The 57,625-nt window shown below is 42.5% G+C and carries 33 protein-coding genes (1 of these 33 running past the window's edge); 10 read left to right on the forward strand and 23 right to left on the reverse strand.

From position 1 onward, the window contains the following. The 16 genes from JKG61_RS11645 to JKG61_RS11720 all read right to left on the reverse strand — a co-directional run. Nucleotides 1–658: the 5' end (the start) of a hypothetical protein gene (locus JKG61_RS11645; protein WP_202103147.1), read on the reverse strand. Its footprint begins 1,055 nt before the window's first position; the window shows 658 of its 1,713 coding nt (coding positions 1–658); its start codon is at nt 656–658; the stop codon falls past the left edge of the window. 76 nt (nt 659–734) lie between these two features. Next, on the reverse strand, nt 735–2,330 hold the full coding sequence (locus JKG61_RS11650; RefSeq protein WP_202103148.1) for a sialidase family protein: 1,596 nt from the start codon (nt 2,328–2,330) through the stop codon (nt 735–737). Nucleotides 2,331–2,427: 97 nt separating this feature from the next. Beyond that, nucleotides 2,428–3,759, reverse strand: a complete 1,332-nt coding sequence (locus tag JKG61_RS11655) for a sialidase family protein (protein WP_202103149.1) — start codon at nt 3,757–3,759, stop codon at nt 2,428–2,430. Nucleotides 3,760–3,818: 59 nt separating this feature from the next. Further along, a complete protein-coding gene (locus tag JKG61_RS11660; protein WP_202103150.1) occupies nt 3,819–5,504 on the reverse strand; it encodes an IPT/TIG domain-containing protein in 1,686 nt (561 codons plus the stop codon). Between the two features lie 73 nt (nt 5,505–5,577). Then, on the reverse strand, nt 5,578–6,984 hold the full coding sequence (locus JKG61_RS11665; protein ID WP_202103151.1) for a DUF4998 domain-containing protein: 1,407 nt from the start codon (nt 6,982–6,984) through the stop codon (nt 5,578–5,580). Nucleotides 6,985–6,996: 12 nt separating this feature from the next. Then, nucleotides 6,997–8,151: a DUF5000 domain-containing lipoprotein gene (locus tag JKG61_RS11670; protein WP_202103152.1), complete on the reverse strand. Its 1,155-nt coding sequence runs from the start codon at nt 8,149–8,151 to the stop codon at nt 6,997–6,999. 64 nt (nt 8,152–8,215) lie between these two features. Continuing rightward, nucleotides 8,216–10,147 carry a RagB/SusD family nutrient uptake outer membrane protein gene (locus JKG61_RS11675; RefSeq protein ID WP_202103153.1) on the reverse strand — a complete coding sequence of 644 codons (1,932 nt, stop codon included), beginning with the start codon at nt 10,145–10,147 and terminating at the stop codon, nt 8,216–8,218. A gap of 14 nt (nt 10,148–10,161) precedes the next feature. Next, nucleotides 10,162–13,284: a SusC/RagA family TonB-linked outer membrane protein gene (locus JKG61_RS11680; RefSeq protein WP_202103154.1), complete on the reverse strand. Its 3,123-nt coding sequence runs from the start codon at nt 13,282–13,284 to the stop codon at nt 10,162–10,164. 150 nt (nt 13,285–13,434) lie between these two features. Next, nucleotides 13,435–14,613, reverse strand: a complete 1,179-nt coding sequence (locus JKG61_RS11685; RefSeq protein WP_202103155.1) for a sialidase family protein — start codon at nt 14,611–14,613, stop codon at nt 13,435–13,437. 25 nt (nt 14,614–14,638) lie between these two features. Then, nucleotides 14,639–15,748, reverse strand: a complete 1,110-nt coding sequence (locus JKG61_RS11690; protein ID WP_202103156.1) for an alanine racemase — start codon at nt 15,746–15,748, stop codon at nt 14,639–14,641. Next, the gene (locus JKG61_RS11695) at nt 15,738–17,093 is read right to left on the reverse strand and encodes a hypothetical protein (RefSeq protein WP_202103157.1); all 1,356 of its coding nucleotides are present in this window, start codon (nt 17,091–17,093) and stop codon (nt 15,738–15,740) included. Before JKG61_RS11695 ends, JKG61_RS11690 begins: the two co-directional genes overlap by 11 nt. Before the next feature lie 11 nt (nt 17,094–17,104). Further along, complete coding sequence (locus JKG61_RS11700; protein ID WP_202103158.1) at nt 17,105–18,199, reverse strand: dipeptidase; 1,095 nt, start codon at nt 18,197–18,199, stop codon at nt 17,105–17,107. After that, nucleotides 18,186–19,019 (reverse strand): 3-hydroxyacyl-CoA dehydrogenase family protein, encoded by an 834-nt coding sequence (locus tag JKG61_RS11705; RefSeq protein ID WP_202103159.1) that lies wholly within the window; start codon nt 19,017–19,019, stop codon nt 18,186–18,188. The genes JKG61_RS11700 and JKG61_RS11705 overlap by 14 nt, the downstream gene beginning before the upstream one ends. Before the next feature lie 11 nt (nt 19,020–19,030). Next, complete coding sequence (locus tag JKG61_RS11710) at nt 19,031–20,347, reverse strand: aspartate aminotransferase family protein (protein ID WP_202103160.1); 1,317 nt, start codon at nt 20,345–20,347, stop codon at nt 19,031–19,033. Between the two features lie 4 nt (nt 20,348–20,351). Continuing rightward, nucleotides 20,352–21,323, reverse strand: a complete 972-nt coding sequence (locus JKG61_RS11715) for a 3-hydroxyacyl-CoA dehydrogenase family protein (protein WP_202103161.1) — start codon at nt 21,321–21,323, stop codon at nt 20,352–20,354. Beyond that, the gene (locus JKG61_RS11720) at nt 21,323–21,709 is read right to left on the reverse strand and encodes a RidA family protein (protein WP_202103162.1); all 387 of its coding nucleotides are present in this window, start codon (nt 21,707–21,709) and stop codon (nt 21,323–21,325) included. Before JKG61_RS11720 ends, JKG61_RS11715 begins: the two co-directional genes overlap by 1 nt. Before the next feature lie 399 nt (nt 21,710–22,108). On the opposite strand from JKG61_RS11720, the gene JKG61_RS11725 reads away from it, so the two are divergent. The 3 genes from JKG61_RS11725 to JKG61_RS11735 all read left to right on the forward strand — a co-directional run bounded on the left by JKG61_RS11725 (nt 22,109) and on the right by JKG61_RS11735 (nt 24,075). Beyond that, the gene (locus tag JKG61_RS11725) at nt 22,109–22,537 is read left to right on the forward strand and encodes a nuclear transport factor 2 family protein (protein ID WP_202103163.1); all 429 of its coding nucleotides are present in this window, start codon (nt 22,109–22,111) and stop codon (nt 22,535–22,537) included. A gap of 158 nt (nt 22,538–22,695) precedes the next feature. Further along, nucleotides 22,696–23,406 carry an outer membrane beta-barrel protein gene (locus tag JKG61_RS11730; RefSeq protein ID WP_202103164.1) on the forward strand — a complete coding sequence of 237 codons (711 nt, stop codon included), beginning with the start codon at nt 22,696–22,698 and terminating at the stop codon, nt 23,404–23,406. A 6-nt stretch (nt 23,407–23,412) separates the two neighbouring features. After that, a complete protein-coding gene (locus JKG61_RS11735; RefSeq protein ID WP_202103165.1) occupies nt 23,413–24,075 on the forward strand; it encodes a hypothetical protein in 663 nt (220 codons plus the stop codon). A gap of 227 nt (nt 24,076–24,302) precedes the next feature. On the opposite strand, the gene JKG61_RS11740 is transcribed toward JKG61_RS11735, so the two are convergent. Further along, nucleotides 24,303–24,716 carry a hypothetical protein gene (locus tag JKG61_RS11740; RefSeq protein WP_202103166.1) on the reverse strand — a complete coding sequence of 138 codons (414 nt, stop codon included), beginning with the start codon at nt 24,714–24,716 and terminating at the stop codon, nt 24,303–24,305. A gap of 3 nt (nt 24,717–24,719) precedes the next feature. After that, nucleotides 24,720–29,726 (reverse strand): DUF4132 domain-containing protein, encoded by a 5,007-nt coding sequence (locus JKG61_RS11745; RefSeq protein ID WP_202103167.1) that lies wholly within the window; start codon nt 29,724–29,726, stop codon nt 24,720–24,722. A gap of 381 nt (nt 29,727–30,107) precedes the next feature. Between JKG61_RS11745 and JKG61_RS11750 the strand changes: the two genes are divergently transcribed. From JKG61_RS11750 to JKG61_RS11780, 7 genes are all read left to right on the forward strand, one after another. Continuing rightward, nucleotides 30,108–31,142, forward strand: coding sequence for a fatty acid desaturase family protein (locus JKG61_RS11750; protein WP_317192407.1), 1,035 nt, complete (start codon nt 30,108–30,110; stop codon nt 31,140–31,142). 342 nt (nt 31,143–31,484) lie between these two features. Beyond that, nucleotides 31,485–32,078, forward strand: coding sequence for an RNA polymerase sigma-70 factor (locus JKG61_RS11755; RefSeq protein ID WP_202103169.1), 594 nt, complete (start codon nt 31,485–31,487; stop codon nt 32,076–32,078). An 83-nt stretch (nt 32,079–32,161) separates the two neighbouring features. Continuing rightward, a complete protein-coding gene (locus tag JKG61_RS11760; RefSeq protein WP_202103170.1) occupies nt 32,162–33,292 on the forward strand; it encodes a FecR family protein in 1,131 nt (376 codons plus the stop codon). A 261-nt stretch (nt 33,293–33,553) separates the two neighbouring features. Then, the gene (locus JKG61_RS11765) at nt 33,554–36,889 is read left to right on the forward strand and encodes a SusC/RagA family TonB-linked outer membrane protein (RefSeq protein ID WP_202103171.1); all 3,336 of its coding nucleotides are present in this window, start codon (nt 33,554–33,556) and stop codon (nt 36,887–36,889) included. Nucleotides 36,890–36,903: 14 nt separating this feature from the next. Next, nucleotides 36,904–38,346: a RagB/SusD family nutrient uptake outer membrane protein gene (locus tag JKG61_RS11770; RefSeq protein WP_202103172.1), complete on the forward strand. Its 1,443-nt coding sequence runs from the start codon at nt 36,904–36,906 to the stop codon at nt 38,344–38,346. A gap of 25 nt (nt 38,347–38,371) precedes the next feature. Next, nucleotides 38,372–39,202 (forward strand): DUF4843 domain-containing protein, encoded by an 831-nt coding sequence (locus JKG61_RS11775; RefSeq protein ID WP_202103173.1) that lies wholly within the window; start codon nt 38,372–38,374, stop codon nt 39,200–39,202. 21 nt (nt 39,203–39,223) lie between these two features. Beyond that, a complete protein-coding gene (locus JKG61_RS11780) occupies nt 39,224–40,786 on the forward strand; it encodes a PKD-like family lipoprotein (protein ID WP_202103174.1) in 1,563 nt (520 codons plus the stop codon). A gap of 83 nt (nt 40,787–40,869) precedes the next feature. Here JKG61_RS11780 and JKG61_RS11785 read toward each other — a convergent pair whose 3' ends face one another. The 5 genes from JKG61_RS11785 to JKG61_RS11805 all read right to left on the reverse strand — a co-directional run bounded on the left by JKG61_RS11785 (nt 40,870) and on the right by JKG61_RS11805 (nt 57,342). Then, nucleotides 40,870–41,751, reverse strand: coding sequence for a PorP/SprF family type IX secretion system membrane protein (locus JKG61_RS11785; protein ID WP_202103175.1), 882 nt, complete (start codon nt 41,749–41,751; stop codon nt 40,870–40,872). 319 nt (nt 41,752–42,070) lie between these two features. After that, a complete protein-coding gene (locus JKG61_RS11790) occupies nt 42,071–49,111 on the reverse strand; it encodes an MBG domain-containing protein (protein WP_202103176.1) in 7,041 nt (2,346 codons plus the stop codon). 415 nt (nt 49,112–49,526) lie between these two features. Then, complete coding sequence (locus JKG61_RS11795; RefSeq protein WP_202103177.1) at nt 49,527–50,543, reverse strand: helix-turn-helix transcriptional regulator; 1,017 nt, start codon at nt 50,541–50,543, stop codon at nt 49,527–49,529. Between the two features lie 67 nt (nt 50,544–50,610). Beyond that, the gene (locus JKG61_RS11800; RefSeq protein WP_202103178.1) at nt 50,611–51,492 is read right to left on the reverse strand and encodes a PorP/SprF family type IX secretion system membrane protein; all 882 of its coding nucleotides are present in this window, start codon (nt 51,490–51,492) and stop codon (nt 50,611–50,613) included. A 141-nt stretch (nt 51,493–51,633) separates the two neighbouring features. Continuing rightward, a complete protein-coding gene (locus JKG61_RS11805; RefSeq protein WP_202103179.1) occupies nt 51,634–57,342 on the reverse strand; it encodes an MBG domain-containing protein in 5,709 nt (1,902 codons plus the stop codon). Between the last annotated feature and the right edge of the window lie 283 nt (nt 57,343–57,625).

Genomic DNA, 57,625 nt, shown 5'->3' on the forward strand with positions numbered 1-57,625 from the left:
TCTCAGGTTGCTTAGCATTCGGCAAAATCTTAAGCGTACAGCCTGCACCATAATGAAATACTGGGACATCATAAAAATAGGGATGTCCGACAGCAATCACATTATCTGAATAATGTGTATCATCATTATTCCAGCTCAGCCCAAACTTCTCAAGTAATTGACCTGTTTGTTTCATCTCAAATGATTCGTTAAATCTATTTTTCTCTATAGCATTTAACATCACCATTAAACTTCCTCCCTTCCTAACAAAGCCATGCAACACTTCTATTTCATTATCGCTGAGAACTTTCGCTGTTGGTATTAAGGATGGATTATCCAAAGCAAAAATAACCACTCCATCAATCCCCTTCAGCAATTTATCACTATAAGGAACACGACTCATTGAGATAGCATAATCCTTTGATAAAATGGTATAAGCATGATCCAAGGTATTCGTATGAACAAAATCATTCCAACCATACCGCCCATCAGAATCTATCCAACTCCCAGTTACAATATGGTTACCAACCTTAGTAGAAGGTAGATTATGATGATAATAATCAAAAAGAAGTTTAAAATTCTTATTGGTGTTAAAACAGATTACATCTGTATTTTGACCAAATAATACCGAAATAAAAAACAATACAAATCCAATTGTCAAAATTCTTTTTAAATTCACTTTTTATACATTTACATTACTTTTATAACTAACATAATACATTCAACGCACATACTCATACAACTTCCTCAGCATTTTATGGTATTTCAAAATGCGTTGTTGCTATATGCGTGTTCATTCCGTCTGTTGTTAAATAATAGATGCAAAAGATAGATCCATCGGTCAACTGCCGGACTAAAGGATATCCTAAATCTCCTCCACTTCCTAAACCATCGTTTCTAATTATCATTTCATTGCTCGTACTCCATGTGACTCCATTATCCGAGCTCACCGCAGCCCGAATCCCCATTGGGGCCCTGCGATAACCATACGTACTTAACAAACGACCATCCTCCAACTTGATAACATGAGGAGGAAACCCCCACATCGTGGTCTTTACCGGCGTAGACCAAGTAAGACCATCATCAGCAGATTCCGACTTCCACAAATACCCCTCAGGAACAGATCGCATCAGCGCAATAATTTTACCATTTGCTGCCTGCACAATAGAAGATTCATTAAATCCCTGAACTTCTAGCCCTGAAACCCCACTAGATAACATTGGAAAAGTAGACCAAGTAACACCATTATCGGTAGACCGCATTAGGTAAGCTTCGTCTTTTAGGGCATTATTGAAATTTACCTTTCTTCTGCCGTATACTATTCTAAGTCTCGTACCTCCGGTAGTCACAATATAACTAGCCTTGATGTGATGATTATAAAGTCCAGAGCAATCTGTTGGAAGTGCTAAACTAGTGGTAGTCCAACTTGTTCCATTATTTGTCGAACGTTTGATTACTGTTCCTCCTATATAAGCAATTGTACCTGGTTTCACTTCATTAATAATTCTCTTTTCCGTAATCAGCGAATCGCGAAGTGTATCCGATACGTATATCCATCCCTGAACATCTGGCAAGACCAAATTAGTTCCAGTCGTTGTCCACACTTGATCATAATTTATACTACTTGCGTTAGACCATGTAATTCCATTATCAAATGACATCAAACGTTTCGAGCCACCTTCAGGATCAATATGACTACGATTTACACGAGTCGAAAATGAAGTAATTAATATACTATCGTTATAAGTGTACAGACTCGGGAATGCAGCGTAAATCCCGTCTACTTTATATACAACTCTATGTTTAGCATTTAATATATTTTCAGAAACTAAGGTATCTATTTTCCCTCCTAGCAAAGTGAAGAATCGTGAATCATGCTCATAAGGCCCGATTTGAGGTCTATTATGCCAACCAGCCTGAAAAAAATACTTAATCGTATCAACGAAGTCTCGAGGATCAAAAGTATAAGTAAATACATTTACGGTACTATCCTCATCCCTTATCCCGTTGTCAGCTAAATTCAAGTCTTTAACTGGAATTGACTCACCATAAAGGTAACGATAACCATTAGTATTTAAATAAAAGTTAGGTAATATAGGTCCAACTACCGGCGGGTTTTGACGAACATAAAATGATCCAAGTTCTACATTATCACCCTCTACCTCAATACGCATCCTTGTCGTAGAATCATTTAGGTTCTTTATACTAAACGTTTTAATACGTGGAGGACCAGTGTAAACAGTCATCATTCTTGATTCGGTTCCTACCGAAAGTAAATTATCATTACATGAGGTTAAGAGAATTGAAAAAACCATCGCTAGAAATAGATGTTGCATAATATTATTTTTCATATTTTATTTTTTAAGTTCCACAATCTAACTCTTAATTGAATAGACACACAAGAATCCCTCTAACAACAATACAACTCAACCAATCTACTCAAGCGAACTACATTTTCTCTATCGTAATCTCACGAACCTTAATCGCTTTCCTGAGTTCACCAGATTCTGTTTTATATCTAAAATCAGAGTACACCAATAAAAACTTATCTTTTCCTGTAAATAGAATTTCAGGATAACTACAAGAAATGTTATTTTCATGAACATCCTTCACCCATGGAAGCATTTCGAAAGGATCAGACCACTGTTTGCCCTCCTTATCAAGTGCAACACGAATTTGTAAACCGGGTCTTCCTGAAGCCAATACTAACATTCCATTGTCCAACTGCCTAAGTTTAGGCAATACCCCATTTTTTGTAAATGCTGTAGGAGTACTCCAATTTTTACCTTGATCTAATGAAGTACTGATATACATTGGACTATTTCCTAAACCATCAGTAGTTCTTGAAATACACATGTACCTACCATCTTTCAAAACCTCAAAAGTTGGCTCAGTAAACCCTAATGCATGCCTCTGTCCTCCTTTAGGGTCTTTTTGAACATCATAACTATAAGGTACTCGTCCAATAAATTGCCATGTCTTACCGTTATCAGCTGATTCATAAAAAGGAACATCTGAAGGAGAGACAGTACCTTTATTATTTGTAAACCCAGGATATATTCCAGCAACGACATTTCCATTCGCTTTTAACTTCATATCTCCCCACCATACGACAGGCAACAAATCATTATCAGAATACCTAACCATATTAGGCTCAATAATATCATTATGTTCTATCGACCATGAACTACTTCCTTGATTACGTCTCAGAATATATGCTCCCTGCAATTCCTTAGGTAAATCCTTTGTTTCCCAAAAACTAAATTTACGACCATAAGCTTCCTTAACCGTTGCAATGGGTGTTGGCAAATTAAGATCTTTGAGAGGTATTGCTGCCGGAGTATGAATATTAATAAACTCTCCATTTTTTAATTTTAATCCACCTCCTATTGGCGCTTTCGCTGGTTGTTCCCAAGTTTTACCTTGATCTTTAGAAACGGCAAAGCCGTTTCCTCCCTTACCATAACTTTCTGCATGATCATCAGCCATATTCCATCGAGCAACTATTTCTCCGTTATCTGAGGCATATAGACTGGGAAATTGAAAAAAACCCCATTTTAAAGCTTTATCCGCAACGGCTACGATAATAGGTTCTCCAAAACTTATTTTAAACACATTTCTCCCATCTTTTTGATATACAAAATCTCCCTTTCCATATGCAGGAATTCCCTCGCTTAGTACTGCAGTATTAAAATCTATTCTGTTATCCTGAATCTTTGCAATATGATTATGCGTAGCACAGCTTGTAAATAATAAAAGTATTCCGCAGTATTTTCTCATCTTATACATTGTTGTAATTGTAGGTTTCTATTAAATTATTATTCTGTCTTTAGGTATACTTAAACTTTTTTCACGGTTACCTTACGCACCTTAATGGATTTACGTATTTGACCTTCAGCTGTTTTATGTTGGAAATCAGAATAAATAATCAAAAAACTATTATCATCTATTTTTAATAACTGCGTATAACCACACGATGCCCCTGTATTAACATTACCTTCGGATTGCTGTAAATCCGAACCGGCCCATGGTAGCATTTCAAAAGGTTCAGTCCAGTCATTAGGATCACTGTTTAACATAAAACGCAGCTGTACACCAGGTCTACCAGCAGCCATCGCTACTACACCATTATTCAACTCCAACAATTTAGGTAACACTCCACTTCCAGTAAAGACCTTTGGTGTAGACCAACTAACACCTTTATTTGTTGACGTTGTCCAATACATGGGGCTTTTTCCAAAACCATCTTGTGTACGTAGAATAGATAAAAAAGTTCCATTTTTCAATGCAGCAAACGCAGGCTCTGTCCATCCTAATGTATTTCGCTTACTACCATTTGGATCTAAAGCCAGGTCAGGTTGATAGATTATACTTCCTTGCTTTACCCAATTTTTTCCAAAATCAGTAGATTTATAACATATAACTCCAGCTGGGCTTATACCCCCACTTTGATTAATCTCAAAACCAGGATAAGGACAAATATATAAACCATCAGATGTCTCCTGTAAATCCCCCCACCACACAATTGGAAAGAGATTACCATCTGCATAACGTGCTAACTTTGGACTATTCAGCACTCCTCTTTCGGTAATCCAGGAGGTCTGTCCTTTTTTCATTCTCGCTTGGTAAGTACCTTGCAACTGCAGCGGAAGCTTACTATAATCATAAACGCGAAACACTCTACCATATGTAGACTGGTCTTGCAATGTAGCAAGTGGCACAGGCAGTTCCAGCTCTTCCAATGGCACAGCAGCAGGTGTAGAAATAGAAATACGATCTCCATTACTTAACAGCATTCCTGCCCCCGTCGGCCCTTTGATTACAGTAGTCCATGTAACCCCTCCATCGTTAGACACAGCACTATTTATACCCACTCCTGGCTTCCCATAGCTACTAGCATCGTCATGAGCCATGCTCCATCCTGCTGCTAACTGTCCAGACAATGATCTCCGTATGCTTGGAAAATTATAAAAGCCCCATCCGACTTCTTCATCAGCTACTACTACTATAGAAGGCTTACCCATCTCCACTTCCAGAAGTTGCTTTCCATTTCGGATATATTTAACGACCTGTTCATTATAGGACAATACTCCCTGCTCTATCGCAACAATATTTGCATTCTTATTCTCGGTCCATTCTACAGTATCTTTCTCCTCTAATACAATTTCCTCAATATTTCGAACACGAAAGGATTTAAGATTAGAATTGACGCCTCCTAGATTGACAGCAACATCCACTTTCGTTCCGCCAGCTAAAACGGGAACTTTCACCTCGATAACATCATTTTTCAGTTCCAATATTTCAGCCTTAGCTTCTCCAAATTTAACCTCCACATTCGTCAAATCACTTCCAAATCCTCTTCCTTGTAACTGAATAGTACTGCCAGAAGCCGCTACGTTTGGCAATATCATTTTAAGCAATACTGCACTTTCCTCATCAACTTTTGGCTCATCTATTTTCTTTGCGCATGATATCCCACTCAAAAGGATTAGTATGCACAATATCTTAAACAACATCATTTTCATATTAAACTAACTTGATTTACAACTATCATTATTTCATTTCTATAGTTTCTCGTATAAATAGACAATTTTAATATTACGGTTTACTGTATCCGCTCAATACCGCTGTATGTTTGCCTTTAATATCCGAGATAGTTAAATTTGTTCCCGTACCCATTATTTTCCTTAAATCAAACCCCGCAACCAAATCAGGAGTTTGAGCAGTAACAGGAGTAATCATATCAGCTAGAATTTCCTCAGCACTAAGTGCTTTCTTCCAAAATCGCAAATGTGCAATTTCACCTTTGAAATAACCTTGCAATGAAGGATAAGGATCTTGCCATACACCAACAAAAACATCAGATACACTAACAATTGCCGGATTAGCAGGTACTGCAGCAGGTAATGTACTGGTTCCTACAAGGTTTCCATTTTGATATAATTTAATTTGTTTGGTAGAAGAATTGAAAATTGCTGTTAAATGCATCCATGTATCTAGCGGAAAATAATTATTAGCAGAGAGCACGTTAGAACCTCCACCAGGATTTGGATTAGTATTGTTCCTATAATACCAGTCGGCATACATTCGTCGATCTGATAAAGGTGCTATACCATAGCCCGTATTTCCATTGACTGGGTCTGCAGTTAATGAAGTGTAACGTTTCATTAATAGCCGCTGTGTAGTATTACCAACTGGTGTTTTCACCCAAAGGGAAATACTCAATACCTCACCTGAATTGATATTAAAATCGGCGTGATTAGGAATTCTCAAATATTGATTCGTTCCATTAAAAGTTAACCCTTCAATAACATATAATTCAGAAAAAGGAAGATCATTATATTCTGAATAAAAAGTATCTAAAGCACTTTCCTCTGGCACATACGCTGTTCTATATTTCAAATCACCATTATACATATTGAGGTAGAGAATAGAACGCTGCTCAATTGGTAGTTTTACCTTTTTTGTGGCTCCATCTGTTCCTTCATACTCAACACCAATATTAACCGCCCCTTCAAAAACGCCCTTCCAACTAATATCGAGTTCATTTGCTGATTCTAAGTATACCGCTTTATCAACTAAACGATTATTTAAACTTGTTTGATAAGCATCTCCATAAATTCTTGTCGAAAGTTCCGAGGTGAGTGATTTACTTTTGCCATCGCTCGTTTTTGTTATCAACTCAAAAGTCAAAAAATCTTCGGGAAGGTCATTTATCGGTACCTTTAACTCTTTACCAACACTATTTTCAGGTATGGTATAAACTAATGAATCCGTACGCGAACGCCAGTAAATTGTCATCGTTCTTGCTTTTGCGTCTTTATTTACAAAGACGAGCTCTGCTCTATTTTTTCCCGAATTAATCTTAACTTCGTCAATTCTAGCCAAGTAACTCGACTCTCCCCTTTGAAGATATTCATCATGTAGATCATTCATACGATCACAAGAAATAAAAAAGAGAAGGAAAAACCAACTCCACAATATATATTTAATGGTAGTCTTCATATCTTAAAACATTTATTTTTTAGTCTCTCCCCACAAAGTCATTTCTACTACCTGCGTATATAGTGTACCGCCCCAGGTGTCGATCACATAAAAACGTATATAGCGAACAGGTGGAATATCCTTAGGAAAGTTCCATTCCTCCCCATTGACAAATCCGTAGTTATAATCATCATCATTAACTTTACCAAAAGGCAATCCAGAAGGCTTGAATGAATCAAACTCACCTAATAATGTCCAAGTCCCGAAATCCGCATTAACATTAGGGTGGTTAGAGCCCCAAATCTGAAATTTCTTAGGATGCGCAAAGTTATATAACAGATTTTCCTCAGGCCGATTTCGAATATTTATTCGGCTCAGCGTTGCTGACTGTCCCATATCGAAGGTATGGTCGTTGGTTACACTGGCAAATAATGCATCCGTCTTATCCCAGAGATTCGTAATAGGAAAACCAGCATCATTGTAAGGTATTCCTGATGGATTCCAACGCCGAAACTTAGATTTATCCAACATTTCCTCATAGTATGGATGTGCTTTTATATACAACGTATCGGAGAAGTTATCCCAACGATCCCTAAAATATAAACCAAAAACACGCTCTGCATCATTGTATCCGCGAACATTTGCTCCACCTTTTACAGCAGCCGAGTAAAATCGATCTGCCTCTGTCCATTCTTCGCCTCCATATTTATTTGTGGTTGTCAATACAGTCAGTACTACATCTGATTTGAAAGGATTCTGCCAATCGATGCGTATTCCTCCAAAATCATCCTTGATTGTCACTCCCTCGATCATTTCAAATACCGGAGCATCCAAAGGCTGAATATCTACTTTAACAGGGGTAGACGCGTTTTCGCTTTTGTCGTATGCTGTTATTTCTATTTGCTGAGCTTGAGATTTACCAAAGCCGTCCAATGTTATTTTTCGATTAAAGACCGATGATTTTTGCTCTTTAGTTTTTCCATTGATAGTGTACACCGCTTTGACATAAGAAAAATCTTCATCTGCCGGTACCGTGTAGCTGATGACGCTTCCTCCCGGAATATTCTCTACGGACACACCCGATACCGCTCCCGGTGGCACATCATCCAGGGCGTACTGTCCTATATAATCTTCCCCACATCCCCACACAAGGAACGGTAAGATCAGGTATATTATATTTTTATTCATAACTATATCTATTATATGACTTCTATTTCTTTAGATCTCTTGATATGCTCGGGATAACACTACTCTACCAACCAGGGTTCTGTACCAGGTTTTTATTCCGTAATATCTCGTCCTGCATGATTGGCCATAGTATATCCCGCAATGTATATTGACTGCGATTGTGTGTAATCACTTGATAAAATTCCTGTGGTGTTTCACCTTCGATATTCCATCCTCGGACCGGCTGATTCATATACTCAATGGATTTCTTCCAGCGGCGTAAGTCCCAAAAACGTTGCCCCTCAAAAGCTAGTTCAATATTTCGCTCTTGACGAATGATTGCTCTCATCCCTTCTTTAGTAGTTGGCTTTTGTGAATTGTTCGAGTGTTTTGCCCAAGACTCGACAACCCCCTCCAAACCAGCCCGTTGTCTAACTTGATCAATATATTCATATACTTTGGGAGTTGGTGCATTCAAATTCTCATTTAGCGCCTCACTGTATAATAAGTATAGATCTGCCAACCTGATTAATGGAAAATCAAATGGCTTTCCAACATACGCATCCTTGCCTGTATAAGCCGACATAAAATTGGATAGCTTTTTGATATAATAACCCGTAGTAGAATAACGCTGGTTACCAATCATACCTCCAGTTATTGATTTAGCTTTGAAATCCAACGGCCATTGATCACTTTCGTTTGTTCTCCCCAAACCAAACCACCATCCCCCATCTACACCTAAACTACCATAAAATCTAGGCTCGCGATCTAAATGCAAACCAATAGTACGATACCCTGGCTGCATGTAAGCCTCCTGCTCTTTTGGAACTAAAGTAATGCTCATCCGATCATCGTAAGCATAGTCTACATCTTCTTCTATAGGTACGCCATTTTTCGAATAAAACAATTCTGCCATTTTAAGGGTAGGCACAAACCATTGATACACCACATTTGCATGGTCACCGTGTAGTCTGGGTATCGTCTGCAATTCCAATCCAAGATTTTGAATATTCGTGCTGCTGCTGTTAAAATCTGACAAGCTCCATATCCGTTCTTCATTGAACTTGTCCGCCACGATCTGGCTCACTTGCATCACCCCCAGCGTCTCATCGGTTACGTTAAAAGTCGTCTGATGATGATACAATTTAATCCCTGCCTCATGCGCGATATCGATTGCCTCCTTCGCTGCCTGCGCCGCCAAAATCCATTTATTAGGATCCTCTACGCTGTTGAATAAAGCAACACCACGTTTATCCAGCATAGTCGTATAATCTTGATTACCATTAAACAAAGGACTGGCGGCAGTCACCAATACTTTGGCTTTTATTGCTGCGGCAATTGGTTTAGTAATACGTCCCGCATCAGAAATCATATTATTTACTTTCAGATCCAAACTTGGAATAGCTTCATCCAACAGTTGTACAATGTAGTCCACAACTTCATCAATAGGTTCCCTAAAAACCATCAATTCCTCAGAGCTTGCAGTTGCTGGAAAGTTTTCTTTAGCGATTGGTATGGGCCCATACAATTGCATCATATAGAAATGATAGTAAGCTTTCAATGTTTTTACTTCAGCAATCCACTCTTCACGCTCGTAGCTATCCAAGTCCCTAGCTTTGTGAACGTTGTCAATAAACATATTACAATCCCGAATGGCTTTCCATAATGGTCTCCCCCCTTCGATATTGTGCCAATAGCTATACAACGGTCGGTTCACATTATTTCCATTGACAGCCAGCTCGCGATAATATTGTCTCCATCGATCACCTACCCCTCCTTTATCCAAGAATTCATGTATCCATATATCGTCCCCAGCTGCAAATCCAGGCTCATGGCGTGTTCCATTGCGGGGTATATGATTATAACAGGTGGCCAGTGCCCTTTGCGCACTTACCCTATCCTTATAAGCATCGTCTATGGTGGCAACATTGTCCGGAACCACATCCAGATAATTTTGACAACCGAAAACCGAAATGCTGACTATAGTAATTAAAACTAATCTTATTGTTAATTTCATGACTGACACTTAATTTATAGTGAACATTGAATTCCAAAATTATAAACCTGTTGCAATGGATAACCTAAGCCATTTCCACCCATTTCTACATCCCAAAGCTTGAACTTTGAAAAATTGTATAAATTGGTACCGTTTACATACATTCTAATCTTTTCTATACCTATTTTTTGGCTCAAGCTTCCTTTAAAGGTATATCCCATTTCAACCTGCTTGATTCGTAAAAAATTACCATTACGCATAAACCAAGTACTCACTTTAGTATTATTCGCACTCGCAATATCATTGAATCGTGGCCATAATGCTTTAAGATCCCTGTTATCCTCAGCCCAATGACTGTCCACATAACTTTGAAGTAGCTGGTTTTTTTGACCAGAGGCAAGCGAAACAAATGGTGCCGTAGCGGCAGCATCTATCCAAAATGAAGACTTTGCCGAGCCTTGAAGAAAAGTAGAAAAATCAACTCCTTTGTATCCCAAGGAAAGTCCAAAACCATAAGTCATTTTTGGTACAGTTGGATAACCTATAGGTACTTGGTCTAAATCGGTAATTACACCGTCATTATCAATATCTTTATATTTGATATCTCCACCCAATACTTCTCCAAACTGCTCAGGAGAATTATACGCCTCAGCATCGTCTACAAATAGACGTTCTGCCACAAAACCAAACTGCTGACCTATTGGCAATCCGATTCTCGATCGCCATGGAAATCTAGTGTAATCAGGCTCTTCATATTTTACGAACTTACTTTCGGCATAGGTAAAATTGCCTCGCCCTGAAATAAACCAACCGCTGGAATAGTTCTTATTCGCTTCCAATGAAACATCAATTCCTTTGCTATCAGCTTTACCTACATTAGCTTGAGGTAACACGACTACTCCCATGGTATTAGGTGTATGCGCACGGTCCATAAGGATATTGTATCTATTCTCCTTGTAGACATCGACAACAAGATTTGCCAAATTGAAAAGACCAACTTCTGCACTAAGATTCAATTTGCGAGAAGTTTCCCAGGTAATTGCCCGGTTTTCTAAACGTCCTTCTGAAACACCATTTATTCTATTTCCAAATTCACTTCCAAATGTGTAACCTGCACTAGAAATATTCGGATCGACCTCCGATAAATAAAAGAAACGATCTTCCAAGCTTCCTATAGCATCATTCCCAACCAAACCATAGGTACCCCTCAGCTTGAAATTAGTAACAATGTGTTGTAATTCTCCTTTCCAAAAAGGTTCTCTCGACACATACCATGCTGCTCCAACAGAAGGAAAGAATCCAAAACGATGCTCACTAGCAAATCGTTCCGAACCATTGTATCCAAAATTTCCTTCCAAAAAGTATTTGCTCTGGAACGCGTAAGTAAAGCGTCCAGCTAACCCTAAGTTTCTCCTTGCCAAAGAATTTTGCAAACTGCCTGCATTAGCAGAAATTTTGTTTTGCATATTATAAACCAACATTCCGCTTAACGCATGATGCTCTCCAATATCCGTACTATAACTTAAAATTCCTTGGAAGTAATCTTCAGAAGTAATTTGTTTTGAATCCTCACTGTAACTTAAATACTCTTTTCCCTCTGTAGGATTAAGATTTAACAAGGTATACTTGCTAGTATTTTTATCATAATTTAAAATACCGTAATAAAAAGGACTGTACATTCTAGAGACTTGATAATAATTATAACGCGTAGTATTATACATTGCACTAGCTTTCAAACCTTTGACAATAAAATCCAAATCTTGCTTCACCTCGAATTGTGCCAAAAACATGGCATTCGTATAATCTCGATAACCTTTCATAAGATTAGCATATGGATTTAGGTAATTGCCCGAGCCTGAATTTCCGAATAAAATATGCTCTGTAGTCGAGTTCTTTTCGTCCGGCTCATAAAAAGCTGGAAATAATACTGGATCTGTACGAATAATCTGTTTATAAAAGTCTGCTGCAGTACCTAAAGGTCCCGTATAGTCTGTCCACGTTGTATTCAACCTTACAATCGCTTCAGTAGACTTTGTCAAATTAATATTTACATTTGACCGCAAACCATAAGTTTTCAAATCTATACCATTGTTAAAGTTATTACGTTGATCCACTTTAAGCATACCATTATCCTTGTTATATGTCGCTGCAACATAATACCTTGCGACTTTACCTCCTCCGCTCACATTCAAATTCAAGCGATTATTAAATGCTCTATCTTTCAACATTAGCGACTGCCAGTCCGTAGCTGGGTAGATCATTGGGTCCGCGCCCTCTGCTGTCCGTTCTATCTTTTCCCATAAATATTGTCTATTTCTCCCTCTTGTAAGACTAGACTCATTGGCCAGCTTCATATAGGTAATGGGATCAGCTAACTCAATGTTTTTCGTAGGTTGGGAAGCCGATGTCTCATAACGAAGGGAAATATTAGCTTTACCCTCACGGCCCTCTTTCGTCGTAATTAAAATAACACCATTAGCTCCTCTAGCACCATATAAAGCGGTTGCGGAGGCATCCTTCATAATCGAAAAACTTGCTAAATCATCCACTTGCAATCGTGCCAATTCAGTAGCAGGGACTTCTACTCCATCAACCAATATTAAGGGCCTATTGGAATAACCAAAACTAGTTACCCCCCTTATAAAAAAGTCTGCATTGTCAGCCCCAGGCTCACCGCTTTGTTGAAAGGCTATCATTCCAGCAACACGACCAGCCAACGCGGTCGTCAGATTGCTCGATGGCACTTTTAAATCACCTGGTTTTACTGTTGTAATCGAACCAACGACACTTTCTTTCTTTTGTTGACCAAATGCTACAACAGTGACTTCATCAAGTTCATCTGGAGCTTCTTTTAAAACTACATTCAGCTCGGTTTTACCTTCAATAGCAATCGTTTTGCTTTCCTTTCCGATGTAAGACACAAGAAGCTGATCAGACGATTTAACTTCTATCGTAAACATCCCCGCTTCATCTGTAAGCACTCCTTTGGAACTACCAACAATGGTAACTGTTGCTCCGGAAATTGGTTTTCCTGCTTCATCTTTTACACTTCCCTTAACTGTCATAGATTGAGCACTTCCATCAAGTGGTATAAGCAATAAAAAAACAGCCAGTACCTGAAGAACGGAAAGAAAACCAGGTTTGAATAATTGTTTCATAAATCCAAGTTTAAATTTTGATTTCTTTTTTAGAAAACATTGTAATTTATCTTATTTTTCAAAAGTAAAAAGTATAAGATAAGGCATCTAGTACTTTCCTATTTGATATGTATACAATATTTCAATTCGTAAATAGATGTAGGTTAGCTGTTATTTCTTTGCTTCGAGTACCGTACCAGCAATGTATCTAGTACCATTTTCCTTATTAAAATAATAGGTTACTAGGACCTTATTCTTATCTAACTGTACTGCCCATGGATAACCGATGTCTCCGGAACCAGCGTCATCACGAAGAACAATCTCTTCTGATGTTTCAAAATCTGTACACTCTGCATTTAGTACACGTGCCCTAATACCAAAAGGTTTGTGTCTATATCCATATACAATCAAGACTCTATTATCTGGTAATCGTAATGCCTGTAGTGGATGTCCTTTAAAGCCCATACTTTTCCATTCAAAGCTATTACCTCTGTCTGTCGATCGTGCTATACAAGCTTGATCGTCATAACCTGCAGTACGCAGAAAAGCAACCAGATCGCCCTTCGGTGTTTCATAAATAGAGGTTTCGTTAAATGATATCTTCGGATCCTGTGCTACTACAGCTTGGTATTTCCAAGTTTTCCCTTTATCATCAGACACCATTAGGTAATTAGATGTTTTTTTAGTCTCCGCATTATCTGTAGCTGCTACGACCCAATAGAGTCTACCGTTTTTCCCTTCAACTAATGCACCTCTATTATAAACCGGAACTTTATTGCCATACATGTCGTGATTCACCTCTTGAGAAATAGCTGGGGGATAGATTGGTCCCTGCCATGTTTTCCCATTATTCCGAGATGAAACTAGATAACCTCCTAAAAATGTCCCATCATTGGAATGAAAATGTGTCCCCTTTAGCTTCTTCTTGCCATCCTCCCGTAAAAAAGACCATCCGTAGCTAGCACATAGCAAAGTGCCATCACGCAATGTCAGCAAGCAAGGATCTTGAGATCCGCCAAAGGCATGTGCATATAGTAATTGAGGCTCCTTTGCCCAATTTTCACCATCCTTAGAAGTCATTTGAACCAGATAGCTATTAGGATCTACATGCATTGTATACCCTTCGCCAAATATGCGTCTTTCAGGAGCTCTCCTAAATGCCAGTAGGAAATTATTACCTTTGGTCTTTACAATTGATGGAAACGACGCATAAAAAAGGCTATCTTTATAGATTACAATATCCTTGACTTTTTCCCATTTAACTTTAGTTTTATTTGCTTTCTTTTGTGCGTTTGTCGTAAAACAGCAAACGACAAGCAATAAACTGATGAAACTTAATATCTTTTTCATAATATAGATTTATTAATTAGCTTTTTCAATACCGTTGAGCAATAGGCCATTGCTCGACAACTACACCTTTATCAACCACCTGATAACATGGATATTTAGCAACTGTAGGACAGATATGATACGGAATTATATAATGCATATCTCCTATACTGACATTGGGCCATTCGCTGGTTGGCACTTCCACCACCAGATGCTCTTCCGATTGCGAAATCGGCTGCCAATCACTGTGTCCGATAATGTGCAACCGTTTATTGATACTATTTTCGGCGGCAATAGCCTTATGCCCCAGATCCAAACATAGTGTTGACTTCGTTGGCTTAGAAATCACCCGTGATACCAAGATAGCAGCGCAGTGATAAGCTTGTTCCTTCAAAGTTGATTGATATCCCCAATCCCACAGCATAAATGTTCCGGGACTACATTCTACAAAAGGCAACTCCCGATAAATAGAAAATGTATTGGATCCACCTAACACTAGTTTGAGTTTACTGTGTAAAGCTTCCTCCAACGATTTGTAAAGGTTCAATACTTGGTCCAAAACAGGTTTTACTTTATTGTACCGTACAATCAGATCGGTATCTTGTATATGCCCATCGTATCCATGTAACCCAGCGATGTTTAAGTTTGACAGTTTAGAAATCTCTATTCCAGTTTCAAATGCATCAACTAGAGATACCCCTGTTCTATTCATACCTAGATTCAGGTCAATAAATACATCGACCATGACTCTTCTACCCATAGCCTGTTCGTTAAGAATCTGGCCCCCATCAATAGAGTCAACCAAGGCACCGAACAATGTTGTAGGAAATTTAACGACTAAATCTAAAAACACAGTGATATTCGGCCCCACCAACGGATAAGCTAACAGCACATCTGCTGCACCCAATTCAGCAAGAAGTCTAGCCTCACTAAGCGTCGCACATTTAAACTTAGTTACCCCTGCTTCCAAAAGCGTTTGAACCAATTCTCTATTTTTAATAGTCTTAATATGTGGTCTTAGATTTTCAACTTTACATCCTTGCAAAGTCAAGTTTATATTCGCTTTAACAAGATTTGGATAAAGTAAAAGATTAGGTGTTAATATAGCTGATCCGTCTTTGATCCAATAGTTAGATAGCATATTCTTATTTTCCATGGCTACATTTTTTTATAAGTTCTATCAGTGCTACCTTAATTCGCTTCTCTGCTCCTTCTTCCAAAAAAGAAGACCTAGCCCTCCAAGTCTCGTATCCTCCAAAATCAAATTCACGTAGAGGTGGTACATAGCCCACATAATCATTAGCCATTGTGACCGTAAAATATTGTGGAAACTCCTCTTTCAACGCTAACCCAGTAGCCGCAAAAAATTCTCCACCCAATGCCCCTATCAACGTATCACCAATTTTAAGACACTGGATGGGAAATAAAACTGAATCTGGCTGTGCTTCCAACAGCACCTGTTCACGGGCATACACCTTCTCATAAAGATCTTCATCCTGATAAGTTACCAGTTCATAATCTGTATTATTTACCAAACGTTTTGCTTTTTCAAGTGTTGCAGCCGGAATACACCTTTTACGGAGTTCAATATCGACAGTACTACAACCAAGTCGTGGAGCTACTTCCCATACTAAATTCTCCGTCCGTCTCTTCAGGGCTAAGGCTAGATCATTCGCTATAAACTCGCTTTTAGCATGATCTTCTTTTGGATAGCGGTCTCCCTCTATAAAGTCCCAAATATTAACTTCCCCACTCGTACCATTGCTCATCACCACCACCATATCTTCGCTACCCAATTGCTTTTTTACTGCTTTGGCAAAATAACCAAAATAGTCTGCCGAGATTACGCTACGCGGACAGTCTCCTACGTAATGAAGACCATAATTCGCCAGTACAGCCAACCATTCACCTTCCATTGTCTGAATCCCCATAAAACAGAGTTCTCCATCGGGTTGTGAATTTCTCCCGACTATTTTTTGCTCCGCACCAAACGGATTTGTTTTCACTTGGTCGATAGTCCCCGAGACCGGATTTACCGGTTGATATGAGCTATTCATTGTATAGCGTCTACAGGTCACGTGTTCAGGCATACTAACCTGGCCAAAGGCAACCTTAACTGGTTTCGGATTCTCGACGACAATCTCAGCCAACTCAACCAACCTAGTAGATAATAAATCTCGGTAAGCAAGATCAGCATGTGCCAAGAGGAGGTCAGCAACCGATCCTGTAGAATGCGAATGTGTGCTCGATATCATTTGATTCGAAACCAAAATACCGGTTAGTCTTTCGATTTCAACTTTTATAGGATCTAGAAACTCTCGTTTCATCACACAGATATCCACCACAATCAGTAAAATCTTTACATTTTCATACCGTAGGTAAATAGCTTTAGCATAAAGAGGATCTGCTATTTCACTAGCATATCTGCAGGTAAACTCTCCGTTGATAACGGTTCCTAATGAAGGGGTAACATCGATCTGGCACGCATTTGCATACAACATAATCTTCGGTTTTAATTTAAATAATTTCGTAAAAAAGATAACCAATTACCATGAAATATCCCATCGATATCTTCATCTGAGTATCCCCTATTCAATAAAATAGAATCAAATTTCTGCAGGTCTGCTATACTGTTTAGGTCCCATGGCGACTGTTCCGTCCCAAATATACCATCTAAATCAGAGCCGATACCGATGTTTTTTGTATTTCCCGCAAGTTGACAGATATGATCCCAGTGATCGACCAGAGCCTCCAGTTTGATGTCCAACTGCCATGGATCCGATACGGTATCTATAAACCTGATATCCATTGCCCAACAATCCAGCATACCTCCGATTACCGCTCCACGGGCGATCAGCTTTTTTATCTGCTCATCTGTTAGCTGTCGCTGATTTGGAACGATCTTCCTGACATTATGGTGTGAAGCCCATATAGGCCCCTCATAAATATCCATTACCTCCTCAAAACTCTCATCCGTAAGGTGGGTTACATCTAGTATCATATTCAGTTTACCCATTTCCCTTAATAACTGGCGTGCTTTAAGATCGAGCGGTCCCATCATCCGTGTACCAGGAGCATATCTTCCTGGTCCAAAATGCGATAATCCTATTGCACGTAGTCCATAAGCGTGAGCCTCATGTAGATAATCGATATTAACTAAGGAATCAGCACCTTCAAGACTTAATATATAACCTACAGCTTTAGCTGCATTCGGCGTGCCATCATTCCAGTAGGTCAAATGATTCTCTAGGTCAGATCTGCTTTGGATCATCTTCATTTCACCCAACTTTTCCATTTCCCTATACCAAGTCAATTGCGCCTGCGTCATCGCCCAGGCCTGTTGTGGCGAATTCCATCCTGCCAGTTTAGATCCCGGAGGAGATACCCTGGACAACTGCGTGGCAACTACCAATCCGGTATTTCCCTTTCGCAATTCCGGCAGACATACGGTACCATTACCCCGATCCGGCTTATCAGATTTAAACAGCTCCCGCTGTCGGATCTGTTCTAGGGATTGGGTCAGATCCCTATTCCATTCTATAGCGTTCATGGCCAGATCCAGATGAGCATCCACCAAAAAACGTTGATTACGGCTATCCCTCTGCATATTCCTTTTTATATTTGATTATCAGTTCATTTATTTCCTGCGAAAACTCCCTAACAATGCGCTCCCACTTTTCGAAATCCCCTGCGCTATAGTTATATAACCCCGATAGACTTTCCATGCCCATCTCTCCCTTATTAATCATAGCCTCAAACCACTCCGGAACCTCTTTCATATTTGACAGCTCCGGATTCAGATCTTTCATAACCATAGCATATGCTTGAGTCCCCATTAGATCCATGTACAGATAGTTGCCCGTAAACGGAAGGTAATAGCCAGCATCATTACGGCATGCCCGATCAATACTCTCTATACTCGCATAGCCCTTATCCACCAGGTAAAATGCTTCGCGGGTCATTGCTGCCAACATATAAGCCCGCACACTGACACCGCCTCTAACGATATAGGGATCCTTATTCAATCTTTCTTTTGCCCAATGGAACAACACATCCACACACTCCTTTTTATTTTGTGCTGTTTCTATTATTTCCATGAACGGTGAAGCCGTAATAGGATAACAGAAATTCACACCGATCAATTCCGCATGGACATAGGCCTGAATTTCTTCCAAACTAATACCGTCTACGTTCACACATATAAAACCATTCGCCGACAAAGCATTTTGCAGTCCATTAATCCATAAACATTTGTCGTTCAAATCATCTACTGTAAATACAAAGATTACGTCATACCTACTTCCTGTTATAAAAGGCTCCTCTACAAAGTCAGCATCAAAGTCCTCCTGACGCAACTGTTCATAAAAGTCACGGGCCGTAGCCGATTTACCAGCAACCAACAGTCGTGGATTATCATTCACACACATACGTCATTGATTTAGCTGGTTTTCATTTCTTTGAGTACCTCTCCTACAGCGACCAGAGCAGCCTCCACATCGCTATCCGTTGTAGCAGCAGAAATATACCAAAGCCCCCGTCCTATTATCCGTATTCCCCTATCGTGAAGTTTTGCCACAAAAACCCCTAGTTTTCTTTTATCGGCCTGTAGTACATCCCGAAATTCGTAGACTTCTTTCAAATCGGTAAACGAGGTATTCAGCATGGGACCTGGTCCCTGCACCAGCATATTTTGGCCATAGGTTTTATTCAAGACTATGAGTCCCTCCTTGAGCTTTAATCCAAGTCTGAAGATACGTTCGTAAACATGCGCATCACTTTCCAAAATGCGGATCGTGGAAAGCGCGGCCGCTACCGTAGGGTTCGAGGCATTCATGGTGCCAGCATGGATCACACGCCCCGTGGCAATCTCATCCATCCATGACTTTTTGCCTACAATTGCGGATATAGGGTACCCAGATCCCATTGCTTTAGCAAAAATTGCCATATCAGGTTCTACTCCAAAATAGCCCTGTGCACCGGACAACCCCATTCTAAACCCCGTTATTACCTCATCCATGATAAAAGCAATATCAAATTGTCGGGTCAATCCTCTCATTTTCTCCAAGTATCCTGGTCTGGGCATTATACAGCCATTGTTACACATGACGGGTTCCGTAATCACCGCTGCCAGATCGTCTTTATATTTTACAATTGTTTGCTCCAAAAGCTTTTCATCGTTCCAAGGAATAATGATAAATTCACGCCTACTGTTATCGGCTAGACCAGCACTCCAAGGAAACACCTGTGGATCATTCCGTTCGCCCATCGATTCGCCTTGAGGATGCCCCAGACCATAAGCCACATTATCCAGCCATCCGTGATAATGCCCTTCAAAACGTAAAAAAAGCTGTCTCCCCGTTTTTGATCTCGCCACCCTTAAGGCTGTTTGCACAGCTTCAGAACCATCTAGACAAAATCGCATCAGCTCCGCACAAGGAATCAAACGATTGAGCGCTTCTGCAAGTTCAACCTCCTGTATATGTTGACCGGCATAAAGCTGCCCCATTTCACTATAGTTAGCAATATCCCCTAATAGCGCTGGATGCGAGTGTCCCAGAATCAACGGTCCCTGACTTAGTGTAAAATCAATATATTCATTTCCATCCACATCATATATCCTAGATCCTTTCCCATGACTATAAAATAAAGCATGAGGATGATTATATTTTCTAAATTCGGAAGATACTCCCGCAGCGAGTACTTTACACGCCCTTTCCAATAGCTCCTTAGATTTTAAATACGTATACTCTTGCATCAGATTACAAATTAAGATCATTTAGTTTCTTTCTATACCGATCGGACAAGTGATATATCTCTTCATTGAAATTAGAAAAGTCCTGTTCCAATTTCCTAACAGAATCTTCCGTATGCGGATATAACCCTGTCAGATTATGAATCCCTCTTCCTCCTTTTTCCAATATCTCTTCCATTTGCTGAGGTACATCCTGGCGATTACTGAGCTTGGGAAACAAATGATGATATGTTTTCAGATAATCCTGTAGTCCCATAAAATCCATACGCCTAAAAATGCCCATCAATGTTACCCAAGCCCCCATGTCGTGCTGAAAACATTTATCCAGCCCTGCCATCGAGATGCATCCCTTGTTTATCAGTGCGAATCCTTCCCGATACACGGCATACATCAACCTATTGGTTATAAAACCCCGGATATCTTTATACAAAAGAGTCGGCTCCTTCCCCCAGTTCTCCGCTTCATCCCTTATCATTTCGGCTATAATCACAGATGTAGCCGCTCCACAGGTGATTTCTAAAAAGCGCGTAGCATAGGCCGGTTCAGCCCAATGTATCCCCATAAAACGCTGTGGATACTTCAGGTATTTCTGAAGATTACTGATCGGGATCGCGGACGTATTAGTGGCGATTACCGTATTCTCAAACACGTGATCTTCGACCAATTCATACACCTGCTTCTTTATAGTCTCTATCTCAATAACACATTCAACGACCAAGCCACACTGTTGCAACAAGCCATAATCGGCCGTAACTTCATATCTATCAAAGAAAAAATCTACTTTTTCAGGTAGTAGCCCCATCTTAGCACAGAGATCGAGCTGCTCACGTATCCTGATAGTCCCTATCTCCAGCTCCTCCAACAATGGCGTAAGGGCAATCACACGGTAACCTGCTCTCAAAAAGGATACAATGATACTGCTCCCCATCAGCCCCAAGCCTACCACACCGATACAATTTCCAATTCCTCTTTCTCCCATTAGCCCAACTTAACTATACAATCAATTTCCACTTTAATGCCTTCCGCTAATACAGACTGTACGGTAGTTCTCGCCGGTCTCACCCCCTTAAAATAAGTTCCATAAACCTTATTAAAGCGATCGAAATCAGCAATATCAGCCAGATGGACCGTACTCTTGACCACGTCATCCATAGTACCTCCAGCAGCCTCTACAATAAGTTTAATGTTATCTAAAGTTCGTATTGTCTCCTCTTCAATAGATCCAAGTACAAACTCTGAACGCTTGAAGTCCACACTCGCCTGCCCCGAAACAAACAAGAGTCCATCAATCTGCACAGCATCAGAATATGCACCGGTTACAAAATTTAAATCTCTATCTGGATGAATGATTTTTCTCTTTTCCATAGCTTTACATTTAGTTATCCAAAACTAGGGTACATCTGCCCCGAAAGCCTATGTATTTATATCAAAATCTTACACTATTTTTCAATCTCGCTTCCGGCAAATCTTATCTATCCTTTCAAGCACTTTAGTTACCAACTTTCTATAAGACATCAAAAAAACAAAGGCCGGCAAAACCTAGAGTGCCGATCGCCCCCCCCCCGAAGTTTTCACCTAACTATTCCTGCTTTTAACCGAAAAATAAGATCCTTTGATCGAAAGCCCATTTCTCTTCTCTCCATTCTCTCCTACATTTGAATCAACAAATACGAAACAAAGTGATAACAGATGCAACCATTTAAAAATACCAAGCGTCTTATCAACAGGAAAAAATAGATTAACAAACGACATAAAAAAACAACCATGTACAAACTCATCGCCATCATTACCGCTAGCCTATTTACGTTCGCATCTGGATTTAACGTATCAGCCCGAGAAACCGTCAACCCACTAAAAGACGTAAATACGAAAACCATAACCCTCACTTATGTAGAGGCTATTACACGGGGCAATACCGACTTCCACAAGCAGCTGTTCACCGCAGATTTTGAATATCTCAATTCCGCCAGCAACCAAGTCTCTAACAGAACAGCCTACTTAGGGTTCTTAAAAGCGAACAAAGGCATCCAATATAACTGTAAGACCGATTACGAGATATTAGACCAAGCTGGCAAAACGTCCGTAGCCAAAGTGTCCATGCAATTCGAAAACTTCACCCGCGTCGATTACGTTACCATGCTACAGTCTACGAATGGATGGAAAATCAGCAAGGTAGTAACGACCTACCCATAAGAAACGGAGAAGTCTTCATATCCATCATTAGCATCAGTTTTATACTGGCTGCTTCACTAGGCTGCTAGTGAAAGAATAATAAACATGATTAATCAAGCAATGATATTTCTAAATTCATTGAAAACAAGTAACTTTGCCCCCGATTATTAGTCATGATTATGAAAAAAACACTTACTTTGCTTGCTATAGTAGCATGTTTTAGTATGAGCCATGCTCAAGAGACAAAGTTTCTCCTCGAACTGGGCGGTTCCTACACCAACAAACAAAACGACCAGCCACCAACCGGACAGTTATTTTATACGTCTTTAAAGACAATAGCGCCCCGTTTAAATGTGCAGCTGGGCTACAAAATCACAGCACATTCCTACCTTGGGCTAAACTATCAACATAGGAAGACAAGCCTCTTGCAAGAGTCACGACACACCAACAGCGACTTTAGTTCCTACAACAAAATTGAGGAAAAGGTAAAAAACAATGCTTACGGCATTTTCTACAGGCATTATTTCTTACCTATCGATAAGAGCAGATGGAATGGCTTTGTGGAGCTGGCTCCCAGCTTAGCCCTGCAACGGACTGATAATGAAAAATCTAAACGCACGGTCAACAATACCACCTCTTATACCCAAGAGGAATCCTTTTCTAATCATTTTAAAAAAGAGAAAAACCTAGATACGGACCTCCGAATTGGAGGTTCCTATGCCATATCTGATAATTTCATGGTGCAGCTATCGCTTCATTCATTAGCGAATATCACCCATACCTTCGAAGATTCCGTTTTCAAAGAAACCGGAGAAGAAAAAGCAACTTCTTTCCAATTCTTAAAATCGCCTTTAGCGAACACTTACCTTTCTTTACTATTCAAAATCTAAATCAACATGACTAAATATTACATTTTAACCGTTTTAAGCAGTATTTTTATCTTCAGCGTTAGTTATGCTCAAGATAAAAAGATAACAATATCAGCACATACCAATTTCAGTAAACAGGAAGCTAAAAATAATTCATTATCACCAATAAATGACATCTACAGGGACTTTAATTTAACACCTCGCATATCTTACAAAATCAGCAAAATGTGGGCCTTAGGAGCTTTGTATCAATATGGTGTCAACAAAAACACCACGTCCATAATTATTCCCATCGTCAACGCCAATGAAACTACACGAGTTTATGTTGAGCAAGAACAGAAATCTACGACTAATACTTTTGGATTATTTGTTCAATCCTATCTCTACGATAATGGCAAGTTTGCGGCTTTTCTCGAAGTCGATGGGTTAAAAGGGAAAACAAAAACTACATTCGATATAGAAGAGGGTATCATGCCATCGCCTGATATCAAATATAATAGTTTTTCCTCAGGCCTTCATGCAGGAGGGCGTTATACCTTTTTCAAGGGCCTTGGTATAGAAGCCAGACTCAATCAGTTAGTTCAATACAAAAAAAGCAAACTAGCCGATGAGAACGTCAAAGACTCCTATTTTCGTGTGCTCAGCGATATATGGCGAGATTGTTCGATTGGTCTAGCCTATCAATTCTAGTGTAAGTTACAAAACAGAACAGGCCTAACTTTCCATTAGGCCTGTTCCATAAAATAATACATTAACCCTATACAGTTCATAGACCTTCCGATGTATCGGAACAGGTCTACCACAAGGTTCCCGGGCTAAACTCGGGACTTCGCGAGAGCCTGTTCCGCCTTTGCGCAATGACGTATAAACTCTACACTTGTTAACTCGATAACAAGTTCACTTCATAACTCCATAACTCAATACCTCATCCCCACTAGAAAAGTCAGCCGTATAAAAGCCACCTCACTCTTATCCTTAAGGTGAATCGGGGCATCCAGCGATTTAAGCTCCGTACCATCTACAAACACCACATACAGGCCATCTTCAAAAGCCTGTATCGCCGTATCCAAGGCCTTCTTTATAGCCACCTCTTCCAGGTTATCGATATCACTAAATGCAATCTTTCCCCCTTCCGCCTGTTCACCTATCTGTTGCGGATTCAGGAAGGATACCAAAGGTATCTCTTCCCTGTAACGATTATATCGTTGTACTTCATTCTCTACGCATGCCGTTATCAGTTCTTTCAAGGTAGCGGGCACCTCCTCCAGCTGATAAGGAACATTGATCACCCTCTTCTTCCCCAGTCGCTTTAATTGTAAGGTCAGCTCCATCAGTTAAGCATTAATCTGTTCCAGAATAGTCGGATCCTTGATCTTGTCGTCCTGCGCCAGGTAGCGCATTTTGCTGATTATCTCAGCCGATTTCGGATCATCATCGACAAACGGTAAGAACACCCTTCCCCTATGCTGACTGTGCACCGGTATAATCGACAGCTGCCTTCCACCTTTACTCACCATACCACTGCCCAAATGTATGCTGTACTCCGCCAACTTACCGCTCACCAGAATATGACGATCTTTGACCTCAATATTATCCAGGCCAAACAACTGTGCACTCTCCCTGGCCAGGGCAGCCCGCATCTCCATACTGCTATGGCTCGCTTCCGGATCCACTTCACCCACATGCGCTACAGAAACCACCAGATCCATATCCCGCATTACTTCGGAAAAGATCACCGGATCAATAGCCTCAAACGGCAATAAAGACCTGTCTTTTAGCGAATAGAAACAAATCAGTTCCAGTGTCGGTGCTTCCACATCCGATGGTGTAAACCAATCCGCCATAGCAAACATCGTTACCAGATAGCCTTCTTTATGAAACACCTTCTGCAATCCCTCTTCGTAGCTTACTGTCCACCCACGTCCCCGCAATAGCGCTACCGTCTTCTGTGGCTGTATCTGATGTCCCTGATAGCGGGTCGATCGCGTACGTTGCTCCATTTCATCCGCCGTAGGCACATACAGCTCCCGGAAGACCTGCTTGAAAGGCTGCTTCATCTCGTTAACAAAGAGATAGCGCTGGAAAAGATCCCATTGCACCGAGTGGAATAAATCATAAGGATGCGCAATCACCAGTTCGTCCATATCCGTCACCACTATCGCCTTACCATCGGTATCCATCAGACCAGACGCCGACCAGAAGCCCGCCTTTTGTGTGTTAGGTATATACAGCACCAACTTACTGAGCATCGCCCTCACGATCGGATGTTCCATAATCTGCCTCAATTCAGCCACCGAGTATCTGTCCCTTCGTAACATTGAATTTTCCAACGCCAGCTTCGTTCTCGAAAACTGTTTGGTCAGATACGTCTTTCCATCTTTCAGCGCTTCAATAAGCTTGTTCTTCTTATATTTGTCCGGAATACTCTTCAGCGCTTTATCCTTTCTGCTCACCTGCAGATCCGCCTTACCTTCCTCATTCACGACCAGTTCCACCCGCACATCGTCCACCTCGACCACCGACTCCTGCATGATCTGCTGTGTAGCCTTTCCTTCCATCGCCCATACAAAACGTATGCTATCGTCAAATCCCGCATTCCGTGCCAGGTTATCCAATCCAATCTCTACCGCATTCTTTTCACTCTCCTGCCGCTGCGCGCCAAACTGCTTGCTTTCCTTGAGGAAAGTCTGCAATATAGTATACCTTTTTAGCAGATCCCCCTCCGGATTAGCCTTGGATATAGGGATCAGTCCCAATGCCATGACATAGTCCTTATCCCGCTTTTCATTGATCTTTTTCAAGGTCTCCGTAATCTTGGTTTCCCCCAATAGTACGGACGAATAGGTTTTCACCCGACGGTAGCCCATACCATCCGACAGGTACTTGGCCGATTCGTGGAGCAATTTCCAATTGGCCTTGCCCAGATTGGCGTACACCCGCTTGAACCAATCGATATCGATCGCTCCCTTTTGGAAGTCATTACGAGGCACATTCGAATAGCGCGACAGAATAGTTTCCTTTTCGGCATCCATATAATCCGTCGTATGCGCCAGGAACCACCATACGGCCTCTTCCAGGCTTGGGATCTGCATGTAGTCCCCCAGCCAGTCCGCCCATTGCGTAGCGTAGCAAGATACCTCTACCAGTCGTTTCTTCTCCAGTTTACTGGCTTTAAGCTGTTTCGCAAATTCTCCGAAAAGCTCCTCTTCCGCAGGGCGGCATTTTTTTAGGATATGGCTAAACGTATACTTCCTGTCCGTACCCCCGCCGTAGCTATACCCCCGATCAAAATTTTCCTTCCCCATACGCTGCAGTACCTCAAAGAAATAGCTGGTCCCTTCCACCAGCTGAATCTTAGCCATATAAGGCGAGGCTTCCGTCGGCATATCGCCCCGTTCCAGTTCGACCGTCAACATATTTTTCTTCAGCAGACCGTTGATTTCCGGCATGGTATAATGCTTGAGGCGTTGCGTATGATAATTCTGTCCCCCATCCAACAGGAAAAATAAATCCTTATTCAAAAGGGATAGAAATAGCAGATCATCGTTATTGATCAACTGCAGGCTATACGCTTTGAACAGCAGTTCAAAACCCGGAGTCTCCACTTTTATAGTACTGGACGTATCAAACACCTTATTTAAGAAAGGTACCACGTCCTGTACCTTTTCGATAGATCTCCCTTGTGCCAACTGCTGGGCGGTGATATATAACCGCAATTGATACAGGCGCAACAATTGCTTTTCATCATAGTATGCGTAATCATCGTCCATAATCGGATAGAACATCGCGCCTATCAGATCAGTCCACAGCAGCTGCTGGTTATAATAATATTCGACATTATTAAAGGTCATACCTTTCAGCTCTTCCGAGAAACGGGCTATGCTATCCTCGAGGACATCCAGCTTGTACGCTGTCCATGTTGGTTTATCTGCATACGCATCCAACAGATGCGTCAATATCGTTATTATCTTGTTCGAATCACTATAATAGAAATAGTTGACCTTATCATAATTAAGACTTTCAAATTCAGGAATGTATTGCCGTTGAAATGCTTTTAGATCAGCTTGGGTCTCTTGCCTGTTGTATACACTTCTGATGTACCATATTACAGCATAAAGCTCAAAATCATTGAGTCCGGCTTCCTTATACCAAGACTTCCAAAGATCAGCCAAAGGCAGGTTATCCAGCCGCTGCATCGGGTCACTGTCCTCTTCCAACCGTTTTAGATGAGTTATCGAGTTCATCAGCATTGTGGTTTCCTGAGATCCCTGATACCCTTCGTAAGTATATTCTGTCTTCCTGTTTTCGTCAAATAAGGCATAGAGCTTATTCATCCCTTTGACGGTCTTTTTGACATCGATCAGTTCCGGGAAAAGAAAATCAGATTTCTTGAAGCTCAGCAACTTCTTTTTAGGTTGTTCAAACTGAAGTTTCGGCAGTCTGAAATCCGTCAGTCCACTATAGTCTATCGCACCGAAACCATTCGCCAACGTAAACGCTGATCCCTGAGCGGTATGATCCAGTTTGGCCAATAAAATAGATTCGTTCTTTCCGGCCTTCCGTGCAGCGTATTTATCCTTCTGCTCTAGAATAAAGTCCGCCCATTCTGCTTTATCCTGCAACATCGTCAGCATTTCAAGACCACCCAGGCGCTGATCTACACTCGACGAAACTAACAAACGTGACAACACATCTTTTAAGGTATCTGTTGGCTGCAGCAGCAACAGCCCCATCGAGGCCTGCCGCAATTCCTTTCCTTTACGTGTCAGCAAACTCTCCAATAAGACAATGTCTTCTGCAAGAATAGATACCGAACGCATGAGATTAATCCCTGTAAACGAGACCGAGGTATTCCGGTCTACTATCGCCTGACGGATCACCTTGCGCTGCCAATCATCCTCCTGAAGATCCATCTGGCTAACCTTTCCTCCATTGCTTTGGAACGACCAGCTGTAGGTATAATGATCCGGGAACAACTTACGCATCAGCCTCTCGCGCGAACTCGATGGAACTGCGCCCAGGTCATTTGCCAATAGTACAAACTGATGCGGCTGTAGGTAGTCGAATAAGCCGTCATATATATTTTCTGGCTTTATGGTATAACTCTTCCACGAGAATCCTCTCTCTGTATAGGTCTTTCCAGCAGAGGGCAACTTGGCGGCAGTAGCGATATATTTCGCCAATAGTGTGTCCGACATGTCGTGCTTAAATAAGTTGACCAACAACCAGTAGTCCAGCTCGATATCCTCGCCCGCATGTGCTTCGGCATAATCGATCAGGTCCGAATTCGTCCGTTCGGTCTCCCGCATAAAAAACAGTGCAACCAATTTGGATTCCAAAGCACTCTTTTCATCCGTAACTACCCGAACAACAGCCGCATTAGCTTCATCCACATCGACTATTGCTTTCGACCATAGAGCGACATACAATTCCAGATTATCCTTACTCTGCAACGCGCCTTCGACCTGCTCGGGATGATCCAAAAACTGAAGCGCCAACTCCAGCGTGCGCTTTATCGTAGCTGCCTTTGGAGCCTCCCATCCAAACCCAAACCAGGTATCCACTGCTCGTACCACCGACGAAAAACGCACTAGATTATGCTCCAGGATCAAACGTATAAAACGCTTCAGCGCTTTAACCGAAGTAAAGTCCAGTGTTTCCAGTATGGTCTGCCGCAATCCCTCCTGCTGCTGTGCAGCCAATAGCACCTTCTCAACCAACAAATGGTTAGCATCGTCCTCCGTCAAGAGCAAGGCCCTTATGAGCTCTGTCGATACCCCACCGATCTCATGTTCCCCTAAAAACATCTCCTCCAGCAAAGGATAATATTTCTGCGGTTCATCCATCAATAATAAGGCATAATACAGACCGATATCCTGCACATTCTGATACACATCGTATTGCATCTGATCCAGCGGATCCATCGTATTAAAAGAAGTGTAACCACCATAATACAGGGAGTTCAACCGCCCCAGCTTCGTTTTGGAATACGCCCTTGACGGATCTATCCGAAACGGTCTCCGGCTATACCTATCCTGAAAAGGCAGACGATCCATCAAGTCCCATATCCGGACGATATAAGGCCCCATCTTAGTGCCGAACAATAAGTTTGCAAGCTCCCCTCCCTCCTTTGTATTCCAGGGATTGGTTTTTGGATCGGTGCCAAACTGCTCCTCATACATACGGAAATTGGCACTGTAGTCATAATATTCAGACAACTGGTTGCTTATATAAAGCCCCAGTATTCTATAAGGTTCAGAAAATCGTTCAAAATCTTCCTTAGGAATAGCGATTCTATCGTGTTTGTTTATAAATTCTCTAGCTTTCTCAGCAGGGATCATATGTTGTCGTTATTAAGTTGAAAATCGAAATATAACGTCCACCCTAAAATAACGAATTAATTGGATGGCTAAGAATATAAATCTTACCAGACAATCTACGAAAAATACCACATACGGATCGGTTCGGTCTTATATTCGCACGAATTGGTTTACAATCCGTATTTTTCATCAGCTTCGTACCCATAATGTAAAATAGCTGTGCTGATAAATTGTCTACTTCATTACCTTCACACAATTTAACATCAATTTAACAAACTATCGTATAGAATAGTTAACATTTAATCGTAAGTTTACACTGTTCAGTCAATTTAGGCTGTCATAAAAAAATCAACTTAATTCCCCTTTACCGTTTCAATGACTCCAACAATAAAATTCAGCAATGTGAATACCTTATTTTCACGTACACTCAAAGAAAAAACCAATCAATATTTCAAAGAAACACTTCAAAAGAAAACAGGTAACCGCCGCATTTTTATAAAAGCCAGCATATTACTTCTCACATTTGTTTTGCTCTATAGTCTATTGGTATTCGTTCAGCCCCACTGGGCTATCTCGGTCATCCTATGTTTACTATTCGGTGTAAACCTAGCTGCTATCGGTTTTAATATCATGCATGATGCCGGACATAATTCCTTCTCCGAAAACAAACGTATCAATACCCTGCTATCCTATTCGTTGAATTTGTTAGGAGGTAATATCTATTTCTGGAAGCTAAAGCACAATATAGCACACCATACGTACACCAATATCGATGGGGAGGACCATGATATAGAAGTCAAGTTTATGCGCATACACCATGACCAAAAATTACGGAAGCATCATCGTTATCAACGGTTTTATTTTCCGTTACTTTATGGGATTTCTTACTTAGCCTGGATCTTCTATCAGGATTACGAGAAATATTTTAGACAACGTATGGGGCATAGTACAGAAAAATTCCATTTCCCATTACGCGAGAAGGTCATATTCTGGACCAGCAAACTATTTCACCTCGGACTCTTTATCATCCTTCCCGTTCTCATAGCAGGTTGGCTTCCCACCTTGATCGGGCTTGTGATTGCCGGTGCTGTATGCGGCATGAGTCTAGCTACGGTGTTCCAATTGGCGCATGTTGTTTCCGAAACAACATTCAAAACTATTGAGGAGTCAAAAGTGGAAGAAGAATGGATGATTCACCAGATACAATCCACAGCCAACTTCTCTACCCAGAGTAAGATATTAACATGGATACTTGGCGGACTCAACTATCAGGTCGAACACCATCTATTTCCCAAGATCAGCCATGTCCATTATCCTGCTCTTAACCGTATTGTGCGTCAGACCTGCCAGGAATACAACATCAAGTACAATGAGTTCCGGTCGTTCTGGGCAGCATTCCGATCCCATATCCAAGTCATCCACGCCATGTCCAGGTAATCATACAACCGAGATTCGACTAAAGCAAAAGAGATCGTACCTGCAGCTTAAATTAGCTTGTTTACCGGATACACGATTTACAACAACCCTATTCCGCCTATACGATAACGGAAGCCGACTTCATGCGTATTAGTCGATATCTTCTGGTTAAGCGTATGACCGTTGACGCTGGACTGACCGCTAGGATCCACATCCTATTGACCATCATCACTATAACTTCTCCGTGCAGTTAAACAACAAACAACTTTAGGATTCTTCATAAAATAAATCTAGCTTTGTCGTGTTAGCTAACCACGAATACGAGTATGTATTGACTATGTACTTGACGAATTAGAAAAGAGCATGTTACCGTACCAACAACTTTCTGATAGCGATTTGCTGAAGTTACTAAAAAGCGATGATCAAAAAGCGTTCACTGAACTATACGAGCGCTACCATAGTCTCCTTTATATCTATGCTAATAAAAAATTAGAGGCCAATTCGCAATCCCTTGACATCGTGCAGGACATCTTATTGAGCATCTGGAACAAACGATCTACTCTCCACATCACCGTTACCCTTCGGTCCTACCTTTTCACCGCTATTCGTAACCGCATACTCGATGTCTTCACCCATCAAAAGGTTGAGACCAAATATTTGGATAGTCTAAAACATATTATGGAGACCTACTCTCCCAGTGACCACCTGATTCGTGAAAAGGAATTAAAAACACTGATCGATCAAGAGATTAAAGCTATGCCCCCACGAATGCGCGAGATTTTCATCCTAAGTCGTAAAGAGTGGCTAAGCAATCACGAAATAGCAAATAGACTTTCTATATCCCAAAGTACCGTAGAGACACAGATGAAACGTGCCCTCCGTCACTTACGGCTTAAATTGAGCCACTTCGCCAATCTTCTTTTGGAGTTGCTCGCTTTCTACCTTATTTTTTTCTAAAAAAATTAAACTTTTTTTCATTCTCTTGTACCCACGTGAAGTTCTTAAGCCGTCTTAGCTATATACAAGACCTAAAATAAAGAATGAACGATCCAAAAGAACTAATTGAAAAGTATAGATCCGGAAATTGTACTACCGAAGAGCTCGCTATCCTCCATCGATGGATTCACCAGATCAATCGAGATAAGGAGTCTAAGCTCACAGAAGAACAACTTATGGATGCTAAGCGTGCATTCGAACTACAATTCAAACAAAAAAATAATCCTATCCGTCGCGTAGCCTATTGGCGTGTTGCAGCAGCGGCATCCGTAATATTATTTGTGAGTATCGGTTTATATTTCGTCAAAAAATCCCCTACCGCTACAATTGAATCATCTATCACAGGACAGATCGATGACATACTACCAGGCAAAGATGCGGCTATATTGACAGTCGGAACCGGTCAGAAAATCAATCTAGATGAACTCTTCCGAGATACTATCATGTACCAAAATGGAACTACGATAAGTAAAAATGAGGAAGGTGCGCTAGTTTACTTTTCACCGGTATCAGCTGTAGAGCATCCCAACGAGTTTCATGTGCTGTCAACACCTTCTAAAGGCCAACATCGTGTCATCTTGCCTGATGGCTCCAAGATATGGGTCAATTCACTTTCTTCCTTAAAATTCCCTACGACCTTTTCCTCCAGCAGCCGCGATGTCGAACTGTCAGGTGAAGCTTATTTCGAAATAGCAAAGGACAGCGAGCGTCCATTCTATGTACATAGCAAAGGACAAAAGGTAAAAGTACTGGGAACACATTTCAATATCAAAAGCTACGATGACGAACCTACTATCAAGACCACACTATTAGAAGGCTCTATCCAACTATATTACGCGAACCTATCTAACTCACGTCTATTGAAAGCGGGTGAGCAAGCCGTGATAGCAAACGGGCGTTGTGCTGTGAACAAAGCCGATATAGAGCAGGTCATGGATTGGAAAAATGGAGATTTTATATTCCGCCAGGAGAGCATAGCACATATAATGAAGCGCGTATCCAGATGGTATGGCATAGACGTCGCCTACGAAATCGGAATTGATAAAAGCCAAACCATCAGTGGACAGGTATCCAGATCTAAGAATCTATCCGAAGTCATTCATTGCCTGGAGTCCGCAAGTGATCTTCAATTTACCATTAAAGAAGGCAAAGTAATCATAACCACAACTAACTAACTAACTAACTAACTAACTAACTAACTAACTAACTAACTAACTAACTAACTAACTAACTAACTAACTAACTAACTAAAAATTTATGTGATACGATACGAAAAACAAAGCCGGAAGCATTGGCCTGCCCCCGGCAAGTGCTAAACAACATCACTAAGGTCCCTTACGGGCATTGTGCTAACAATTTAAACTTAAAAGATTTAGGCGTTCCCTATTACTCTTGGCCGAGTATCTGGCCGCCTTGCTTAAACACTAATCAAATGTATGAAATTTTACTTTAAATCCATGAGTCGCCCCCCAGCGCCCATGACCAAACTCATCGTCGCAATGAAACTAACCGTTATATTGCTCACATTTAACATCTTAAGTGTCACTGCAAATACCTTTGCACAACATCTGAGCATACGCAAAAAAAATGCTTCACTAGTAGAGGTCTTCAAGGAGATCCGTAAGCAATCAGGATATGATTTTCTATACAGTGATAAATTGATAAAACATGCTGTTCCTGTCAGTGTCGACCTTCAGAATAGCCCCATCACTAATGTACTCAAAGAGGTGTTTTCAGAACAACCTTTTCATTACACTATACAAGGCACAACTATTGTTGTCAAAGCGAAGTTTCCATCCATCGTACAGACTACCGTAGACAACAACATACAACAGAAAACCGTGACAGGCCTAGTCACAGATCTATCTGGTTCTCCATTAGTCGGTGCTACAGTTACAGCCCGCAAAAGCCGTGTACAAAGCATCACGGATAGACGTGGTCAGTTTACTATAATACTGCACGAAGAAAGCGATTCGTTACGCATCACTTCATTAGGCTACAAACCAAAAACCATATTTACTACAGGCGCCCGAGCTCTTCATATCAAGTTAGAATCCACCGACACCAAAGTGCAGGACGTAATTGTCACGGGAGTTTATTCCCGATCCAAAGAGAGTTTTACAGGATCAGCGACAACCTATACCGGCCAAGAGTTAAAAGCAGTAGCCAATACCAATATTATCCAGAGTTTAAAGACCTTAGATCCTGTATTTGCTGTATTGGAAAACAACCAGTTTGGCTCCGACCCCAACCGGCTTCCCGATTTAGAAATCCGAGGCAAGAGTAGTGTAGTCGGGCTTAAAGAAGAATTTGGTGTAGATCCCAATCAACCGCTTTTTGTCCTGGATGGTTTCGAGACCTCCCTACGTACAGTAATGGACTTGGACATGGAGCGCGTAGCCTCTATTACCATCCTTAAAGATGCAGCCTCCACAGCCATTTACGGCTCCAAAGCCGCTAATGGCGTCGTCGTCATTGAAACCAAACAGCCACTACCGGGTCAGCTCCGGATTTCCTACAATAGCAACTTCAATATTTCTGTTCCCGACTTTTCCAGTTACAATCTGATGAATGCAGCAGAAAAGCTACAGTTTGAACGACTCGCCGGACGGTATGACTTTGACTATTGGGAAGCCAGTAATATCGCAAAATGGCAGCTATACAATCAGCGATTAGAAGATGTAAATAAGGGATTCGACACCTATTGGCTTAACGAACCTATACGTACCGGAATTAATCAACGGCAGACCATTTATGCGGAAGGAGGAGATGCACATATGCGCTATGGTATAGGTGCCAACTATAACGGTATTACAGGAGTAATGAAAAACTCTAAGCGCAATACATTCAGCGGTAATGTTGATCTTCTATATCGTAAGGATAAGTTTCAGTTCAGCAATAAACTGACCATAAATCATACAAACTCTAGCGACCCTTCCGTACCCTTCTCGGCCTATTCCAGAGCCAACCCCTACTACAAGAAGACCAATGACGAGGGTTTTGTAGAGAAATGGTTATATAATTCTACTTTAGAACAAGTCGAGAATCCCTTGTGGAATGCGAGCTTAAACAGCAGAAACCAAATGCAAGGCAATAGTATCAATAATAACTTTGCGGCAGAGTACAGTCCTCTACAATCTCTGAGAGTACGTGCCCGTCTAGGTGTTACTAAGTCTATTGATGAGACTGATAGTTTCACCTCTCCAGAAAACAGCAGTTACGACAAAACCGACCCTTTACTGCGCGGATCATTGACCTACAAAAACAATAGCAGTTTCCAATATGAAGGCGAGCTCACAACAACCTATGGAACAGTCTTGCGTGACAAGCACCGTATCAACGCTGTAGCTGGCGGGCGTCTATCCTCTATGTCTTCTTTACTTAATGGCTACACCGCACAAGGTTTTTCCAAAGGAGATTACGTTACAGCCGCCTTTGCAAAACGCTTCCCTGAAAATGGCAGACCTGCATATAGTGAAAGTACCAGCCGCTCTAACAGTGCCTATCTCAACACGGGATACTCTTTTGAAGATCGCTATCTTATGGATGTTACCTACCGCTTAAGCGGTTCTTCCGTATTCGGAAGTAATAAGCGTTACTCCAATACCTGGTCAACCGGATTAGCTTGGAACATGCACCATGAAACCTTTATGAAAGCTGTTCCCTGGATCAATCTTCTAAAAATAAGAGGGTCTATCGGAAATCCCGGAAATCAGAACTTCAATGCCTATCAGACTTATACGACCTATATGTTTGCTAACAGTACCACCCCTTATTTTGGCGAAGCTGTTTCACTGATTGGTCTTGGCAATCCGGACTTAAAATGGCAGACCACATTGGACAAAAATGTCGGTATAGATGCTACTTTTTTAAGCAGAAAGCTTAATTTCAATCTAGACTATTTTCAGAAAGTCACAGATCCCTTATTGATCAACGTAGGTGTTCCATCTTCACTTGGAGTCAATACGGTGCTGACCAACCTTGGAGAACAACAATCCCGGGGTTTTAACGGTACTGTTACATACTCTCCAATTTACGATCCCGTAAACCGTAAGATCTGGTCTTTCCGTTATAACTTTAGAACAGAACACTCCAAGATCGATAAGATTGGTAATGCCCTAGACAAGTTTAATGAAACTGGCCGCAATAAAAACCTCAATCGTTATTACGATGGTGCTAATCCTGATGCATTGTGGACCGTCGTGTCCGAAGGGATCGATCCTTCCAGTGGAATGGAAATATTTGTTAACAAAAACGGTATCTACACCTTAGATTACAATTTCGAAGATGAAGTCCAGGTCGGGATCGGAAGACCAAAAATAGAAGGAACTTTTGGTACTTCATTTACTTACAAAGGCTTCAGTGCCAATATAGACTTCCGGTACCGCTACGGCGGCCAGGCCTTCAATAACGCGTTATTTAATAAAGTCGAAAACATTACATTATCTGCACTTCGTTATAATCAGGATAGACGTGCTCTATATGACAGATGGCAGAAGCCTGGTGACATCGCCCCATTCAAAGGCATTTCATTGACCAATAGCACGCCTATGTCCTCTCGCTTTGTACAAGACGATAATTCGATTTCATTAGAATCATTCCGTGTCGGATACGAGTTTACAGGCGATTGGATGAAGCGTTCCCGTATCCGCAGCCTCCGTGTCAATGCCTATATGAATGAACTTTTTGTTATTTCCAGTATTAAGACCGAGCGCGGTATCGACTATCCATTTGCCCGCACCGTGGCATTTTCCACCAGTATATCCTTTTAACCACAACTTAAATTATGAAAAAGCTAAAAAGAGCATTACTAATTCTTCCCCTTGCTGCACTGAGTTTAAGCAGTTGCGACAAATGGCTTGCCATAAAACCAGCAGACCGTATTGTTGAAGAAAATGTTTTCAATTCAGAAGCTGGATTTCTTTCTGCCTTAAATGGTGTATACACAGATCTTACAAAATCGGACCTATACGGTTCAGCGTTGAGTTACGAGTTTATAGAAATATTGGCTCAGCAGTACAGTATACGTGCTGCCAATACAGACTATACCGAAACCGCTAACTATAGCTACACATCCAAGTATACTAAGGAGCGATTAGAGAAAATATGGGATGCATCCTTCAAAACAATACTGAACTGCAATAAAATTATTGAGAATGGAAAAGATAAAGAATCTCTAATACCAAGCAAGTCGTTAGCGCTTTTCATTGGCGAATCTCTTGCTCTACGTTCTTTTCTTCACTTTGATATGTTGCGTTTATTTGGTCCTATATACAAGAACAATTCAGGTCAAAAAAGTATACCTTACATAAATCATATTTCCGTATCAGCTTCACCTTTACTTACTGCAGAAGAGGCCGCCCACCAAATACTTGCAGATTTGGACCGTTCAGAATCGCTACTAAAAAGCTCGGATCCCATTATTGCAGGAGGTCCACAGACCGACATTATAGAGGACGCAGACAACACAGAGCGGTTCAGAACACTTCGCTTTAATTATTATGCTGTGCTCGCCTTGAAAGCAAGAGTCTATCTCTACATCGGTGACAAACCCAACGCTCTCAAATATGCTAAAATGATTATAAACGATCCTAATCGGGAGACCTACTTTCCATTCGTCAAGCATACTGAAATCTTGGGTAATTCCACCAATACCGATCGGGTTTTCTCAACCGAGGTCCTTTTTGCATTTTACACCAACGGTCGCAACGACATTTTTCAACGTTACTTCAATCCCGAGAGTGCGACAGCATCAAGCCTTCTCATTCCCAGATCGGGCAACATAGCAACATTATTCGCAGGCGAAGAAAATGACTATCGCAATTATCCGATCTGGAAAAACTCAAGCTTAGAAGCGAATGCGGTATATTCCAGCAAACATAAAAAAGGAGAAACCGTCGCATTATACCGCAATAATATTATGCCTTTACTCCGGCTATCCGAACTATACCTTATAGCAGCAGAAGCCGAGAGCAGTGAACAGCAAGCTTACGTCTACCTCAATAAGCTACGCAACCAACGTGGGCTCGGCGAGGTGTCCAACAATCTTACAGCGCGGTTACGTAGCGAGTACACGAAAGAGTTCTTCGGAGAGGGCCAATTATTCTTCTATTACAAACGAAATAATATCACCCCCCTCCGATCAGGCATCAGTAACAATAACATCACTATGACTCCCGCTCGGTACACGCCTCTGCTACCAGATAGTGAAAACCGTTACAGAGATTAAGCTACATTAATTAACCATATAGAAAATGAAAAAGAAATTATTAAATATACTTTTCCTGATTCCATTTCTGACGCATATTTCCTGCGAGAAATCCATCTCTCTCTACGAAGGTGAAGAAGGTGATGTATCAGGTATATACTTTTATTCGGTAAATGGGACAAACATAGCAGGCATCCCTACGAGTTACCGTGATTCAATAATCTACAGTTTTGAGAATGATGCACAGACTGTCACCACACGCATCATTAATGTACCTGTGCGTACACTAGGCAATACCTCGGACCAAGACCGTCCCTTCAAGGTAAAAGTATCGGGTGGAACTGCAAAAGAAGGAATAGACTATGAACCCTTATTGGAAAGTTATAGTATTCCAGCAGGAAAGTCTTCATTCAATATACCTGTAAGACTCAAACGTACGCCTCTACTCAGCCAAAAAAGATTAACTATTGATTTCGAACTTGTTGAAAATCAAAACTTCAAATTGTTACTACCCGAACTGAAGAATATCGGCAACAACAAGACCATGATCGCGACAAAGTTTCGAATTAGTTTTTCAGAGATTATCAAAGAGAGTTTTTATTACAGCATTTTCGGACCAGAATACTTTGGCGACTGGTCTGTCAAAAAAAACAAACTGCTCAATGAATTGATGGGATGGAAATCCTCCGACTGGGAAAATGCCGGTGCCTCAGGCGCGCCGATTTCTTTGGGTCGTTTTCCATACGCAGCCGAGGTTTTAAAAGGTTACCTGGAAGACAACCTCCAAGCAAACACCCCTGTATATGAAGAAGACGGCGTGACGCTAATGCAACTTGGCCCAGAGTATATGGTAGATTATAGTAATATCCAAAATTGATGAACAAAAGAATCTAATATTATGAAAATAAAATATATAACCTACGTTATTGCCTCTTTCTATTTATTTTCCTCTTGCTACAAAGACAAAGGCAATTATAACTACAGCGCAGCTAATGTCTTGGAGATTGGAAATATTCCAGACCAGATTCATGTACTGGGCAATGTCGATACATTAAAGATCACGCCCACTATAAAATCTGCACTGGAAGGTGAAATCCTTGGCGACAATAAAAACTATAGCTTTACCTACGCCATAGACGGATCTGTCAAAGCAGGAGACCTTAGTTATGTCGCAATAGACTCTACTTATCCAAAGGATTTGAATTACTTTATCAAATTGGCTCCTAAGATATATGATGTCAACTTTGTGGTAAAAGATAATAGAACTGGTCTCGAAACCTTAAAACCCTTCAAACTCAACGTTGCCTCCGCAGTGTCCGAAGGCTGGATGGTATTATGTAATGAAGGAGCCAGTGAACGGGTCCGTCTTGATATGATCGCTGTTGTATCACCGACCAGATCCGTACAGGCTTTCGATCTAACGGCATCCAATGGACTTCCCCCTATCACCCAAGGCGGACGGCTCATTTTTCTTTATGACACGCAAACCCGTGCCAAAATCGGCATACTGACAAAATCAGACGGTGGATATAATTTAACCAATTCCACATTATCCTCCGGCCCATCCTATAATATGCTCTATGAATTTGGTAATAAATCTGCTAATTGTATGCCCCAAAACATACAAGCCACATCCAGCGGATATCACGTTGCTGTTGATGGAGACAATGATGTATACACGCTGTATATGTACGTAGCGGGTCCTATTTATCAATTTCCTGTCAATACATTGACTGGAAATAGAAAGGCTGAATTCAAAGTATCTCCTTATATCGCTGCCGACCCTAAACCATCCAACGGAAGCAACTCTGTCTTAGCCTACGATATCACCAATAAACAGTTTGTCAACTGGTCATCTGGCCGGAACACAATGATGGCCACAATGGAAAATCCTTCGAGTAATAAGCTTTTCGATTACAAAACCGGTAAGAATCTAGTATATATGGACGCCACGCTATATGGCAATAGCAGAGCCTATGCGATCCTGGAGAAAGATAACAAATATAGCCTATATGGAATTTCTTTCATTCCCGCTTCTCCTGTAGGACTATTTGAGCAAAGCTATTATGCGGAGCTGAATATACCAGAAATTGAAAAAGCCCACTCTTTTGCCTTTCATTCTACATTGCCTTATATGTTTTATGCTGCAGGATCTAAGTTATATCAGTACGACATTGTCAGCAGACAGAACAAGGTGATTAAAGACTTTGGTGATGAAAACATCAGTATGTTAAAATTTAATCTTTTCAAGTATACTGTAAAAGGAAAAACTCAAGAATACTATGATCAGCAATACCAGCTCATTGTCGGATTGGAGAACAAACAGTTACCTGCTGAAAGCTGCGGCAAAGTACAGTTTTACGAGGTTCCACCACTCAATGCCGATCTTACACTAATCAAGGAATACAAAGGCTTTGCTAAAGTAAAAGATGTGACTTACAAAGAAATCACTATTTTGTAAATCATAACGGCAACGTACCGATGGTTATCCTACGGTGCGTTGCCTTACTTCTTAATTCTTCTCAACACCGTAACGCCCTTACTTTACAACAACCCTATTCCGCCTATACGATAACGGAAGCCCACTTCATGCGTATTGGTCGATATTTTCTGGTTCAGTGTATGACCGTTGACGCTGAACTGATAGCTGTAGCCTATACCGAAGTTACCGAAATTGAGCTGCATCAGCCCCGAGAGGTCACCCTGATTCTGTACACCCATCCCCAATCCGATCTTCGGCCCCATAAAGGCCACTACGCTTACATCATATCTCGGCGACATCTCCTGCATATGGCTCACCAGGAATGACGGACGCAACCTGAACGTATCGTCCAGCCGGATCAGCATACCACCCGTCACGTAGATCACATCGCGGAACTCATATTCCCGATCTGTATTTCGGTTTAAAGAAAAACGCGGCATAGCTATCCCTACATAGAATTTATCTTTTTGGTAATACGAGGTACTCACACTCAGCACGCCAGCCGTACCGCGTACATCCTCCCAGAAGGCCGGATCCTCGCCATCCAGCTGCCGGTAGTTGCCCTGGTAGAATAAGAGTCCACCGCCCATGGATAGGCTCAGGTATTCATTCTCCCCAAGTCGCACTGCTTTGGCAGCATAAGCCGTGATTTCATTCTCCCGCACTACTCCCAGCGAAGCGTGCTTAAAATCACCACCGATAGCCAAGCCAAGATTCTTGACCATACCGTGTCCCGTTACCCATACCGATCTGGGAGCTCCATCCACCCCCGTCCACTGACTCCGGCCCAGTGTAGCAAAACTGCCACGCTCGTCCATCGTGCTCAACGAAGAATTGAACGAGTTGCGTAACTGACCGAACTGGTTATAGCTCACCCCATGCTGGGCCAGACCGCACAATGGCAGCAGCGATAATAGGGTTATGATTGTATTCTTTGTTATCATGTTGTATTGTTATGAAGTTAACAAGTGATCATGTTATCATGATAGCGCGTTCACTCGTTAACCTTAATCAGTTTATCATTTCCTTTACTTGTTCACTCGATAACTTGTTAACCTTCTACATTAAAACAGACTGCTTCGACAAGCCTCGCAGTGACGCTCCAACATCACTTTCCTTACTTGTTAACTTGTTCACTCGATAACTCGTTAACCTTCTACATTAAAACAGACTGCTTCGACAAGCCTCCCAGTGACGCTCCGACATCCCTTCCCTTACTTGTTAACTTGTTCACTCGATAACTCGTTAACCTTACCTAACTTTCTACCTCCTAATCACAAAATACCCCTTCTCCCGTTTCCATACGCCATTATCTTTCAGATCGATATAGTAAAAATAGGTACCATCACGATGGTTTGTACCAAAGAAAACCTTATCTCTGTTATTATAGCCCGCGATCTCGGCCAGCACCGAACCGTTCTTATCAAAGATGGTGACTTTATTTTCCGGAAAGCCCCCTATCCCTTCGATCATCAGGAATTCATTGATACCGTCACCGTTCGGCGATAATGCCTGATGCACGATGACCGGCAGTTTTGCGCCCTCATCCGCTGCGATCAGCACGTTCATTTTTACCGTAATTGCCGCTTCATAGTTCGCATCTCCGCCCTGCGCCGCCGTTATTTCGACTGTACCCAGACGATGTACCTCCAGGTTACTGTCCGATACTGTAGCCAGCAGCGGGTCATCGACGGTCAATGTGACCGGTAAGCCCGAGCTTGATCTTACATCCAGTGCAACCGTACCCGCATCCCTGCTTAGTACACCCGGCGAATTAAAGCTGATCGTTTGCTTTGCTTTACGGATCAGTAAAGTGGCTTTGATCTCCGTACCAAAGTAATTCTGCGACTCCGCAATGCTAGCAGTCACTTCGTAGCGGCCTGCATTAACCTGGTCATTGTTCACGTAAACCACTGTCACACCCGTAGGCAGTCCGCCCGCTAAAGCAAGGCTTTTGACTTGCCCATCGTAAACCACATCCATATTGGCCAGGCTCAGACCTGTTAGCGTAGCTTTGGTGATACTTAGAGTAGACGGTACGTAGTTGATCGTATAGTTTGTAGCAGTTAAGTCCTTATTGTTGATCGCATATGTACCCACGTTATCTCCTGCGACACGCTCCAAGCTACCGCTTACAACGGTCGCTGCATCGCCTGCTACCAGTCCGGTAACCCTGTAGGTCAGTTCCGGATCAGCGGCTCCGTAGACTTTCGTTTTCGCGTCGGCACTAACCGTCAACGGAGCCTTCGTAATACTCAGAGTAGACGGCACATAGCTGATCGTATAGTTTGTAGCAGTTAAGTCCTTATTGTTGATCGCATATGTACCCACATTATCTCCTGCGACACGCTCCAAGCTACCGGTTACGACAGTCGCTGCATCGCCAGCTACCAGTCCCGTAACTTTGTAGGTCAGTTCCGGATCAACTGTTCCGTAAACTTTGGTTTTCGCGTCGGCACTAACCGTCAACGGAGCCTTCGTAATACTCAGAGTAGACGGCACATAGCTGATCGTATAGTTTGCAGCGGTTAAGTCCTTATTGTTGATCGCATATGTACCCACATTATCTCCTGCGACACGCTCCAAGCTGCCGCTTACTACAGTCGCTGCATCGCCAGCTACCAGTCCCGTAACCTTGTAGGTCAGTTCCGGATCAGCTGTTCCGTAGACTTTCGTTTTCGCATCGGCCCTAACCGTCAATTCAACGGGTTTAACCGTCAATTGAGCCGTTAGCACCGCCGGTGTATAACCTGTTGCAGTCAAGGTAACTTTAACTGGCTGACTTCCTACCACAGTTCGTTCGTTTCCTTCGTATACTACTGTAGCGTCAGTAGGTAAATTACCGTGAACCGCAATTCGTTTTACCGTACCATCATAATCAAAAACACCATTTGGCAGACTTACTCCAGTAAATAACTGTGTAGTCACGGTCAGATCAAATGCCGGTAAGCTAGCCGTCAATGAACCGTCCGACACCGAAATTACAATTCCCGAAGTGGTACCCACATCCGCATTACGCGGTGTACCCGTCAACTTACCGGTTGCAGGGTCAAAAGCTGCCCAAGTAGGCCTGTTGCTGATGCTGAATGTCAATACATCCCCATCGATATCATCCGCTGTAGGTGTAAAACTATAGGTAGCGTCCTGATCGACCGTAGTAGAAGGCGTACCTATGATTGTTGGAGCATCGTTCACATTTACCACCGTAATAGAAAACGCAGGCAGACTTGCTGTAAGCGTACCATCCGATACCGAAATTACAATTCCCGAAGTGGTACCCACATCTGCGTTGCTCGGTGTACCGGTCAACTTACCGGTTGCAGGATCGAAAGCTGCCCAAGTAGGTCTGTTGCTGATGCTGAATGTCAACACATCCCCATCGACATCATTTGCTATCGGTGTAAAACTATAGGTCGCATCCTGATCCACGGTAGTAGCAGGCGTACCTATGATTGTCGGAGCATCATTTACCGCTAACACGGTAAAATACACCATTGCGTTGTCGCATCTCGTCGGAACTCCGTTATCGCAGACCTGATACCTCAGGCTATCCTGTCCATTAAAATTGTGATTCGGTGTGTAGGTAAAACTTCCATCCGCGTTCAATACCACCGTCCCATTCACAGGGGCTATTACCAAAGAAGCTGTTAATGCATTTTCTTCTACATCCGAATCATTTGTCAATACATTTCCTGTTGATGGTATATCCTCCGATACGGTTATATAATCGTCTACTGCTACCGGCGCCGTATTCACGGCCACCACCAAGATATTTTTTGTTGCGGAGTTGCTATCATCTATTCCGTCGTTAATAACAAAACTAACAGTACGGTTTGCAGTACTAGGGTTCGCAGAACTGTTGCTGTAGGTCACCGCCCGCAAAGCCGTCTGCCACTCTGCCAAAGTTGCCGTAGCACCTGCAGAAGTAAGCGTCAGCACTCCTGTACCCGCATTGTAAGCGGCGCTGATATTCCCCATCGTATTACCATCATTTCCCCAACCCAATAAATCCTGAGCACTCAGGAAGTTACCCATAATACGCACCGTTGCCGATGCAAGGTTCGTATTATCCGGGTCGGTTACTGTCAAGGCCGGATCTATGGCTACCGGGACCGGATCCCCACTAATCGATTCTGTAAACGTAGTTGGCCCCCCACTAGTCGTTACTATGGGTGCATCATTAACAAGAGTCATATTTACCGTAACACTATTAGGCAGGCTCACTGCACCATCGCCATCCGCCAAGGTAATACGGATTGTGCGTGGGTAGATTGACGGATTGGTGTTGTTGCCATTGCGATAAGTCAGGTTCCTTATCAGTGCCTGAGCAGCAACTGGCGTTGAAGTCGGCAGGAATGTCACTATAAGATCGATTCCACCCGTTCCTCCGGTTAGCATACCGATTGTTGTCCCCCCGTAGGTCACATTCCCGCCAGATACACCGATTTGACCAGCAGCTGTCCCTTCGTTACGAATACCTAGCACGTCTTCTCCGGCGTCACTGCCAGCAACAAAGGCTACCGTCAGGTTACCCCCATCAAAATCAGGGCTGTCCGAATCACTTACGGTCGCATCTCCACCGGCATCAATCAGCACCGCTGGACCACCCTCCGTAAATGTGACATCTTCTCCATTTAGATTAGTTAGCACCGGTGCATTGTTCACAGCGGTAATCGATACGGTTTTTGTGGCACCCGCACTGCTTTCCACCCCATCATTAACGACAAAACCAACAGTACGGTTTGCAGTACTAGGGTTCGCAGAACTGTTGCTGTAGGTCACCGCCCGCAAAGCCGTCTGCCACTCTGCCAAAGTTGCCGTAGCACCTGCAGAAGTAAGCGTCAGCACTCCTGTACCCGCATTGTAACTAGCGCTGATATTCCCCATGGTATTACCATCATTTCCCCAACCCAATAGATCCTGAGCGCTGAGGAAGTTGCCCGTAATACGCACCATTGCCGATGCAAGGGTTGTATTATCCGGGTCGGTTACTGTCAAGGCCGGATCTATGGCTACTGGGATTGGAGCGCCGTGTACCGACTCCGTAAAGGCTGTCAATCCCCCACTCGTGGTAATCAGCGGCAGGTAATTGACCGCCTTGGTGACATCATCGGTAGCAGGGTTGCCCACATTACCGGAAGCATCGGTGAGCGTGACACTCAAGGTGAGCGCTCCGTTAGCCAAGCCCGAGACATCAATATTGCCCAACTGTTGGTTGGCCGAGATTATGGTTCCGCTGCCTGTCACCGGTGTTCCACCGCCGCTACTTGTGATCTTATAGTCAAAAGTAGCCCCTATTTCTGCTCCGATGAAAGTAAAACTCAGGGAGGTATGATTGGCCAATGTGACGGTTGCTTGGTCAATGGATACGGCATACCCCGAGGGTGGCGTAACATCGGCAGTGGTGAAAGCCCACGTAGTATTGTTACTAATACCGGCATAAGTATTACCCGCTAAATCATGGATTACGTTATTTCCGATTTTCACATAGTAACGGGTCATTTCCAGCAGATCAGCGGTCGGATTGATGGTCAATACATTATTAGCGATGCTAAGCTGCCCACCATGGTTTGCGACGTCAATGGTGACTATTGGTGTAGCGGCATCATCGTATACAATGATATTGCCTGTACCGAGGATAATATTCTCGTTGAATGTAATGGATAGATTAGCATTCGGCGTCACATTAGTAGCCCCGTTCAATGGGCTGAATAAAAAATCCGTGGGTGAGATACCATCCACCAAGACAGCAGTTGTGCTCCCTACGCCTGATAAAATCAGCGTGGCCGTATTGCCCGCATTGTCCGAGATGGCACCGCCGTTGAGTGCAATGGAGCTGCCGACCGCGATGCCATCGCTGTCATTATCACCAGCCCCTACTGTGTAGAAAAACTCCAAGGCGGTAGATCCCGAACCACTCCGGTATGCTGCGTCGCGCGTAGCTGCACCGATGGTCAGTGGAAGACGAGGGGTACCGCCGCTGCTGTTCACGATAACGGCTTCATCAAAATTAACTGTAAAATTAAGCGTTTCACCAATAATATACGTTCCATCCGAGGGTATATTCACACTCGTTACCGATGGTGCTACGCCGTCTACCCATATGCCAGCGGTATTACCCACGTTGTTAAGGGTAAGCGTGAGCGGTAGGTTTGCCCCGTCTCTAATCGTACCCGAGTTTAATTGGATGGAAGACAGCACAATGCCATTAGCATCGGCATCACCCGCCTGGACCGTATAGCGGAATAGCAAGGCTGTTGCCGTAGAGCCTCCTGCATTGTAGGTAGCATTAACCGCTGTAGAGCCGACAATCAATGACAGCTGAGGTGTACCAGTCACTGTTACACTTTTCGATATATTTATCGTGAAATCGAGGTTCTGCCCAGCAATATAGGTTGCGTTTGCCGGTACGGTTACACTGCTGACCGTGGGTGCCACGTCATCCACTACCGTAATCATAAAGATCTTTTGAAAAGTGCCTCCTCCAGCATCTTCTGTCTGAATGCGAACGCTGTAGGTACCTGCCACCAAGGCTGCAGCACTATTTGCGCGCAAGGTGTTTCCACTGATATTGAAACTGGCATTGTGTGTACTTCCTGCACCTGACACCAAGCTGTAGCTATGTGTATCCCCCGCATCGGCATCGGTGGTACTGAACGTACCCACTACCGCATTAATGCCCCCACTGCGGTTAACCGATGCATTGCTAAGATTGATATCCGTCGGCGCTGTATTGACAGCGACAATATTCAACGTAATCGTACCTAACGCAGATTTTGCTCCACCGTCTCCCGAATTACCGAGATCATCGACATGAGCTTCTAACGAGACACTACCTACACCATTTAGCTCGGGCGTATAGACAATTCCGCCACCAGTAATAAAAGTATTTATATTTGCCAGGCTGCCCATCAGTGTTAGGAGTGTAGTGTTTCCTCCTATCGTGACTCCTCCTCCCGAAACTGCGGAAAAACCACCCTTTACCGCAGACAGTGTTACTGTTACCGTAGCTGATCCCGCATCCACATCCGCAAAGCTGATTCCCGTTAATGCAGTCGGTGTATTCTGATTCACGGTGATTACAGAAGGCACCATTATCGTAGGTGGGTCATTAACCGCTATTATATTGATCGGCACCGTTCCCAGTAGCACACTTCCCGAACCTTCCCCGTCATCTGCGTAAATGAGGAGATAATCAGCAGCACTGCCATTTAGATCTGTAGTTGGTATATACTGAATATTAGAAGCCACATCGATATAGCTATTTATGGCATCAGGCGCGCCAGTTATCGTTGCCGTTGCTGTGCCGTTTCCTGCCAGTATCACGGGTAGATTTGTAGCTGAGAATGCAATCTGACCGTGACTTACCGATAGCTTGAGCTGGATCGGATCGCTATCTCCATCTACAATATTACTTGACGCTATATCGAGATTGCCCATGTTATCTTCCGTGATAGTGATAGATGCCGGTACGCCTGTTATGGTCGGAGGAGTGTTCGCTGCAGTGATGTTCACCTTCGGTATTGGAGCAGCGGTAATCGGATTAGACGGGGTACCGTCTACATCGCTTCCTCCCCAATTTGCTCTCTCCGTAATACGCGCCAGCCAGGTATTCTTGTCTGCAGTCCCTATTGGGCCGATATACTGAACATTATCTTCTTGATTGTTTGCCGTGCGTAGGCCAATAGCATTTACGCCATTGGTCAGGGCATTTTGACTACCCGTATTATTGGGGAGGTAAGAATCTCTCAATGTAACAAAAAGAGCAGAAACCTCATAATTATTATTCCAATTATTTGCATCCACCGGCCCTCCTGAATTATTCAGTCCAAAAATGAAAAACGGATTGGTATCGTCACCTTGGTAAATAAAAATTTGGTCTCCGGTACCTGGCATCACATCAGCTGCCAGATAACCCGTAGTCACTATATCTGTAGTTAAATTGGCCGATGTCGTCAAATTGGTTAATGAGGTACCATCATCAGAACCACCTAGAAACAGTTCCAGTACTGTCCCGGCGGACACCGCAGTCGACAATGTCCAAGTAACAATACCGTCCCCTGTATTCGTTGGGTTTAAACCTACAAATGCATTATTCGATCTATCCCATCCCCTATCCGTAATTTTAATTACTGTTCCTACAGGAATGTCTACCAGCGCCACCAACTGAACTTTATCGCTTACCGAATTCCATCCGACGACCACTAGGTCGCCTTGATTCAGCACCTGTGCCCTTACATAGGTAACACTAAGTACAAATAGAACAGAAAAAAATAACAGTATTTTCTTTAGGTTATATAACATCGTATATTTTCAAGGTTAACATTCATTTTCTTTGTTAAACAGCCGGCATATCATTTATGATCCTGTCTCTTTACAACACCTCCTTATAACCGCTCATGATAACATGCAGTTATTTTTTCAAATCACTAGCGCTAGGATTAGCTATAGCACATCCTGATCGATAAACGTAGCTTGATTAGAGATTTCCATATTTTTTCATTGGTCGTTTTTTCGAATTTATTTTCATTGACTCAGGCTATAGCTCCCTCGACTTCATTCTAAAAAACGTCTTTGCACCAGGTTTAATCCCAAAGTGCTATAATTAGCATCACTACAAAAGAAAACTTTATCTTTTATAGAATGTTATCAGATTGGCTCAAAATTTATTTATCAGATAAGGTCAGCCCATTGAGCGTCATTACTTCTTCTCACAGAACTACATCTCATCCTTTCGATAAAATGTAGGACTTACATCATACACTTTTTTAAATACACGAGTAAAATTACCGGGGCTATCAAATCCCATTTTATACCCGATCTCCGTTATCGGAATCGTTGTTTTTTTCAATAGTCTCCTTGCCTCCTGCATTTGTAGATTTCTAAAGTACCCGTGGGGAGTTACCTTATATTTGGTCGAAAAATGCCGTTTCAATGTTGATACGGAAATACCAAAATACTTGGCCAGATACCCCATCCCCGGAAAAGGAAGGTGAAGGTTATTATCCAAATGACGAACGATTTCAACTAGAATAGAATTAATATCTGCGGGGCGACCTACATCATCTCCATCTTCCTGATGCACATACAGTCCCAAAAAGTTTCTTAGCAAGTCTGTTACCGCAGTAAGCATATTCAGCTTATCAAACGGTGTATCCGTCGGTAAATATAGCAAGCTCACCAACTTATCCAAACGACGTTTTAAAAACTGGGGAAGAAAGTTGATCGTCAGTATTTCGCTACTTTTATTAAAAAGTAGATTTTTCAACGAAGTGCGGCGAAAGCTATCCAATTGGACAAACTCTTCCAGAAAACTCCGTTCGATCAATATCTGTAACATTTTTCCATCAAAGCCTGCCGGCACCCATAGATTATGGTTTCCAAAATTACTGCATATTCCCAGAAAACCCTCCGATATAGCAAAATCACTATCACCTTGCTCTAAACGCAATGGCTTATTTGCTTCATATACGTATTTAAATAAATAGAAATCGCCATCTTCCTCAGCAGCAACACAATTGCATTCGGTTTCATCAAAATGCATCGTCTGATCAAATACCAAGACGTCTTCTCTCAACAATCGGTATACTAAATCTGTCCGGTAATAGGTTCCACGCATACTTAATGTACACGTTTTCGGATCATGCATATCGCTAGCGAAACCGTGCTGTACCACTTCCAGAAAGCGGGCTACCGAAAAAAACTGCTGTGGATAATGATGAATCCTTTCCTTCATAATCAGTTGTGCAATAGGTATAGACAAGCAAATTTAGAAAAAAAAACATAAATAATTATCCTTATCCTTACAACAATCCTATTCCACCTATACGATAACGGAAGCCGACTTCATGCGTATTGGTCGATATCTTCTGGTTCAGTGTATGACCGTTGACGCTGAACTGATAGCTGTAGCCTATACCGAAGTTGCCAAAATTGAGCTGCATCAGCCCCGAGAGGTCACCCTGATTCTGTACACCCATCCCCAATCCGATCTTCGGCCCCATAAAGGCCACGACACTTACATCATAGCGTGGAGACATCTCCTGCATGTGGCTCACTAGGAATGACGGACGCAACCTGAACGTGTCGTCCAGCCGGATCAGCATACCACCCGTCACGTAGATCACATCGCGAAATTCGTACTCCCGGTCTGTATTACGCTTCAGCGAAAAACGCGGCATAGCTATCCCTACATAGAATTTATCTTTTTGGTAATACGAGGTACTCACACTCAGCACTCCAGCCGTACCGCGTACATCCTCCCAGAAGGCCGGATCCTCGCCATCCAGCTGACGGTAGTTGCCCTGGTAGAATAAAAGCCCACCGCCCATGGATAGGCTCAGGTATTCATTCTCCCCAAGTCGCACTGCTTTGGCAGCGTATGCCGTGATTTCATTCTCCCGCACGACCCCAAGCGAAGCATGCTTAAAATCACCACCGATAGCCAAGCCAAGATTCCTGACCATACCGTGTCCTGTCACCCACACCGAGCGGGGAGCCCCATCCACACCCGTCCACTGACTCCGCCCCAGTGTAGCAAAACTGCCACGCTCGTCCATCGTGCTCAATGAAGAATTGAACGAGTTGCGTAACTGACCGAACTGGTTATAGCTCACCCCATGCTGGGCCAGACCACACAATGGCAGCAGCGATAATAGGGTTATGATTGTATTCTTTGTTATCATGTTGTATTGTTATCTAGTTAACAAGTGATCATGTTATCGTGTTATCATGATAGCGCGTTCACTCGTTAACCTTAATCAGTTTATCATTTTCTTTACTTGTTAACCTGTTCACTCGATAACTCGTTAACCTTACCTAACTTTCTAACGCCTAATCACAAAATACCCCTTCTCCCGTTTCCATACGCCATTATCTTTCAGATCCAGATAATAGAAATAGGTACCATCGCGGCTTTCCTTACCGGTAAATACTCTGTCCTTATTGTTGTAACCAATGATTTCTGCCTGTACCGAACCGTTCTTATCAAAGATGGTGACTATATTTTCCGGAAAGCCCCCTATCCCTTCGATCATCAGGAATTCGTTGATACCGTCACCGTTTGGCGATAATGCCGGATGCACGATGACCGGCAGTTTTGCATTGGCTTCCGCTACCACACGTACCGTAACAGTGACTGCTGCTGCGGCCTCGTGATTAGCGTCGCCTGACTGGGTAGCGGTAATCCGTACGGTACCCAGCCGGTGGACATGTAATTCCATATTGGATACGGTAGCTATGTCCGGATCATCAACAGAGAGACTGACCGGTAAGCCAGCATTCGAGTGTACATCCAGCGCTATGGTTCCTGCATTTTTTCCCAAGGCCTCAGGAGCCGTAAAACTGATAACCTGTTTGGCTTTCGTAATCGTCAGCTTGGCGGTCTGCGAACCGTCTTCATAGTTGTTACCGCCAGCAATATTGGCCGTAACCTTATATTCCCCAGCTTCCGTCCGGTCGTTTCCTATATAGCTCACTGTAGCACCGGCAGGTAGACCGCTAGCTTTCAGCGATTTTACCGTGCCGTCGTAAACGAAACTTGCATCAGCAAAAGTAAAGGCCGGCAGTACCGCTTTCGTAATCTTCAGCTTGGCGGTCTGCGAACCGTCCTCATAGTTGTTACCTCCAGCAACCTTAGCTGTCACCGTATATTCCCCCGCTTCCGTCCGGTCATTACCTATATAGCTCACTGTAGCACCAGCAGGTAGACCGCTAGCTTTCAGCGATCTTGCCGTGCCGTCGTAAACGAAACTTGCATCAGCAAAAGTAAAGGACGGTAGTACCGCTTTCGTAATCTTCAGCTTGGCGGTCTGCGAACCGTCCTCATAGTTGTTACCGCCAGCAACCTTAGCTGTCACCGTATATTCCCCTGCTTCGGTTTGCTCGTTATTCGTATAGCCGCTTACTGTAGTACCGGCAGGTAAACCGTTAGCTTTCAGCGATTTTGACGTTCCATCATAAACAAAGCTTGCATCAGAAAAAGTAAAGGCTGGCAATACCGCTTTCGTAATCGTCAGCTTGGCGGTCTGAGAACCGTCTTCATAGTTGTTGCCGCCAGCAATATTGGCCGTAACCGTATGTTCCCCCGCTTCCGTCCTGTCGTTGCCTATATAGCTCACTGTAGCACCAGCAGGTAGACCGCTAGCTTTCAGCGATTTTGCCGTACCGTCGTAAACGAAACTTGCATCAGCAAAAGTAAAGGCCGGCAGTACCGCTTTCGTAATCGTCAGCTTGGCGGTCTGCGAACCGTCTTCATAGTTGTTACTGCCAGCAACCTTAGCTGTCACCGTATATTCCCCCGCTTCCGTCCGGTCGTTCCCTATATAGCTCACTGTAGCACCGACAGGTAAACCGGTAGCTTTCAGCGATTTTGCCGTACCGTCGTAAACGAAACTTGCATCAGCAAAAGTAAAGACCGGCAGTACCGCTTTAGTAATGGTAAAATCTGCTGATACAAACACAATATCATAATTAACACCCACGCTTAATGTGCCTTGCCCAATCGCATAAGCACCTACATCCTCGCCTACTGTTCTGCTCAATGCACCACTTAAAATGCTGTTATCATCTGTACCTTGATAACCAGAAACGGTATAAGTCAATACCGGATCAGCTTCACCGTATACTTTGCCCTGTCCGCTCGCAGCAGTTACCGTCAGCGTAGCTTTGGCAATAGCAAAATCAGCTCCCGTAAAATCTATAGCGTAATTAGTACCCGCACTTAAATCGCCCTGCCCAATCGGATAAACACCTACATCCTCTCCTACTGTTCTGTTCAATGCACCACTTAAAATGCTGTTATCATCCGTACCTTGATAACCAGAAACCGTATAAGTCAATACCGGATCAGCTTCGCCATACACTTTGCTCTGTCCGCTCGCAGCAGTTACCGTCAGCGTAGCTTGAGTAATAGCAAAGTCAGCTGATACAAACACAATATCATAATTAGCACCAGCGCTTAATGTGCCCTGTTCAATCGCATAAGCACCGACATCTGTGCCTCCAACTCTACTCAATGCACCGCTTAAGATACTGTCGTCATCTGCACCTTGATAACCCGAAACGGTATAAGTAAACACCGGATCGGTATCACCGTATACTTTGCGCTGTCCGCTCGCAGCAGTTACCGTCAGCGTAGCAGCCTCAATCTTAAGCGTGGCTGTCAGTTCTTTATCCAGCCCACAACCCGAAAGTGTAGCCGTAACGGTATAAGTTCCTACATTTACCGCTTCGGTCACCACAGCACCGGCTGCGTCCTTGATTTCGTACACAGCAGTAACACCCTGGGGAAGATCTGTTGCTAGTATCGTGTTCGCGGTGCCATTATAAGTAACGTCTGCATCTTCAAACACCACATTATCGTAATTGACCTGTTCGCCCTGGAACTCATAAGCTCCCATATCGATGATACCTCCATTAGCAAAGTCATATACCCTTGGGTTACCTTCCAGATCTTTCGTATCGGCATCCAGTCCAACAAAATGACTGTTGCTACCAGCATTCACTACCGGAGAACAGGCGGTCAACCTATAATCCCCACCAGCTGCATCGGTAAATAGATCGGTATAAACAGCTGTACCGTCTAGATTATTATTTCGTATATCACCTGGATCTGTACTAATCGTCGCATCGATTTGCTGTACCAAGCTATATTGGATGCTTTTATCGATAATTAAACTATTAGCGCGTAAACTACTCTGAGAATTGTCTGTACTTTTTACATTACCATACACCACACTATTGTATGTTGTAAAACGATTAGTTCCCGTTCCATCCAAATAAATATAGGAGCTACCTTTATTCCCGGCAAGCGTACTGCTGTTCAAATTTATTTCATTTAGCCCTGATAGTACCCTAGTATAAATCCCTCCACCATATTGCACTGCAAAATTTCCGATCAGAGCAGAGTTAATCATAGTTACGCTCAAATTAGTCCCAACGGCACATATCCCACCAGCATAAAGACCTGAATAATTATCACTTACAGTAGAATTTATCAGGTTTACTGCTACAGAAGCAACATGAAATCCACCTCCATAATGTGAAGTAGAATTTCCGTTTACCCTAGAGTTGATTAGCCTTACTGGCTTGAGAGAATGAAAGTATATCCCTCCGCCGTAATTTCTATCAATTATACGCCCTTCTACCTGAATTTTTGACATGACATTAGCATTACCACCGCTTATCGTAAATCCATCCAGCTTTACTTCTGCTCCCTCGTTATGACCAACTGCTACTACCACGTGATAGGCATTATCTTTCCTGGTGTGGTGATCTTTTAGCTGCCCTATAGGAATATTGGCTTCGTCGTCGCCCGCTAGATCCCCGCTTAGTAAGGTACCTTCTCCCGGAGTACGGTCAACACTTGGGATCATACGTTTGTGGCTCAGGTCGGTGATGCCATTTGCGGGGTCAAAACCACCGTAAAGCTGTACGTTGTTGACCAGCAGAAAGCTCTTGTCTCTATCTGTAGTAGGGGTATTTTGATCGTCTACATCAGCGAGTTTATACTTCGGCAAATACGTCCCTTTGGCTACATAGATCTGTAGACTGTCGTTTTGCAGCCAATCATTGTCAGCCTCGTGGTTCTCTCTTGCCCATTTCAAAGCATCTGCCAGTTCGGGTATAGCATTTTCCCAGCTGTCCCCAGATCCGGTATAGCCCGTAGCAGTCTGATCTACGCTTTGGTTGACGTAGAGGATATTGTCCGCATTCGGGCTATATTGAGCCCCCTGATACTCATAGGCTCCCATATCGATAGCCTCCCCTCTAAATCTCCTTTCACCTGCCAAGTCCCTTCCCCAAGATTCATTTTCAGCTTCGGGCATTAATAATGGATTAGTCGAAGGTGCTGCGTCATGCAGTAGGTTCCAATACACCTGTGCATTCCCTGCATCCTGAGCTTGACTAGATTCCTTTAATTTAAAATCCCCTTCCTGCTCATTTCTAAACGGGCTTTCCATTGTAATAATATTTCCTCCACCATCACTCCAAATTATACTTTCAAAATCATCATCTCCCACGAGTAAAGTATTTTTCAGTTCCGACACGCCTATTTTACTCCACTCATCATCCACCAATATACTATTGGACAGCAAAAATGTCGTTCCAAAAAAGCCAAATAATGATGATCCACTGATCGATTGGTTGTCATACATCGTCAAATTTGAGAAATTTCCTTTTCCCTCAGCTCCCCAGAAAACTATTGCTGCTCCATATTCAGCTGTATTATGACAAATCAATATATTGTATAAAAAAGAATAGTTTTGGATGGCTTCCATTGCTATAGCTCCTGCGTGTTTATCTGCGTGGTTTTGAGAGATCACTAAGTTTCTTAAGACTGGACAGGAATTATACAAGTGGATACCGCCACCATTCCACCGTTTTATATAGTTACTATTTATACGGATTGAAGACTGTCCACCTGTTGCATTTCCGCCATGAATCAAAAACCCATCCACCAATGCATTTCCTACATCTCCCGATGAAACCACCACATGATATACGTTATCTCCTTTCTCCGCTACCAAACCTATATCACCACTTAGAATTGTGCTACTTTGCTTTGGTACTCCACCAGCAAGCACTTCTGGCATCACACGAGCATCATCTAGTGTAACCAAATTATTTAATGGGTCAAAACCTCCATACAATTGGACGTTCTCCACCATCAGGAAACTTTTATCTCGATTATCCGTTGGGTTAGCGGGATCGACGATCCCATCTTCAGACGAATACTTAGGTTTGTATATGCCTTTGGCGACGTAAATCTTTAAAGGATTGTTGGTATCCCATAAGTTAGCTGCTTTATTATCGTTGGCCCATTTCAGCGCATCGGCAAGTTCGGGTATAGCATTATCCCAGCTATTGCCCGAGCCGGTATAGCCCGCAGCAGTCTGATCTACGCTTTGGTTGACGTAGAGGATATTGTCCGGATTGGGGCTATATTGTACACCTTGATACTCATAGGCTCCCATATCAATGGTATTATTATACAATCTTGGATTGCCAGCCAGATCCAGGTCATTGGCTAAATCGCCTTGATATAAGGTATTACTTCCTGCATCTATTGCCGGGCTGTTGTTTGCCAGGCTATAATCGTCATTAGCAGAGTCGGTAAAAACCTGTCCGATAGTAACACCAGCTGTCGTACTCATTTCACCCTGTATCAAGCTATAGCCTATATTTTTAACCGGCGTTCCTATCAGTGAACTGTTGCTATTATTGGCTTTTCTATTATCCAGAACAACACTATTACGTACGTTAAAGTTCCGTTTTCCACCGTTATAAGCGATGTAAGAATTTCCTCTATTCCCTACGACAGTACAGCTATGTAAAGCAATCGTATTTTCATGATTAGTACCAAAAGGAGCTGATGTACTAATTGCTGCTCCATCATTCTTTGCTGTGTTTTTAGTCAGCTCAGAATTATAAATATTTATTCTAGAATATCCCCCATCAGCACCTGAAAAAATGCCACCTCCCTGTAAGTTGGAGTGATTCTGACTAACTCTTACCAGACTGATATTCAGCAAAGACGAGGCCCCTGCTGTAGCATTCGTAAATGCATCTGAAAAGATCCCTCCCCCAAAACCACCAGAATAGTTTCCGCTAACAGCTCCATGTTCGAATATTATATCAGAAGCTGAAGTTTTGGTACTATTATTAGGGCTATAATAAGATTTACTATAAACCTGAGTTCGATTAATAATTTGGTATAAAAATTTGCAATATAGTGGGCATGGTTATATATTTAAGTATCTTAAATTCAAATATTTAACTGTTTATCCCGCTATGATTGACCTCAATAAAGTTAAC

Source organism: Sphingobacterium faecale (assembly GCF_016746095.1).
GTDB lineage: Bacteria > Bacteroidota > Bacteroidia > Sphingobacteriales > Sphingobacteriaceae > Sphingobacterium > Sphingobacterium faecale.

Excerpts from the sequence above, each read along its gene's own strand:
- JKG61_RS11650 (WP_202103148.1), bottom strand. The coding sequence starts at position 2,330 with ATGAAAAATAATATTATGCAACATCTATTTCTAGCGATGGTTTTTTCA.
- JKG61_RS11655 (WP_202103149.1), bottom strand. The coding sequence starts at position 3,759 with ATGAGAAAATACTGCGGAATACTTTTATTATTTACAAGCTGTGCTACG.
- JKG61_RS11660 (WP_202103150.1), bottom strand. The coding sequence starts at position 5,504 with ATGAAAATGATGTTGTTTAAGATATTGTGCATACTAATCCTTTTGAGT.
- JKG61_RS11665 (WP_202103151.1), bottom strand. The coding sequence starts at position 6,984 with ATGAAGACTACCATTAAATATATATTGTGGAGTTGGTTTTTCCTTCTC.
- JKG61_RS11670 (WP_202103152.1), bottom strand. The coding sequence starts at position 8,151 with ATGAATAAAAATATAATATACCTGATCTTACCGTTCCTTGTGTGGGGA.
- JKG61_RS11675 (WP_202103153.1), bottom strand. The coding sequence starts at position 10,147 with ATGAAATTAACAATAAGATTAGTTTTAATTACTATAGTCAGCATTTCG.
- JKG61_RS11680 (WP_202103154.1), bottom strand. The coding sequence starts at position 13,284 with ATGAAACAATTATTCAAACCTGGTTTTCTTTCCGTTCTTCAGGTACTG.
- JKG61_RS11685 (WP_202103155.1), bottom strand. The coding sequence starts at position 14,613 with ATGAAAAAGATATTAAGTTTCATCAGTTTATTGCTTGTCGTTTGCTGT.
- JKG61_RS11690 (WP_202103156.1), bottom strand. The coding sequence starts at position 15,748 with ATGGAAAATAAGAATATGCTATCTAACTATTGGATCAAAGACGGATCA.
- JKG61_RS11695 (WP_202103157.1), bottom strand. The coding sequence starts at position 17,093 with ATGTTGTATGCAAATGCGTGCCAGATCGATGTTACCCCTTCATTAGGA.
- JKG61_RS11700 (WP_202103158.1), bottom strand. The coding sequence starts at position 18,199 with ATGCAGAGGGATAGCCGTAATCAACGTTTTTTGGTGGATGCTCATCTG.
- JKG61_RS11705 (WP_202103159.1), bottom strand. The coding sequence starts at position 19,019 with ATGTGTGTGAATGATAATCCACGACTGTTGGTTGCTGGTAAATCGGCT.
- JKG61_RS11710 (WP_202103160.1), bottom strand. The coding sequence starts at position 20,347 with ATGCAAGAGTATACGTATTTAAAATCTAAGGAGCTATTGGAAAGGGCG.
- JKG61_RS11715 (WP_202103161.1), bottom strand. The coding sequence starts at position 21,323 with ATGGGAGAAAGAGGAATTGGAAATTGTATCGGTGTGGTAGGCTTGGGG.
- JKG61_RS11720 (WP_202103162.1), bottom strand. The coding sequence starts at position 21,709 with ATGGAAAAGAGAAAAATCATTCATCCAGATAGAGATTTAAATTTTGTA.
- JKG61_RS11725 (WP_202103163.1), top strand. The coding sequence starts at position 22,109 with ATGTACAAACTCATCGCCATCATTACCGCTAGCCTATTTACGTTCGCA.
- JKG61_RS11730 (WP_202103164.1), top strand. The coding sequence starts at position 22,696 with ATGAAAAAAACACTTACTTTGCTTGCTATAGTAGCATGTTTTAGTATG.
- JKG61_RS11735 (WP_202103165.1), top strand. The coding sequence starts at position 23,413 with ATGACTAAATATTACATTTTAACCGTTTTAAGCAGTATTTTTATCTTC.
- JKG61_RS11740 (WP_202103166.1), bottom strand. The coding sequence starts at position 24,716 with ATGGAGCTGACCTTACAATTAAAGCGACTGGGGAAGAAGAGGGTGATC.
- JKG61_RS11745 (WP_202103167.1), bottom strand. The coding sequence starts at position 29,726 with ATGATCCCTGCTGAGAAAGCTAGAGAATTTATAAACAAACACGATAGA.
- JKG61_RS11755 (WP_202103169.1), top strand. The coding sequence starts at position 31,485 with ATGTTACCGTACCAACAACTTTCTGATAGCGATTTGCTGAAGTTACTA.
- JKG61_RS11760 (WP_202103170.1), top strand. The coding sequence starts at position 32,162 with ATGAACGATCCAAAAGAACTAATTGAAAAGTATAGATCCGGAAATTGT.
- JKG61_RS11765 (WP_202103171.1), top strand. The coding sequence starts at position 33,554 with ATGAAATTTTACTTTAAATCCATGAGTCGCCCCCCAGCGCCCATGACC.
- JKG61_RS11770 (WP_202103172.1), top strand. The coding sequence starts at position 36,904 with ATGAAAAAGCTAAAAAGAGCATTACTAATTCTTCCCCTTGCTGCACTG.
- JKG61_RS11775 (WP_202103173.1), top strand. The coding sequence starts at position 38,372 with ATGAAAAAGAAATTATTAAATATACTTTTCCTGATTCCATTTCTGACG.
- JKG61_RS11780 (WP_202103174.1), top strand. The coding sequence starts at position 39,224 with ATGAAAATAAAATATATAACCTACGTTATTGCCTCTTTCTATTTATTT.
- JKG61_RS11785 (WP_202103175.1), bottom strand. The coding sequence starts at position 41,751 with ATGATAACAAAGAATACAATCATAACCCTATTATCGCTGCTGCCATTG.
- JKG61_RS11790 (WP_202103176.1), bottom strand. The coding sequence starts at position 49,111 with ATGTTATATAACCTAAAGAAAATACTGTTATTTTTTTCTGTTCTATTT.
- JKG61_RS11795 (WP_202103177.1), bottom strand. The coding sequence starts at position 50,543 with ATGAAGGAAAGGATTCATCATTATCCACAGCAGTTTTTTTCGGTAGCC.
- JKG61_RS11800 (WP_202103178.1), bottom strand. The coding sequence starts at position 51,492 with ATGATAACAAAGAATACAATCATAACCCTATTATCGCTGCTGCCATTG.